At 61.0% G+C, this 54,090-nt stretch carries 47 protein-coding genes, 1 other RNA gene and 1 riboswitch; of the genes, 35 read left to right on the top strand and 13 right to left on the bottom strand.

Features of this window, described 5'->3' with window-relative positions; translation table 11 throughout:
* Nucleotides 1-271: 271 nt before the first annotated feature.
* From AAF555_06820 to hisG, 3 genes are all read right to left on the bottom strand, one after another.
* Nucleotides 272-517, bottom strand: a complete 246-nt coding sequence (locus tag AAF555_06820; protein MEM6911281.1) for a hypothetical protein — start codon at nt 515-517, stop codon at nt 272-274.
* Nucleotides 518-755: 238 nt separating this feature from the next.
* The gene (locus tag AAF555_06815) at nt 756-860 is read right to left on the bottom strand and encodes an AURKAIP1/COX24 domain-containing protein (protein MEM6911280.1); all 105 of its coding nucleotides are present in this window, start codon (nt 858-860) and stop codon (nt 756-758) included.
* A 31-nt stretch (nt 861-891) separates the two neighbouring features.
* Nucleotides 892-1,773, bottom strand: a complete 882-nt coding sequence (hisG, locus tag AAF555_06810; protein MEM6911279.1) for an ATP phosphoribosyltransferase — start codon at nt 1,771-1,773, stop codon at nt 892-894.
* A 219-nt stretch (nt 1,774-1,992) separates the two neighbouring features.
* Between hisG and tkt the strand changes: the two genes are divergently transcribed.
* From tkt to AAF555_06790, 4 genes are read left to right on the top strand one after another with little or no spacing between them, the layout of a single operon-like run.
* Nucleotides 1,993-3,978, top strand: coding sequence for a transketolase (tkt, locus tag AAF555_06805; protein ID MEM6911278.1), 1,986 nt, complete (start codon nt 1,993-1,995; stop codon nt 3,976-3,978).
* A 29-nt stretch (nt 3,979-4,007) separates the two neighbouring features.
* Nucleotides 4,008-4,613, top strand: coding sequence for an adenylyl-sulfate kinase (gene cysC / locus AAF555_06800; GenBank protein ID MEM6911277.1), 606 nt, complete (start codon nt 4,008-4,010; stop codon nt 4,611-4,613).
* Nucleotides 4,614-4,629: 16 nt separating this feature from the next.
* Nucleotides 4,630-5,535 carry a sulfate adenylyltransferase subunit CysD gene (gene cysD, locus AAF555_06795; protein ID MEM6911276.1) on the top strand — a complete coding sequence of 302 codons (906 nt, stop codon included), beginning with the start codon at nt 4,630-4,632 and terminating at the stop codon, nt 5,533-5,535.
* Between the two features lie 58 nt (nt 5,536-5,593).
* Entirely contained in the window at nt 5,594-6,874 is a 1,281-nt protein-coding gene (locus AAF555_06790) for a GTP-binding protein (GenBank protein MEM6911275.1), read from the top strand.
* A gap of 62 nt (nt 6,875-6,936) precedes the next feature.
* On the opposite strand, the gene AAF555_06785 is transcribed toward AAF555_06790, so the two are convergent.
* From AAF555_06785 to AAF555_06770, 4 genes are all read right to left on the bottom strand, one after another.
* Nucleotides 6,937-7,677, bottom strand: coding sequence for a prepilin-type N-terminal cleavage/methylation domain-containing protein (locus tag AAF555_06785; GenBank protein ID MEM6911274.1), 741 nt, complete (start codon nt 7,675-7,677; stop codon nt 6,937-6,939).
* Entirely contained in the window at nt 7,674-8,264 is a 591-nt protein-coding gene (locus AAF555_06780; protein ID MEM6911273.1) for a hypothetical protein, read from the bottom strand. The genes AAF555_06785 and AAF555_06780 overlap by 4 nt, the downstream gene beginning before the upstream one ends.
* A 113-nt stretch (nt 8,265-8,377) precedes the next feature.
* Nucleotides 8,378-8,592: riboswitch (cobalamin riboswitch) on the bottom strand.
* A 158-nt stretch (nt 8,593-8,750) separates the two neighbouring features.
* An RNA gene (gene rnpB / locus AAF555_06775) (RNase P RNA component class A) lies at nt 8,751-9,199 on the bottom strand.
* Nucleotides 9,200-9,223: 24 nt separating this feature from the next.
* Nucleotides 9,224-10,489, bottom strand: a complete 1,266-nt coding sequence (locus AAF555_06770) for a valine--pyruvate transaminase (protein ID MEM6911272.1) — start codon at nt 10,487-10,489, stop codon at nt 9,224-9,226.
* A 97-nt stretch (nt 10,490-10,586) separates the two neighbouring features.
* Here AAF555_06770 and AAF555_06765 point away from each other — a divergent pair, with 97 nt between their 5' ends.
* The 7 genes from AAF555_06765 (at nt 10,587) to AAF555_06735 (ending at nt 18,244) form a co-directional block, all read left to right on the top strand.
* Entirely contained in the window at nt 10,587-11,081 is a 495-nt protein-coding gene (locus tag AAF555_06765) for a redoxin domain-containing protein (protein MEM6911271.1), read from the top strand.
* A 213-nt stretch (nt 11,082-11,294) separates the two neighbouring features.
* Nucleotides 11,295-12,218, top strand: a complete 924-nt coding sequence (locus AAF555_06760) for a ChaN family lipoprotein (GenBank protein ID MEM6911270.1) — start codon at nt 11,295-11,297, stop codon at nt 12,216-12,218.
* A gap of 185 nt (nt 12,219-12,403) precedes the next feature.
* On the top strand, nt 12,404-13,084 hold the full coding sequence (locus tag AAF555_06755) for an ABC transporter ATP-binding protein (protein ID MEM6911269.1): 681 nt from the start codon (nt 12,404-12,406) through the stop codon (nt 13,082-13,084).
* A gap of 53 nt (nt 13,085-13,137) precedes the next feature.
* Nucleotides 13,138-14,010, top strand: coding sequence for a branched-chain-amino-acid transaminase (gene ilvE, locus AAF555_06750; protein ID MEM6911268.1), 873 nt, complete (start codon nt 13,138-13,140; stop codon nt 14,008-14,010).
* Nucleotides 14,011-14,026: 16 nt separating this feature from the next.
* Nucleotides 14,027-14,542: a UvrB/UvrC motif-containing protein gene (locus tag AAF555_06745; protein ID MEM6911267.1), complete on the top strand. Its 516-nt coding sequence runs from the start codon at nt 14,027-14,029 to the stop codon at nt 14,540-14,542.
* 69 nt (nt 14,543-14,611) lie between these two features.
* On the top strand, nt 14,612-15,703 hold the full coding sequence (locus tag AAF555_06740) for a protein arginine kinase (protein ID MEM6911266.1): 1,092 nt from the start codon (nt 14,612-14,614) through the stop codon (nt 15,701-15,703).
* 27 nt (nt 15,704-15,730) lie between these two features.
* On the top strand, nt 15,731-18,244 hold the full coding sequence (locus AAF555_06735; GenBank protein MEM6911265.1) for an ATP-dependent Clp protease ATP-binding subunit: 2,514 nt from the start codon (nt 15,731-15,733) through the stop codon (nt 18,242-18,244).
* Nucleotides 18,245-18,467: 223 nt separating this feature from the next.
* On the opposite strand, the gene cutA is transcribed toward AAF555_06735, so the two are convergent.
* Entirely contained in the window at nt 18,468-18,791 is a 324-nt protein-coding gene (gene cutA, locus AAF555_06730) for a divalent-cation tolerance protein CutA (protein ID MEM6911264.1), read from the bottom strand.
* Nucleotides 18,792-18,802: 11 nt separating this feature from the next.
* On the opposite strand from cutA, the gene AAF555_06725 reads away from it, so the two are divergent.
* The 10 genes from AAF555_06725 to AAF555_06680 all read left to right on the top strand — a co-directional run bounded on the left by AAF555_06725 (nt 18,803) and on the right by AAF555_06680 (nt 28,671).
* The gene (locus tag AAF555_06725; protein ID MEM6911263.1) at nt 18,803-20,035 is read left to right on the top strand and encodes an ATP-binding protein; all 1,233 of its coding nucleotides are present in this window, start codon (nt 18,803-18,805) and stop codon (nt 20,033-20,035) included.
* A gap of 3 nt (nt 20,036-20,038) precedes the next feature.
* Nucleotides 20,039-21,436 (top strand): sigma-54 dependent transcriptional regulator, encoded by a 1,398-nt coding sequence (locus tag AAF555_06720; GenBank protein MEM6911262.1) that lies wholly within the window; start codon nt 20,039-20,041, stop codon nt 21,434-21,436.
* Nucleotides 21,437-21,500: 64 nt separating this feature from the next.
* Nucleotides 21,501-23,261, top strand: coding sequence for a glycosyltransferase family 39 protein (locus AAF555_06715; GenBank protein MEM6911261.1), 1,761 nt, complete (start codon nt 21,501-21,503; stop codon nt 23,259-23,261).
* 64 nt (nt 23,262-23,325) lie between these two features.
* The gene (gene xseB / locus AAF555_06710) at nt 23,326-23,637 is read left to right on the top strand and encodes an exodeoxyribonuclease VII small subunit (protein ID MEM6911260.1); all 312 of its coding nucleotides are present in this window, start codon (nt 23,326-23,328) and stop codon (nt 23,635-23,637) included.
* Nucleotides 23,624-25,540 carry a 1-deoxy-D-xylulose-5-phosphate synthase gene (dxs, locus tag AAF555_06705; protein ID MEM6911259.1) on the top strand — a complete coding sequence of 639 codons (1,917 nt, stop codon included), beginning with the start codon at nt 23,624-23,626 and terminating at the stop codon, nt 25,538-25,540. Before xseB ends, dxs begins: the two co-directional genes overlap by 14 nt.
* Nucleotides 25,537-26,205, top strand: coding sequence for a 2-C-methyl-D-erythritol 4-phosphate cytidylyltransferase (ispD, locus tag AAF555_06700; GenBank protein ID MEM6911258.1), 669 nt, complete (start codon nt 25,537-25,539; stop codon nt 26,203-26,205). Before dxs ends, ispD begins: the two co-directional genes overlap by 4 nt.
* Nucleotides 26,186-27,463, top strand: a complete 1,278-nt coding sequence (locus AAF555_06695) for a pitrilysin family protein (protein MEM6911257.1) — start codon at nt 26,186-26,188, stop codon at nt 27,461-27,463. Before ispD ends, AAF555_06695 begins: the two co-directional genes overlap by 20 nt.
* 295 nt (nt 27,464-27,758) lie before the next feature.
* Complete coding sequence (locus AAF555_06690) at nt 27,759-28,040, top strand: type II toxin-antitoxin system RelE/ParE family toxin (GenBank protein MEM6911256.1); 282 nt, start codon at nt 27,759-27,761, stop codon at nt 28,038-28,040.
* Nucleotides 28,041-28,052: 12 nt separating this feature from the next.
* On the top strand, nt 28,053-28,358 hold the full coding sequence (locus AAF555_06685) for a HigA family addiction module antitoxin (GenBank protein MEM6911255.1): 306 nt from the start codon (nt 28,053-28,055) through the stop codon (nt 28,356-28,358).
* Between the two features lie 97 nt (nt 28,359-28,455).
* The gene (locus AAF555_06680) at nt 28,456-28,671 is read left to right on the top strand and encodes a DUF433 domain-containing protein (GenBank protein MEM6911254.1); all 216 of its coding nucleotides are present in this window, start codon (nt 28,456-28,458) and stop codon (nt 28,669-28,671) included.
* 49 nt (nt 28,672-28,720) lie between these two features.
* Here the strand turns inward: AAF555_06680 and AAF555_06675 are convergent, their stop codons facing one another.
* Nucleotides 28,721-29,968, bottom strand: a complete 1,248-nt coding sequence (locus AAF555_06675; GenBank protein MEM6911253.1) for a surface lipoprotein assembly modifier — start codon at nt 29,966-29,968, stop codon at nt 28,721-28,723.
* 34 nt (nt 29,969-30,002) lie between these two features.
* Nucleotides 30,003-32,282, bottom strand: a complete 2,280-nt coding sequence (locus AAF555_06670; protein ID MEM6911252.1) for a hypothetical protein — start codon at nt 32,280-32,282, stop codon at nt 30,003-30,005.
* Between the two features lie 364 nt (nt 32,283-32,646).
* On the opposite strand from AAF555_06670, the gene tig reads away from it, so the two are divergent.
* From tig to AAF555_06645, 5 genes are all read left to right on the top strand, one after another.
* Nucleotides 32,647-33,972, top strand: a complete 1,326-nt coding sequence (tig, locus tag AAF555_06665) for a trigger factor (protein ID MEM6911251.1) — start codon at nt 32,647-32,649, stop codon at nt 33,970-33,972.
* 23 nt (nt 33,973-33,995) lie between these two features.
* Complete coding sequence (locus tag AAF555_06660; protein MEM6911250.1) at nt 33,996-34,679, top strand: ATP-dependent Clp protease proteolytic subunit; 684 nt, start codon at nt 33,996-33,998, stop codon at nt 34,677-34,679.
* A gap of 67 nt (nt 34,680-34,746) precedes the next feature.
* Complete coding sequence (clpX, locus tag AAF555_06655) at nt 34,747-36,012, top strand: ATP-dependent Clp protease ATP-binding subunit ClpX (GenBank protein ID MEM6911249.1); 1,266 nt, start codon at nt 34,747-34,749, stop codon at nt 36,010-36,012.
* Nucleotides 36,013-36,083: 71 nt separating this feature from the next.
* Nucleotides 36,084-37,028, top strand: a complete 945-nt coding sequence (locus tag AAF555_06650; GenBank protein ID MEM6911248.1) for a hypothetical protein — start codon at nt 36,084-36,086, stop codon at nt 37,026-37,028.
* An 11-nt stretch (nt 37,029-37,039) separates the two neighbouring features.
* Nucleotides 37,040-37,903 carry a 50S ribosomal protein L11 methyltransferase gene (locus AAF555_06645; protein MEM6911247.1) on the top strand — a complete coding sequence of 288 codons (864 nt, stop codon included), beginning with the start codon at nt 37,040-37,042 and terminating at the stop codon, nt 37,901-37,903.
* Nucleotides 37,904-38,378: 475 nt separating this feature from the next.
* On the opposite strand, the gene AAF555_06640 is transcribed toward AAF555_06645, so the two are convergent.
* From AAF555_06640 to AAF555_06630, 3 genes are read right to left on the bottom strand one after another with little or no spacing between them, the layout of a single operon-like run.
* Complete coding sequence (locus AAF555_06640; protein ID MEM6911246.1) at nt 38,379-38,816, bottom strand: type II toxin-antitoxin system VapC family toxin; 438 nt, start codon at nt 38,814-38,816, stop codon at nt 38,379-38,381.
* Nucleotides 38,816-39,070: a type II toxin-antitoxin system prevent-host-death family antitoxin gene (locus AAF555_06635; GenBank protein ID MEM6911245.1), complete on the bottom strand. Its 255-nt coding sequence runs from the start codon at nt 39,068-39,070 to the stop codon at nt 38,816-38,818. The genes AAF555_06640 and AAF555_06635 overlap by 1 nt, the downstream gene beginning before the upstream one ends.
* A gap of 30 nt (nt 39,071-39,100) precedes the next feature.
* Entirely contained in the window at nt 39,101-42,556 is a 3,456-nt protein-coding gene (locus AAF555_06630; protein ID MEM6911244.1) for a pyruvate carboxylase, read from the bottom strand.
* Between the two features lie 171 nt (nt 42,557-42,727).
* Between AAF555_06630 and AAF555_06625 the strand changes: the two genes are divergently transcribed.
* The 9 genes from AAF555_06625 to tsaB all read left to right on the top strand — a co-directional run bounded on the left by AAF555_06625 (nt 42,728) and on the right by tsaB (nt 53,858).
* Complete coding sequence (locus AAF555_06625) at nt 42,728-46,792, top strand: glycoside hydrolase family 9 protein (protein ID MEM6911243.1); 4,065 nt, start codon at nt 42,728-42,730, stop codon at nt 46,790-46,792.
* A gap of 108 nt (nt 46,793-46,900) precedes the next feature.
* Nucleotides 46,901-47,899, top strand: coding sequence for a hypothetical protein (locus AAF555_06620; GenBank protein ID MEM6911242.1), 999 nt, complete (start codon nt 46,901-46,903; stop codon nt 47,897-47,899).
* A gap of 32 nt (nt 47,900-47,931) precedes the next feature.
* A complete protein-coding gene (locus AAF555_06615) occupies nt 47,932-48,567 on the top strand; it encodes an N-acetylmuramoyl-L-alanine amidase (protein MEM6911241.1) in 636 nt (211 codons plus the stop codon).
* A 12-nt stretch (nt 48,568-48,579) separates the two neighbouring features.
* Nucleotides 48,580-50,064: an NAD(P)H-hydrate dehydratase gene (locus AAF555_06610; protein ID MEM6911240.1), complete on the top strand. Its 1,485-nt coding sequence runs from the start codon at nt 48,580-48,582 to the stop codon at nt 50,062-50,064.
* Nucleotides 50,065-50,104: 40 nt separating this feature from the next.
* Entirely contained in the window at nt 50,105-51,094 is a 990-nt protein-coding gene (gene sppA, locus AAF555_06605; GenBank protein ID MEM6911239.1) for a signal peptide peptidase SppA, read from the top strand.
* A 16-nt stretch (nt 51,095-51,110) separates the two neighbouring features.
* Nucleotides 51,111-51,932 carry a type II CAAX endopeptidase family protein gene (locus AAF555_06600; protein ID MEM6911238.1) on the top strand — a complete coding sequence of 274 codons (822 nt, stop codon included), beginning with the start codon at nt 51,111-51,113 and terminating at the stop codon, nt 51,930-51,932.
* Entirely contained in the window at nt 51,929-52,831 is a 903-nt protein-coding gene (locus tag AAF555_06595) for a thiamine-phosphate kinase (protein ID MEM6911237.1), read from the top strand. The genes AAF555_06600 and AAF555_06595 overlap by 4 nt, the downstream gene beginning before the upstream one ends.
* Nucleotides 52,828-53,247 carry a tRNA (adenosine(37)-N6)-threonylcarbamoyltransferase complex ATPase subunit type 1 TsaE gene (gene tsaE / locus AAF555_06590; protein ID MEM6911236.1) on the top strand — a complete coding sequence of 140 codons (420 nt, stop codon included), beginning with the start codon at nt 52,828-52,830 and terminating at the stop codon, nt 53,245-53,247. Before AAF555_06595 ends, tsaE begins: the two co-directional genes overlap by 4 nt.
* Nucleotides 53,238-53,858 (top strand): tRNA (adenosine(37)-N6)-threonylcarbamoyltransferase complex dimerization subunit type 1 TsaB, encoded by a 621-nt coding sequence (gene tsaB, locus AAF555_06585; GenBank protein ID MEM6911235.1) that lies wholly within the window; start codon nt 53,238-53,240, stop codon nt 53,856-53,858. Before tsaE ends, tsaB begins: the two co-directional genes overlap by 10 nt.
* Nucleotides 53,859-54,090: the final 232 nt, after the last annotated feature.

Here is a 54,090-nt window from a genome sequence, read left to right as displayed (position 1 = left end):
GCGGGGAAGGGAGAGCCGGAGTCTTTCGAGCCAGCCCAGCGTTGCTCGTCGGTTACGGTGCCTGCACCGCGCCCTCGTCGCGCCTTGGTCTGGCCCGAAATCCACTCGGCCATTCTACCAGCCAATTCTGCAGCTTGGTATAAGCCAGAGTGCCAGAGTGCCAGATCGACACGGGGAGAGCGGTCGTTTGGAAGGAGTTTGGCCCGGGGCAGGGGCACAAAAAAGCCGGAGCGGGAATTTCCCGCTCCGGCTGAGAAGATGGCCTTCCACTTCAGCGGCAGTAGCCACCACCGCGATAGGAGTAGCGGGGGGCGCTGTAGTAGTGGCGGACGGGTGGCCGGTAGTAGTAGTGACGAACTGGCGCGCGGTAGTAGCTGCGTCCGTGGTAGTAGCTAGGCGGATACTTTCCGTAGTAACCTCCCGAGCTGAAGCTGAAGTGGACGCGGCCGGCGTCCGCTTTTTGGGCGGCACCGAATCCGGCGAAACAGAGGATGGCGACGAGAAGAGCAGTTTTCATAGGCAATTGGTAAGTGGTGTCCCGGTGAAACGGGAGCCCGACTGGGCCTATTCAAAAAAATCTCTTCTTTTTTGAGGTTCGCCCAGTTTTGGCGCTTCGGTCAGAAGAGAGGGAGGCGCTGGGGCTGGCTGGGAGGGGGAGGGCCGAAAAGTCGGCTCCCGAGCCAAAAAAGAGCCGATGGACAAGGGCCACCGGCTCCGCTGAAAAGGTTGCGGGGAGGAGGGGGCCCGCCGTGCGCTTAGCTCTTGTAGCGCTGGCGCTTTTTGTGGCGATTGGCCTTCATGCGCTTGCGGCGCTTGTGCTTGCTGATTTTGGTCTTCCGACGTTTTTTGAGTGAGCCCATGGTGTGTTTCTGTGAGGTGGTTGGCGAGGGGTCAGTGAACCAGCTTGTTGAGCGGGTATTCCAAGATGCCTTCCGCGCCGAGTTCCTTGAGGCGGGGGATGATTTCTCGGACGACTTTCTCGTCGATCACCGCTTCCACCGCGACCCAGTCGGAGTTGGCCAAGCGAGCCACGGTGGGAAAGCGGAGGGAAGGTAGGCAGTCGAGGAGTTTTTGCAAGTGGTTTTCAGGCAGGTTCATTTTGAGACCCACCTTGTCCCGCGCTTCTAACGCGCCCTGCAAAAGGAGAGCGATCCGCTCCACTTTTTGGCGTTTCCACGGGTCCTGGAAGGCAGCCGGGCTCATGACCAGTTGGGGGTAGGACTCCATGAGGGTGTCGACGATCCGGAGTTTGTTGGCTCGAATGGAGGATCCGGTTTCCGTGATGTCCACGATGGCGTCGACCAGCTCGGGCACCTTCACCTCGGTGGCCCCCCAACTGAATTCCACCTTGGCCGAGACCCCTTTTCTCTGGAGGTAGTTTTCCACCAGGCCGACCGCTTCGGCTGCGATCCGCTTGCCCTGAAGGTCTTCCACGCGCTGGATGGGGGAGTCCTCCGGCACCACCAAGACCCAGCGAGTGGGATTGGAGGTGGCGCGGCTGTATTTGAGATCACAGATGACTTCCACCTGGGCACCGTTTTCGGCGATCCAATCGCGGCCCGTGATGCCGCAATCCAGGAAACCTTCGTCGACATAACGCCCGATTTCCTGGGCCCGGATGAGGCGGCCTTCCAGCTCTGGGTCATCGATGGAGGGCCGATAGGAGCGGCTGCTGACATAGATCGAGAAGCCCGCTTTTTTGAAAAGCTCCAAGGTCGGGTCTTGGAGGCTGCCTTTGGGCAGGCCAATCATGAGAGTTTGCTCCGCGCTCATAAAAAGGGGCGGAGAAGTAGCCGGTCCCCTCGGTCTTTGCAAGGTTTTCTCCCGGGGAGAGGCGGCTGGGCGGCTTCCGAAGCTTCGGAGGGCCCTTCCAGCCAAGGCCGTGGCGGGAACGGCGCTTTGTGGGCGAGCGGCAAATTCTTCGCTTGCATCACTTAGGGCACTTTCTAGTCTAGGCCCTCCTCCGCTCCCGGGAGTCGGAGGGTCGATGCCATGAATACTGCGATCCTATCCAAAGCCGCCACGGAGGCCCGGGGCCTTGCCATTGATGCCGTTCACGCCTGCCAGTCTGGTCACTTGGGCTTGCCCTTGGGATGCGCGGAAATCGGAGCGGTGCTCTTCGGAGAAGCGCTCACTTATCACCCGGCTGCGCCCAAGTGGATCAATCGGGACCGCTTCCTTCTTTCGGCGGGTCATGGCAGCATGTTTCTGTATGGTTGGCTCCATTTGTCCGGCTACGAGCTGCCCTTGGAGGAGGTGAAGAACTTCCGCCAGCTTCATAGCATGACTCCGGGGCACCCGGAGTTTCAGGAAACGCCCGGCGTGGAAGCCACCACGGGCCCGCTCGGACAAGGGGTGGGCAACGCGGTCGGTTACGCGCTCTCCGGGAAAATGGCGGCCGCCAAGTTCAACACGGCTGAGCACGTCATTCTCGATTCCCATGTCATCGCACTGGCCGGAGATGGCTGCCTGCAAGAAGGGGTCGCTCGCGAGTCGATCGCTTTTGCCGGTCACCAAAAGCTCGACAATCTCATCCTCATTTATGATTCCAACGACGTGACGCTGGACGCCATGGCCGAGGTGACCCAAAGCGAGGACACCGCCGCCTACTTCACCTCGCTCGGCTGGGACACGGTCACGATCGACGGACATGACTTCGCGGCCATCAGTGAGGCCCTGGCCCAAGCCAAGGCCGAGGACAACGGCCGGCCCAAGGTGCTCATCGCCAAGACCGAGATTGGTCGAGGCATCCCGGAGGTAGCGGGCAGCCAAAAAGGCCATGGGGAAGCGGGGGCCAAGTTCGCGGCGGAAGCCCGCCAAGGCCTCGGCCTGCCGGAAGAGCTTTTCTATGTCTCGGAGGAGGTGAAGGCCTTCTTCGCCGAGAAGCAGAGCGCCTTGGAAGCGGCCTATTCCGAGTGGGAAAAGGGCTTCGCGGGCTGGGCCCAAGCCAATCCGGCGCTGGCGGACGAGCTTTCCAGTGCCATCGCCAAGTCGGTCCCGAGCGACCTGGTGGATCGCCTGCCCGAATTCGCGCCCGACTTCGAAAATGCCACGCGCGCTTCGGGCGGGGAAGTCATCCAAGCCATTTCCCAGGAAATCCCCACCTTCATTACCGGCAGCGCCGATCTCTTTGGCTCGAACAAGAACTACATCAAGTCGAGCGGGGATTTCGGCCCAGCCAATCGCACCGGCAAGAATGTCTGGTATGGCATCCGGGAGCACGCCATGGGGGCGATTTTGAATGGGATTGCCTACGACGGGATCTTCCGCGCTTCGGGCGCCACCTTCATGGTTTTTGCCGACTACCTCCGACCCGCCATTCGTCTGGCCGCGCTCTCCGAGCTGCCAGTGACCTATGTCTTCACTCACGACTCGGTAGGGGTGGGCGAAGATGGCCCCACCCACCAGCCCGTGGAAACGGTGAGCGGCTTGCGGGTCATTCCGAATCTGGACGTCATCCGCCCGGGTGACCCCGAGGAGGTCTCGGGCGCGTGGGCCGCGGCCCTGTATCGCACCGATGGGCCGACCGCTCTCGTGCTGACCCGCCAAACGGTGGCCACGCAGGGTGCGGTGCCGGTCAAGGAGCGACGCGAGGGCGTCCTCAACGGCGCCTACATCGTGAAGAAAGAGGAAGGCGAACTGAAGCTCATTCTCATGGCAAGCGGGAGCGAGCTCCAGCATGCCACCGCGGCGGCGGCGGAGCTTGGCAGTGGGGTGAGGGTGGTCTCGTTTCCTTGCACCGAGCGCTTTGATCGGCAGTCGGCCGAATACAAGGAAAGCGTGCTGCCTGCCTCCTGCACCAAGCGGATTGCTATGGAAGCGGGGGTTTCCGATCTTTGGTGGAAGTATGTCGGGAGCGAAGGACAGGTTCTCGGGATTGATCGTTTCGGCATCAGCGCCCCGGGCGGCACCGTCATGAAGGAGCTGGGGATGACGCCGGAGGCCTTGGTGGCAGCGGCCAAGGCGCTCTTGAGCTAAGTGGCCAGAAAAGCAGGCATCTCAAGGCCTTGAGCCAAGACAATCTTCATCCCGTTTTCTCGCGCCTGGTGGCGAGAGAGTCGAAAGAGTCCCTCCTCGGCCAGAGGGGACGGGTTTTTTGGTTCACGGGGATGTCCGGTTCCGGGAAGTCGACCTTGGCGATTGCCCTCGAACACCGGCTGCGGGAGGCGGGTCGTCTCACGAAGCTTTTGGATGGCGACAACATCCGCTCCGGCCTCAATCAAAATCTCGGTTTCAGCGATGAAGACCGCGCTGAGAACATCCGACGGATCGCGGAAGTAGCCAAGCTCTTTGCCCAAGCGGGCGTCATCACCTTGGCCTCTTTCATCACGCCCCAAGCCGCCCACCGCGCCGAGGTCAGCCGCATCCTTGGCCCGGAGGATTGCCACCACATCTATGTGAAAGCCTCCTTTGAGGCCTGCGCTGAGCGCGATGTCAAAGGGCTCTACGCCAAGGCGGCCGCCGGAGGGGTGGCCCAATTTACGGGCAAGGATTCGGCTTTCGAAGAGCCCCTCGCTCCCGACCTCGTCATTGAGACGGAGACGGAAACCGAGGAAGTGTCGCTCGAAAAGTTGTTTGCATTCGTTTGGCCTCGCGTCCAAAGCAGGGCCTGAAAAAGTCACCCACGTCATGAAAGACTACACGGTCAATCACCTGAAACAGCTGGAGAGCGAGGCCATCTATGTTCTGCGGGAAACGGCCGCCCAGTTCGAGAAGCCAGCTCTTCTTTTTTCAGGCGGGAAGGACTCCATCGTGATGGCTTGGTTGGCTTACAAGGCCTTCTACCCCTCGAAACTCCCCTTCCCTTTGGTCCACGTGGACACCGGTCACAACTTCCCCGAGACGATGGAATTTCGGGATCGTTTCGTCGAAAAGATCGGCGCCCATCTCGTGGTGGGCCTGGTGCAGGACAGCATTGACCAAGGGCGGGTGGTGGAAGAGAAGGGAGTGCATGCCAGCCGCAACGGCCTCCAAACGGTGACTCTGCTCGACACCATCGAGGACCATGGGTATGACGCGGCTCTCGGCGGGGGGCGTCGGGATGAAGAAAAGGCGCGGGCCAAGGAACGGTTCTTTTCACATCGGACCGAGTTCGGCGAATGGGATCCCAAAAACCAGCGGCCGGAACTCTGGAATCTTTTCAATGGGCGTAAGCACCATGGGGAGCACTTCCGGGTCTTTCCGCTGTCCAATTGGACCGAGATGGATATTTGGCAATACATCAAGGCCGAGGGAATCGATTTGCCCCTGCTCTACTTCGCTCATGAGCGGGAGGTCTTTCTCCGCAATGGAGCGCTCTTAGGGGTGAGCGACTTCACCCAACCGCAGCCCGAAGAAGAGATCGTCAAGAAGATGGTCCGCTTTCGCACCATTGGGGACATGACCTGCACCGGGGCAGTCGAATCCACGGCGGCCTCCCTCGATGACATCATTCAAGAAGTGGCCGAAGCGCGGCAGACCGAGCGGGGCACGCGCGCCGACGACAAGCGCTCCGAGACCGCCATGGAGGACCGCAAAAAACAGGGCTATTTCTGAGGGGGCCCCGGCCCGGGCGGATGGCCAAGAAAGTCCGCCACCTACCAGTGATTTTTCTATGAGTGCTGAAGACACGACCGGTTACCTCGACATGGACTTGCTGCGGTTCACGACCGCGGGGAGCGTCGATGATGGAAAGAGCACCCTCATTGGGCGCTTGCTTTACGACTCCAAAAATATCTTTGAGGACCAGATCGAAGCCGTCGAGCGCACCTCCAAAAACCGGGGCGATGAGAACGTCAACCTGGCGCTCTTGACCGATGGGCTGAAAGCGGAGCGCGAACAGGGCATCACGATCGACGTGGCCTACCGCTACTTCGCCACTCCCAAGCGCAAATTCATCATCGCCGACACGCCCGGCCACATCCAATACACCCGCAATATGGTGACTGGGGCCTCCACGGCCGACCTCGCCATCATCCTGGTGGATGCTCGGCACGGCGTCGTCGAGCAGACCTGCCGCCATGCCTTCATCGCCAACCTTTTGCGCATCCAGCACGTGGCCATCTGTATCAACAAGATGGACTTGGTGGACCACAGCCAAGAGGCCTACCAACAAATCGTAGACGACTTCAAGCAGTTCGCCACCCGCTTGAGCAACCTGGTGGACATGACCTTCATTCCCATCAGCGCGTTGCACGGGGACAACGTCGTCGACAAGTCTGAGAACATGCCTTGGTATCAAGGCCCCAGCCTTCTCTATCACTTGGAAAACGTCTACGTGGGCGGCTCCGAGAACCATGTGGAAGCTCGTTTTCCAGTCCAGTGGGTCATCCGCCCCATGTCGGACAAATGGCATGACTTTCGAGGCTATGCCGGACGCGTGGCCGGTGGGGTCTTCAAGCCGGGGGATGAGGTCATGGTGCTGCCGAGTGGCTTCAGCACCACGATCAAAGGCATCCATACCCAGGACGGCGATCTTCCAGAGGCCTACGCGCCGCTCTCGTGCGCGATCACGCTGAACGATGAGATCGATATCAGCCGGGGCGACATGATCGTGAAGAAGAACAATCCGCCGGAGGTCACCCAAGACGTCGAGGCCATGATCTGCTGGTTCGCAGAGGACAAAAAGCTCATCCCGCGAAACCGCTATCTCCTCCGCCACACCTCCCGGGAAGTGAAAGCGGTCGTGCGGGAGATCGATTACAAGGTCGACATCAACACCCTCCACAAAATCGAGAACGATCCCGAATTCTCCCTCAATGAAATCGGACGCATCAAGCTGCGGACCTCGGCGCCGATCTTTCTTGATCGTTACAATCGCAATCGCAAGTGCGGCGCCTTTGTCCTCATCGATGAGATGACCAACAACACCGTGGCGGCCGGGATGGTGGTTTGAGGGCGGGCGGCCGGGTCAAGTAGTGGAGGGTGGGAGGTTTCAGGGGCCTTGGGGTGATCAGCTCAGTCGTCGCCGTGGCCTAAGTATTTCGTGCTGCCAACTGGGGTGATCCGTCCGATGAGTTCTTCCTGGGAACGGGAGTCGATGGTCCCCGGGTAGGGAGAGAAGCTTTCGATGTGGCCATCGGCGAAGAGGAAGTTGGCTTTCTTGTTGTGGCGAAAGTGGACGGTTACTTCCCGCTCGTCGATGATGTAGAACTCCTCGATTCCCTGGCCGCCGAAGGGCTTCACCTGGGCGCAATCGCCGAAAACAATGGTGCGAGCGGGATCCTCGATCCGGAACTGGCTGACGACCGGTTGCCCTCGCCACTTCCCACCCAGCCACCAGTTGTAGCCATAGCCGAAGCTGGCCCCTGCGAATTTGGGCGAGAAGTGCTCCGCGTCATAGCGAAAGCTGGGGCAGATCTCGACCTCCCCGACCTCCTGGAGGTAGTCGAAGAGGGGGCCAAGCGTCCGGTCCAAGGCGCGGTCCCCTTCCGCCGATCGGTTACGAGGTTCGAAGCCGAAGAACCAAGTGCGGCCTTCCTCGGTGTATTGCACATAGGGAAAGTAGTCGCCCCCGTGGTCCGCCTTGTAGAGTTCGGTGGCCGCTCCCAGCTGACGCAATCCCGAGATGCACTCGGCCTTGCGAGCGCCCTCCCGGACTTTCTGGAAGCCCATGGCACCCAGACCGGAGAGCACGCCGATGAGGGTGACGACCACCAAGATTTCCAGAAGCGTGAAGCCGTTTCGGCACCAGCTCATCGGCGTCGGCGCAGCAGCAGGAGCCCACTGGGGAGGAGGAGGGCGAGGCTGCTTGGTTCAGGGATGACGAAGCTGGGATTCGAATCACTATCGAAAGTGAAGGCGTCATAGCTGCCTGGCTCAATGAAGCGAAACGGAGCAGAGACTCCGCTCCCAAAGGTCCATTCTTGGTCGGGGACGTCGAGGAAGGAATCGACCGGACCTCCCAGGGATTGGGTCTGCCCAACCTGCCCTCCCGCGACCCAGTGGGCCCAGAAAAGCCCGGATGAGAAGTCATTGCTCTCCGAGACACTATTGAAGGTGATGGTGTCGAGAAAGATGTTGGGAGCCTCCTCCGTCCCAAAGTTGTTCACAATGGCATCGAGCTCAGGGTCCGCGTTGAGGAGGGATTCAAAGAGAAAAAAGCCATCGAACGGATTCTCGGAATCGTGAGTGTAAGAGACTTCATAGAGCCGCTGTCCGACGTTGGGCGACTCGATCAAAAAGAAGGAGGAGTCCGGCCCGCTGCCCACGGCAATCGCGGCACTGAAGGTGTTGGAAGGCAGCCACGCGAGGGCGGCCGCGAAGAAAATGCGGAGAAGTTTCATGGATCGATTGTTTGGTTCAGGTTCGCGAAGAGAACGGCCAAACGGATCATCCGCAGGACTCTCTCCCTCCTTCCTGAGGCGGGAAGGCTTTTTCGTCTCGCCGGTGCGGAACGAAGGAGAATTGTGATCGGCTCAAGTATTCGGACTCCCGACTCCCCGGACCCCCTTTCGAAGGACCTGCCTCCTTCCCGCCTTCACCGGTCGCCCGATTGACGTGCCTGCGGCTGCTCTGCCGCAGTGGGAATTCGTGGTCGGTTACCGCAGCGCCACTGTTCCGGGATTTCACCGGATTCCATGTGCCACCACAATGCTGAAATCTATTTATCTATATATCTTGATATGTCAATTGAATATCTTGAAGGGCTTCGAGGGTGGGGTGGAGATTTTTGGACCGCGGCCAGAGGGCTCGGGAAGGGAGGATGGAAGATCCCTGGGCTGAAACCTGGCAGGAGGTCGACCCCGCCTCGTTTCCGAGACGGGGTCGGGGTGCTCCCGGCCGTCATAAGCCGGATTCTGTTCCCCTCTCGGCCGAGGCTGGGAGGGGCGACGATCATTTCACTTGGCGATCCGAGGACCGCCACCGTCCCGAAGAACGGCGCGACTAGTACCCGAGGTCATTTCTTTCCAGAAACCGGACGAGCCGCCCGTTCCCTCTGTTCTGTCTTGCTCCGCGCGGGGTTTGCCCTGCCACCTTGGTCGCCCTCGGCGCGGTGGGCTCTTACCCCACCTTTTCACCCTTACCCCTGGCTGGGTCGCCCGTCCTCACTGCGTTTGGAGCGGACCTCCCGGCCGGGGCGGTTTGTTTTCTGCGGCACTTTCCGTCGATCCCGCCTTGCGAACGAAATCGCCCTCGTTTTCACGAGGCGCGCTGCCCTGCGGAGTCCGGACTTTCCTCGAGGGCGGTTTCCCGCCCCAGCGATCGTCTCGGGCCGTGAGCGGGGGGAAGCTACGTCACAGGCCTAGGCTTGTCGATAAGCATTCGTGACCTCCTTCGCCAGACGCGCGAGGCCTTCTTCCACCACGGCGTCTTCCATCGCAAAGCTGATCCGGAGGCATTCCTTCCGGTGACGCCAAGCGCGGTGTTCCCGGGGCAGATTGTAAAAGAACGACTCTCCCGGGACGACGAGGACGCCTCGGGCTTTCAGCCGTTGGTAGAGAGCTTGGCTGCTGATGGGGAGATCGCGGCAGCGCAGCCAGAGAAAAAAGGCCCCTTCGCTGGAGTGAAGCGTCCAGGGGAGATCGCCCGGGAGGGCGCTGCGCAGGATGGCGGAGGCCGCTTCGGCTTTGGCGCGATAGTAGGGCTGAATGATTTCCCGGCTGAGGCGGGCGATGGTGCCATCGGCGAAGAGGGGTTGGGTGAGGGCTTGGCCGAGGTTGTTGTTCGCCAAGCCCACCACGGCGTTCAGGGAGGAGACGAGGCGGATGATTTTCGGAGGACCTACCACGATGCCCGTGCGTGTGCCCGGCAGCCCCAGCTTGCTCAGGCTGAGGGTGAGGATGGTGTGTTCGTCCCAATGGGGCGCGGCCTGGGTGAAGACGGCGCCCGGGAAGGGTAGGCCGTAGGCGTTGTCGATCAGGAGAGGGATACCACGTTCGCGCGCGAGAGAGGCCAGCCGCTCCATTTCTCCATCGGTCAGGACGTTTCCACTGGGGTTGGTGGGTCGAGAGACGCAGAGGGCGGCGGTGCCTTCGTCGAGCGGGAGGTTCTCGAAGTCGATCCGGTATTTGAAGGTGTGGTCATCGAGTTCTTCGATCCGGGGCAGCGCGCTCCGGAAGAGCCGCCCCTGCAAGCCCTGCTCGGCGTAGCCGATGTATTCGGGGGTGATGGGAAAGAGGATTTGGTTCCCGTTCTCACCAGCCAGCGCATTGAAGAGGTAGTAGAAGGCCGTTTGGGCGCCGTGAGTGATCGCGAGGTTTTCCACCCCCACCGGCCGGCCATATTCCTGGCTCAGAAAGCCGGCTAAGGTTTCCAGAAAGCCTGGATTCCCCTGGGGCGGGTCGTAGATGCCGAGAACGCGGGCCAGCGCTTGGTCGTCGGCCACCAGCGTCTCCATGCGCCGCTTCCAGGTGGCCACCACTTCCGGGATGAGGGCTGGGTTCCCGCCTCCGAGCATGAGCAGGTCGGAGCGGCCTGTGGCCAGCGCTTGACCGAGGTCGTCCATCAGGTCTCCGATGCCGCTAGGGCGGGCATACCATTGGCCGAAGGAACTGAGGTCGATGGACACAGGATTTGTGCGGATTCGCGTTTGCCACCCCGGGCGGCACGGCGTTAGGGGGAGGCGGGATTCTCCCTTCTTCTAACTCCAAACTGACAAAAGCACCATGGCACTTTCCGTTGGCACCACCGCTCCCGACTTCACCCTGACCGGCCTCTTGGCTGGAGGGCCCGAATTGGTCACTCTCAGCCAAGAGCTGGGCGAGCAGAACCTGCTTCTTCTCTTCGTTCCCATGGCCTTCACTGGAGTGTGTACGACCGAGCTGTGTTCGGTCACCAACGAGCTGAATGAGTATGAGGGGCTCAACGCCAAGGTCTACGCCATCAGCGGGGACAACCCCTTCGCCCAAGCGGCCTGGGCGGAGAAGGAAGGGATCCAACTTCCGCTTTTGAGCGATTACGAACACGCCACCGCTAAGGCCTACGGCGTGGCCTACGAGAGCTTTCTCCCGGACAAGAATCTCACCATGGGAGGCGTGCCCAAGCGCTCGGCCTTCGTGATCGATAAGCAGGGCATCATTCAATACGCCGAGGCCCTTGAGAGCCCTGGTGACCTGCCCGATTTCGAAGCCATCAAGGCCAAGCTCAAAGAGTTGGCCTAATACCAACCTCCAGAATTCACTGGAAGAATGGAGGGGAGGTGTTGTGGGGAAGAGGCGCTGAAGCGCGGGGAAGGGAGAGCCGGTGTCTTTCGGGCCAGCCCTGCGTTGCTCCTTGGTTACGGTGCCTGCACCGCGCCCTCGTCGCGCCTTGGTCTGGCCCGAAATCCACTCGGCCATTCTACCAGCCAATTCTGCAGCTTGGTAGAAGCTTGTATGAAAGCTTGGTGGCTCTGGTGTTTCTTTCCCTTTTTTGCCAAAGGCCAAGAGCGGCCTGCCCTGTGGGTCGATCTCGTGAGCGGAGAGCCGGTCCGCTTTGCGGAGATGGTGGACGATTTGGCTTCCGCGCGGGTCGTCTACGCGGGGGAGACCCACCGCATCGCCCGCCATCATGCGCTCCAGCTTCAGCTCTTGGAGGCTCTCGCGGAGCGTGGGAAACGAGTGGTGCTCGGTCTGGAGCAAATTGAGGTCTCCGATCAGGAGGCGGTGAGTCGGTTCAATGCCGGCCAGCTCGACTTCGAGGGCTTGGCCGAGGCCATTTCGTGGAAAAATCGTTGGTCCAATTACCTCGATTACCGAGCCATGGTGGAAAAGGCCCAGACTCTCGGGCTGCCCGTTTTGGCCTTGAATGCCCAGGCCGAGATGGTTCGCAAGATTGGCCGAGGGGGACTCGGGGCGCTCTCTGAGGAGGAGCGGGCGGCTTTGCCAGAGCTGGATCTGTCGCATGGGGCCTATCGCGAGCTGCTCGATCAGCTGCTGCTGACGCATGCCGAGTTCACGCCCGAGATGCTGGGGCAGGTCTATGCCGCTCAGGTCACGAGAGATGAGCGGATGGCGGAGACCTTGGCGGAGTTTCTGCGGCGTCCCGGCGAGGAGGAAACGATGGCGCTCGTGGTGGTGGGCTCAGGGCATGTCCGTTTTGGGTTGGGGCTACCCGAGCGGATGGCAAGGCGTTGGCCCGGGCTGCGAGATCGGATTGTGCTTTTCAGCGACAGTGGCGACCTCGAGCTGACGGAGGCCGAGCAGGCGCAAGCCCGCCCGGTCGGAATCACCCACCAGGATTTGCGCGACTTGGGGGCGCCGCCTGGCGATTACTTGCACGTGACGATTCCGCGCCCCTCCGAGCCAGCCGCCGAATGATCTGGCAACCCGCCAAGGAAAAGGCCTGTCAAGGAGAGGGCCGGCGGAGGAGCGGTGCGTTCGGGGTGGCTGCTGGCTTGGCCCTCCAAGTCACTCCTCTGCCCTCGCCCCTCCTTCCTAAGGAAGGGCTTGGAGAGGCGGTTTGAAGAGTTGCGGTCTGGGTTAGGGAACGGAAGGGTCACAGCATGAGCGCTTTTTTGGAGGTGAAGGACTTGCGCCATGCTTACCGCCTGGCCTCGGGCTTGGTGCCGGTTTTGCAGGGAGTCACCTTCGAGGTGGCCCGTCGCGAGACCCTCATTCTCCGGGGTGCCTCGGGAGCGGGAAAGACGACGCTGCTCTATGGCCTGGGGGGCTTGGAGAAGCCGGATGAGGGAGAGGTGCGGGTGGAGGGGGTCTCGCTCTACCAAGTGGGCGATCGCAAGCGGGCTGCTTTGCGGAATCGAGTGATGGGCTTTGTCTTTCAGAATTTTCTGCTCCTGCCGGAGCTAACCGCGCTCGAGAATGTGGCGTTGAGCGCTTCGGTGGGGGGAAAGGACGGTCGCGAACGAGCGGCCTCCCTGCTAGAGCAGGTTGGGTTGCGGGAGCGCCTCCATCATTTGCCGGCCGAGTTGTCCGGAGGCGAGCAGCAGCGAGTGGCCATCGCCCGAGCGCTCGTGAACGAGCCTCGTTTGGTGCTGGCCGATGAGCCGACAGGGAATCTCGATTCCAAAACCGGCCAGGAAGTGCTGGAACTTTTGCTGTCCATGGCGACCGATCTCGGGAGTGCGCTCGTCTTGGTGACGCATGACCAGGAGGTGGCTGAAAGGGGCGATCGGGTGCTCCACTTGCTGGACGGTCGTTTGGCGGAAGAGGCGGCGCTCGCCTAGCCCTTTCCGGTTGCCGATTTCGACCCGGGGTCTACTTTCCCGGCCCGAATCAAATGAAGGTCTATGTCGACGGCGAGTTTTACGAGAAAGAGGAGGCCAAGCTCTCTGTTTTTGATCATGGTTTGCTCTATGGCGACGGGATTTTCGAGGGAATCCGCTTTTACAACGGCCGGGTCTTTCAGCTAGAGGCCCACATTGATCGGCTCTTTGACAGCGCCAAGGCCATCGTCCTGAAGATGCCTTGGACGAAAGCCGATCTCGTCGAAGCGACCCTCGAGACGATTCGGCAAAACGCCCTCCAGGATGGGTATGTTCGCCTCGTCATCACGCGGGGGGAGGGCGGCCTGGGGCTCAATCCTTATCTGTGCCCCAAGCCCTCTATCTTCATCATTGCCGCCAGCATCCAACTCTACCCCGAAGAGTGTTACACCAATGGCCTGACGGTGGCCACCTGTGCCACGCGGCGCAACACCCCCGGAGCCCTTTCGCCCGCGGTCAAATCGCTCAATTACCTCAACAACGTGCTAGCTAAAATTGAAGCCCTCAACGCCAATGCCCAAGAGGGGCTCATGCTGAATGAGCAGGGGTATGTGGCGGAGTGCACGGGCGACAACATTTTCATCGTGCGGGAGGGGGTCGTCCTGACCCCGCCTGTTTCACAAGGCTCGCTCCGCGGAATCACTCGCCAGGCCATCCTGGAAATCGTGGCCGAGTTGGGAATCAAGCTGCGTGAGGAGGTCTTGACCCGTTACGATATTTTCACAGCCGATGAGTGTTTCCTGACCGGCACGGCCGCCGAGGCGCTTCCGGTCGTGAAATTGGATGCGCGCGAAATCGGTGATGGCAAGCCCGGACCGATCACTTGGCAGTGCATCGAGGCCTTCCGCGAAAGAACACGAACTTGCGGCTTCCCCGTCTACGACTAGCGTATTCGGGAAAGCAATGAAGTGCGATCTTTGCGACGCGGAATCCACTGTTTACCTCACTCAGCTCGTCAACGGGCAGATGAAGAAGGTAAACCTCTGCCAAGCGTGCGCCAAGGAGAAGGGGGTCACCGACCCGACCGGCTTCGCTCTAGCTGACATGCTCTTTTCCATGGGCAAGAATCAGGAGGCCGCTGTCAACGCAGCCGACCAAGAATCGGAAAGCTCCGAGGCCTGCCCTACCTGCGGCTTCGCCATTCGGGATTTTGAGAAAACGGGTCGGATGGGTTGCAGCGAGTGCTATGACTATTTTTCAGAGAGCCTCCCCGGCATGCTGAGTGCCATGCACAAGGGGCTTTCCCACAAGGGCAAGGTCCCCAAACGCTACTTCGACGAGGCGGTGACTGCCAAACAGAGAGAGAAGCTGGAGGAGGACCTGGAAGAAGCGGTTCGCCAAGAGGATTTCGAGACCGCGGCCGCCCTCCGGGATCAGCTACAAGAGTTGCAGGCGACCAGCTCTGTCAGCGCCGAATGAATCTTTCTCCCCCAGCCAAGAAATGAAGAGGGCCCCGCAACGCTCTCCTTTACGACTTCCACGTTTCTCATGGCCAGCATGCGCTTCAGCACTCTTTTGAACCACCCGGCGGAGTGGATGACCAAGGACGGTCCCCACGCCGCCATCGTGGTATCGAGTCGCATCCGCTTGGCTCGCAACTTGAGCAACACTCCTTTCCCCGGTTGGGCCGAGCGGGAGACCCGGACGGACATTCTGGAGCAGCTGATGCCCTTGGTGGCGGCCCATGAGCAGATGAAGGATTCTTTCTGCAAGGGACTGGGCAAGCTCAAGCGGGTTGAGAAGCAAATCCTGGTCGAGCGTCACTTGATCAGCCGAGAGCACGCGGCTCGGGGGGCGGGGAGCGGCACGGTCATCAATCGACCGCAAACCCTCAGCATCATGATCAATGAGGAAGACCACCTCCGCATGCAGTGCATCCGCTCCGGGCTGCAGCTAGAGGCGGCCTACGAAATGGTGCACCGGCTGGATGAATTTCTGGAAGACCAAGTCCCCTATGCCTTCCACCGCGACTACGGCTACCTCACGGCTTGCCCTAGCAACGTCGGCACCGGGATGCGGGCGTCGGTCATGTTGCATTTGCCGGCGCTTGTTTTGAACAATCGGATCAACCAAGTCATCAACGCCGCCAACAAACTCCGCTTGGCCGTCCGGGGGCTCTACGGCGAAGGCACTGAGGCCCAAGGCAATCTCTTCCAAGTCTCGAATCAATCCACCCTGGGCGAATCCGAAGAGCAAATCTTGGAGCGCCTCTCGCGGGTCATCCAAGACATCATGACGCAGGAGCAAAATGCGCGGGAAAAACTCATGGAAGAGGACCCGGTTTCGCTGCGGGATCACGTGGGGCGGGCCTACGCCACCTTGCGTTTCGCCCACATCATTTCTTCGAAAGAGGCTTACAACCTCATCTCCATGATCCGCCTTGGCACGGATCTTGGTATCTTATCCGTGGAACATCCTGCCATGATGGATCATTTGCTCCTGGAGATACAACCAGCCCACCTCCAGCACGAGGCGGAGCGGGAACTCGCTCCGAGAGAAAGGGATGTCTTGCGAGCTGAGCGGATGAGACGAAAGTTGAATCCGGTGGGTGAACCTGATAATCCTTTCCACAAGGCTTGACGTAACCATTCTTTCCTTCCCGCTATGATGAACAATTTCACCCCTCGCGCGCAACAGGTCTTGGCCCTCGCAAGAAAAGAGGCGGACCGATTCAATCACAATTATGTCGGCACCGAGCACTTGCTCCTCGGCCTGATCAAGCTGGGGCAGGGCGTCGCGGTCAATGTGCTCCAGAAAATGGGGCTCGACCTCGAGCGCGTCCGCATGGAAGTGGAAAAACAGGTCGGCACCGGACCGGAAACCAAAGTGGTGGGAAACATCCCCTACACCCCCCGAGTCAAGAAGGTCCTGGCCCTCTCCAGCAAAGAAGCCAAGGCCCTCAACCATTCCTACGTGGGGACAGAGCACATTCTGCTCGGCCTTTTGCGCGAAGGCGAAGGGGTCGCGGCACGAGTTTTGCAATCACTCAGCATCGATATCGAACAAACCCGCAATGAGATCCTCCGCGAGTTGGATCCCAACTTCACCCCGGGGGATTCCGATGATTCTGAGATGGAGGACATGGCCGGAGAGAACGAGAGCGAAGGCAAGGCCCAAAAGACGCCTGCTCTCCGGGCCTTTGGTCGCGATCTCACGGAATTGGCGGGCAAAGGCGAACTTGACCCCGTCATCGGCCGCTCGGAGGAGATCGAACGCGTGATCCAGATTCTTTGCCGTCGCACCAAGAACAATCCGGTGTTGATCGGCGAGGCAGGCGTGGGCAAAACAGCCATCGTGGAAGGTCTGGCCCAGGAGATCATCGCGGGAGATGTTCCAGAGCTCTTGCGAGACAAAAAGGTCATCACCCTAGACCTCGCTCTGATGGTGGCGGGCACCAAATACCGCGGCCAATTCGAGGAGCGGATCAAGGCCGTGATGGATGAAATCCGGCGAGCCGGAAACATCATTCTCTTTATCGACGAATTGCACACCATCGTAGGGGCCGGTTCCGCCGAAGGGGCCATGGATGCCTCCAACATCATCAAGCCAGCTCTCAGCCGGGGCGAGCTTCAGTGCGTGGGCGCCACCACCATGAACGAGTATCGCAAGTTCATCGAGAAAGACGCTGCGCTCGAGCGCCGCTTCCAAACGGTCAAAGTCGAAGAACCTTCCCCGGAAGACGCCATCAAGATCCTCAAGGGCATTCGCCACAAATACGAAGTCCATCACAAAGCCAAGTTCAGCGACGAGGCCCTCGAGTCCGCGGTCAATCTGAGCCAGCGTTATCTCAGTGGCCGCTTCCTCCCGGACAAGGCCATCGACATCATGGACGAGGCCGGGGCCCGCGCCCGCATCGCCACCACGACCCGCCCACCGGAAGTGAAAGAAATCGAGGCCGACATTGAAGGCATCAACGATAAGAAAACGGCCGCCATCAAAGACCAGGACTTTGAAAAAGCGGCCGCCCTTCGCGATGAGGAAAAGCAGACCAAGGAAAAGCTCGATCAGGTGCTGACCGAGTGGCGCAGCTCCAACGAGGAGAAGGTGGTGGATGTGGATGACGAGGACATCATGACCGTGATCGCCAAATGGACCGGCGTGCCCCTCCAGCGCATGGAGGAAAAAGAGGCCAAGCGACTCCTGAAAATGGAAGAGGAATTGCGCGGGAGTGTCATTGGTCAGGACGAGGCAGTGACCGCCATCTCGAAGGCGCTTCGCCGCTCTCGCGCCGACCTCAAAGACCCTCGCCGCCCGATCGGATCCTTCATTTTCTTGGGACCCACCGGGGTGGGCAAGACCTTCCTAGCCCGCAATCTCGCGGAATTCATGTTCGGAGATCAAGATGCGCTCATCCAGATCGACATGTCCGAATACATGGAGAAATTCGCCGCCAGCCGCCTCATCGGTTCGCCTCCCGGTTACGTGGGGTATGAGGAAGGGGGCCAGCTCTCGGAGGCTGTTCGTCGCCGCCCTTATTCGGTGGTTCTTTTCGACGAAGTGGAGAAAGCCCATCCCGACGTCATGCATCTGCTCTTGCAGATTTTAGAGGAAGGGAAAATCACCGACTCATTCGGCCGAAAAGTTGATTTCAGAAACACCATCATCATCCTGACCTCGAACGTGGGGGCCGAGCTGATCAAAAAGCAGACCTCGCTCGGATTCGCGGCCATGGAGCAAGACCAAGCCGACTACGATGGCATGAAGGGCAAGATCATGGAGGAGTCGAAGAAGGTCTTCAAACCGGAATTTCTCAACCGTTTGGATGACCTCATCGTCTTCCACATGCTCGAAAAAGCCGATCTCGAAAAAATCGTGACCCTGGAACTCGACAAGGTGCTCAAGCGTCTCAAGGAAAAGGATATCCTGCTGGAAATCACCCAAAGCGCTCTCGATTACCTGATCGAAGAAGGCTACGACCCCAACTTTGGGGCTCGTCCCATGCGGCGAGCTGTGGAGCGCCACCTGGAAGATCCTCTGGCAGAGCTTCTCCTGGCCGGGGAAGTGGTCGAGAACGAGACCCTCGAAGTCATTCATCAAGAAGGGGAGAAAAAGCTCTTCTTCCGGGTGAAAGACAACGGTCTGGGACCAGCCGAAGCGCAAGAGGCGCAGGCGGGAAGTTGATCCTTGGGTGCCCGCCTGATACCAAGCTGGAGAATTGGCTGGTAGAATGGCCGAGTGGATTTCGGGCCAGACCAAGGCGCGACGAGGGCGCGGTGCAGGCACCGTAACCGAGGAGCAACGCAGGGCTGGCTCGAAAGACGCCGGCTCTTCCTTCCCCGCGCTTCAGCGCCTCTTCCCCACACCTCCTTCCCTCCATTCTTCCAGTGAATTCTGGAGGTTGGTATTAGCTCCCGGGAGCCAAGCGGGAGTGGACCCAGTTCAGGTAGTCCGCCCCGCCTTGGTCCACCCGCAAGAGAAGGAGTTCCGGGAGGTGGTAGGGATGGTGCTGGCGAAGGAAGGCTTCCAGGGCCGCGCGTTGGGAGAGGGCGGTTTTGGCGATGGCCAGGACTTCTGCTTCCCGCTCCAGTTTTCCGTCCCAGGAGTAGATCGATTCGGCCCCGGGCAGGAGATTGATGCAGGCGACGAGTTGAGCTTCCACCAAGGCTGTGCCAATTTGTCGCGCGGTGGCCAGATCGGGGAAGGTCAGAAGCGCAATCGCGGGTTCCATGGCAACAGTCTATGAAAACGAGCTTTCTCGACAAGTTCATTGAGCGCTTGGACCGCGTCGATCCGGGCGAGCTGCAGCATCTTCTGACCCGCTTGGTGGAGGAGCGGGGCTTGCTGGAAAATGTCTTCGAGGCGCTGCAAGAGGGCGTTCTTTTGATCGACCCCGAGGGCGAGGTCAGTTACCTCAATCGCGCGGCCTGTGATTTCTTCGGCCTGAAGCGGGAGTCGGTCCGCGGGCAGGCGCTCGGGACGGTCGTGCGGGGGGTGAACTGGTCCGAACTCTTGCAGCAGAAGAAAGCGGTCAGCCGGGACATTGAGGTCTACTACCCGGAGCACCGTTTTCTCAATTTTTACCTCGCGCCCATTTCCGATGGCGAGGGGGCGGGAGAGGTTCCGGGATTTGTGGTGCTGGTGCGGGATATCACCCAATCCCGCCGGATGACCGAGGAGATGGTCGAGAGCGAAAAGATGACCGCCTTCACCATGCTGGCGGCCGGCATGGCGCACGAGCTGGGCAATCCGCTCAATTCTCTCAACATCCATCTCCAGCTTCTCCGGAGAAAGCTGGCCCAGCTGGAGCTGGCCCAGGGTGCGGAGCTGACCGATTTGGTGGAAGTGGCGGGTGAGGAGGTGGAGCGGCTGGATTTGATGGTGAAGCAGTTTCTCAGTGCGGTGCGGCCGACCCGACCGCAGTTTGAGATTACGGACCTGAATGTGGTCTTGAGCGACGCCGTCCATTTCCTGGCGGCCGAGTTCCAGCAGCAGGGGGTCTCGGTCAAACAGGAGCTCCATGCGGGTCTTCCCATGCTGCAGTTGGACGCCGGGCAGATGAAGCAGGCCTTTTTCAATCTGCTTCGCAACGCCCTCCAGGCCATCGAGGGCAAGGGAGAGGTCGTGGTGCGCACCGATTTGGATGGGGACGATGTCGTCGAAATTTCGGTGGCCGATGATGGCAAGGGCATTTCCAAGGAGGACATGGGCAGCCTTTTTCAGCCCTACTACTCGACCAAGGCCCAGGGCACGGGGTTGGGTCTCTTGATCGTGCGGCGGATCGTGCGGGAGCATGGGGGGGAGATTTCTCTGGAGAGCGAGGAGGGAGAGGGGGCCAAGGTCCGGGTGCGCTTGCCTTTGGCGCAGCGGGCTCCCCGGCTCTTAGGGCACGGGGCGGAGGGAAAAAGAGCGCCCCAAAAGAAAGCCACCCAGGGGGGTGGCGATGAGGTGATCGAAATCAAACCACAAGCCTAACCCATGGAGTGGCAACCAACGGTCTTAATCGTCGACGATGAGAAGAACACCCGCGAGGGGCTCCGGCTGTCCTTCGAGGAGGTCTTCGATGTCTACATCGCGGAGGATTTGCAGCAAGCTCGGCAGGTGCTGAAGGAGGTGCAGGTGGACGTTTTGGTGACGGATCTGCGCCTCGGGGGGGAGGATGGCATGAAGGTCTTGGAGGAGGCGATGAAGGTCTCCTGGCCGCCGGTCAGCATTATGATGACGGCCTATGGCTCGGTCGAGACGGCGGTCGAGGCCATGCGCCGCGGGGCCTACCATTTCGTGACCAAGCCTCTGAACCTGGATGAGCTGGAGATGCTCATCAAGCGGGCGGCCCGAAGCCGGACCTTAGAGAGCGAGAACCGGGAGCTGAAGCAGCGGGTCGCGGGCAAGCGGGTTTCCCTGGAGCGAATCATCGGGAAGTCGCCCGTGATGCAGCCCATCCACGAGACCATTCGCCAAGTGGCCCCGAGCAAGGCGAGTGTTCTCATCGAGGGCGAGAGCGGCACGGGCAAGGAGCTGGTGGCCACGGCCATTCATGAGCTAAGTGGGCGCCCCAAGGACAAGCTGGTGGTGGTGCATTGCGCGGCGCTCTCCGCGCAGTTGCTCGAGAGCGAGCTGTTCGGACATGAGAAGGGGGCGTTCACGGGAGCCACCGAGCGCCGGATCGGTCGCTTGGAGCAGGCCGATGGCGGCACGCTGGTCTTGGATGAGATTGGCGAAATCGATTCCAGCACCCAAGTCAAACTCTTGCGGGCTATCGGGGAAAGGAAGTTTGAGCGGGTGGGCGGCAACAAGACGCTCTCGGTGGACGTTCGGGTGGTGGCAGCCACCAATCGCGACTTGGCCGCCCTGGTGCGGAAGGACCAGTTTCGGGAGGATCTCTACTTCCGGCTCAAGGTCGTGGCCATCAAGATGCCGCCCCTGCGGCAGCGTTCGGAAGATGTGGTCTTGCTGGCGAATGCCTTTCTCAAGGAATTCGCCAAAGAAAACGAGCGGCCCTTCAAGCCCCTCACCAGCCAGGCCCTCCAGCGCCTGCGGGCTTACTCCTGGCCGGGCAATGTGCGCGAGTTGCGCACGGCCATTGAGCACGGGGTGGTCATGAGCAATGACGAGGTCATCGATGTGCGGCATCTCCCTGATTCCCTCTTGGAAGGTTCGGAATTGGAGAGAGCGGAAGGTTCCGGGGCCGAGCCGGAGGGGGCCGTATCCAAAGAATGGGCCCCTGAGACGCTCGAGCTGGCCGTGTGGGAACGGGTGCTGATTGAGCGGGCCCTCCGGCAGACGGGACAGAACCGGACGGAGGCGGCCGCGCTCTTGGGAATCAGCCGTCGGACCTTGCAGCGAAAGCTCAAGGAGGAGGGTGGAGGCCCTTGATTGACAGCTTGCTCATTCAAGTGTCTCTACTAGCCCGCTTGCCTCTCCGCTTCTCCCCTCGCCCATGAGCGCCTCCGCAGAATTCACTCCGGCCATCCTGATCCGTCGCGCGGTCTTCCTCCTGGCCCTGCTGCTGCTGACCTTTTTCTATCTCTTTGTGGATTTCCAAGGTCTTTCCACGACCTCGGGGATGGACCAAGCCCAGATCGCGCGCGAGATCGTCCGCGGGAACAAATTCTCCACCAAGTTCATCCGCCCGTTGGCGGTCTACCACGCCAACAAAAGCCTCGAAGGGACCGGACAAGAGGTCACGCTTTCCCAGTTCAGTGACACCTTCCATTCGCCGCTGGGGCCGGTCGTTAACTCGGTCGGCTTGCGCTTTTTCCAAGGCGAGGGGGATTTCAGCTTTGATCGGCAAGCGCTCCAGAAGACCGTCTTCCCGCCAGACCTGGCCATCGCGGGCATGTCGGTGGTGCTGTTCCTCAGTTCGGTCGGCATCTTCTACTTGCTGATCGGCCGGATCTTCGATGGGAAGATCGCGGGGGTCTCGGTCACGCTGGTCATCCTAAGCCCTCTCTTTTGGGAATACACCCAATCGGGCCTGCCGCAGATGCTGATGCTCTTCCTCTTCTCGTTTGCGCTCTATTTTAGTTTCAAAGCAGTCGAGGCCACCCAAGTGGATCGCTCGCCTTTTGTCTGGGTGGGCTTGGCCGCGGTCTTTTTCGGCTTGCTGGCTTTGAGTCATTGGCTGGCGGTTTGGATCTTCGTGGGCTACCTCATTTACGCTGTCATCTGCTTCAAACCACGCGGCACGGTCGCGCTGGTGACCTTGGCGCTCTTTCTCCTGGTCATCACCCCCTGGCTGGTGCGCAACACGCGCTTCAATGGGCAATTCACCGGGCTCTCCTTTTATGCCCTTTATGAAGGTCTGGGCGGGGACATCGGCAATGTCATGCGCAACCTCGATCCCGAGCGCGATCCCTTGAATGCCGAGGGGCTCCAGAGCAAGGTGGCCTTCGGGGCCGTGCGGCAGTTGGATGACCTCTTGCCCTTCCTGGGATCGATTCTGGTGGCGCCGGTTTTCTTTCTCTCCCTGCTGCATCCGTTCCGGCGACCGGAGATCGCCAGTTTCCGATGGTGCATCCTGCTGATGTGGATCATGGCCTTGCTCGGGATGTCCCTCTTCGGGGTGCAGGAGAAGATCGATTCCAATCAGCTGCATCTGCTCTTTGCGCCCATCATGACGGCCTATGGGCTGGCCTTTCTCTCGGTCTTGTGGAATCGACTCAACTTCAGCTCGGGGCCGGCCTTTCTCGCCAATGGGCACCTCATCATCGTGGTGCTCTTGGCCGCCATTCCCATGCTATTGCTGGTGCCCCGCGCCATGCTGCGCGGCGGCTCGCCCGTGAAATACAACTACCCCTACATCCCGGCCATCAACGCGGCCTTGAGCGAGGTGGTCCGGGAGAACGAAGTCGTCATGACCGATCAGCCTTGGGCCGTGGCCTGGTATGCTGATCGCCTGGCGCTCTGGGTGCCCAAGGACAACCGGGGGCTCGTCGAAATGGAGGAATACGGCGCCGAAAAGGGCACCCCCATGGCGGGCGTCTTTTTCACCCCCGTCTCGGTGACCGAACCGCTCAATCCCGACATCATCAAGGGCCCCTACCGCAACTGGACCCAAGTCTTCATCCAACCCTACACCCGTTACTTCTCGGAAGTGCCCGAGGACCTGCGCTACAAGGTGCCGGTCTTTCTGGGCCAGGAATTCTTCTTTCTGACCGATAGCCAGCGGGAGCTGGTGGGTCAGGACGAGCAGGAATGAAGCTCGCCCGCCCGGTTCTTGCTTGCTTGACTCCAGTAGAACCTCCAGTCTTTTCCACGCCATCATGCTCCGCGCCACCCCAACGCCCGCTGTCGCCGCCGTCGAAGAGCCGGAAGTGGATTTTGAATCCGCTATCGGGCGCTTAGAAGAATTGGTGGCCCAAATGGAGAACGAACCGCTCAAGTTGGACGCCCTCGTTCAGCACTATGAAGAGGGCTCCAAACTGTTAGCTGAATGTGAAGGAAAACTGGATCGAGCGCGACAGCGTATCCAGGAGATTGAAGCGGAAAGCGCCGCCCAGCCAGGCGGTTCCGAGCCCGCACCAACCAAGGAGAAACTTGATGGAGGAGACGAAGAAGGGGATGAGTTGTTCTGAAGTGGCCGCCACCGAGGTGCTTTCCCGGGTGGCCAGCCCGGCCGATGTCCAAGCGCTCGAGGCCCAGGATCTCCCGGTCCTGGCCGAGGAAATCCGCTCGGTCCTCATCTCGGCCCTCGCCAAGACGGGGGGACACCTGGGTCCCAACCTGGGGGTGGTCGAACTGACGATCGCTCTCCATCGGGTCTTCCACACGCCGAGCGATCGCTTTGTCTTCGACGTAAGCCACCAAGGCTATGTCCACAAAATGCTGACCGGCCGCGCGGGGCAAATCGACACCATCCGCCAATACGAAGGACTGAACGGCTTTCTCCTGCGGACGGAGAGTGAGCATGACTGCTACGGGGCCGGCCATGCCGGGACGGCGGTCTCAGCCGCTCTCGGGATGGCGGCGGCCCGGGACTTGGCGGGCGGGCAGGAGCATGTGGTGTGCGTGGCGGGCGATGCCGCCTTCACGTGCGGCCCGACCTTCGAAGCCCTCAACAACATCGCTGAAACCACCAAACGCTTCATTTTGGTGCTGAACGACAATGAGTGGTCGATCGCGAAAAACGTGGGCGCCATTTCCCAATACTTCACCAAACTCAACACCAGCTCGAGCTACAGTTACCTCCGGGAAAAAGCGGCCGCTTTCGTCGAATTCATCGCCGGGAAGTCTGCCCGCCGCCTGGCCCACAAGGTCGAGGAAAGCGCCAAGAGCTTCCTGGCGCCGAGTGTTCTCTTTGAAGAGTTCGGCCTCCGCTACTTCGGCCCGATTGATGGCCACGACACCGACTTGCTGGAAAAGACCTTCGAGTTTCTCAAGAAGTATGACGAGCCCGTCATCCTCCACATCATCACGGAAAAGGGCCGCGGCTTCAAACCGGCCTTGGCCAATCCGGGCAAGTTCCACGGCCTTGGCCAGTACTCTCCGGAAACCGGAGAAACGGCCAGCCTAACCCACCCGACTTACTCCGAAGTCTTCGCCCGGACGGTCTCCCGTTACGCGCAGGAGGATGAAGACATCGTGGCCATCACCGCCGCCATGCCTGGGGGGACCAAGCTCGAAATTTTCCAAAAGGAAGTGCCGGATCGCTATTTCGACGTGGGCATCGCCGAAGAGCACGCCGCGCTCTTTGCCTGCGGCATGGCCACGCGCGGGAAGAAGCCGTTCCTCGCCATCTACTCCACCTTCATGCAGCGGGCTTATGACATGATCATCCACGACATGGCCTTGCAGCAGCTGCCCGTCCGCCTGTGTATGGACCGGGCCGGACTCTCGGGCGACGACGGCCCGACCCACCACGGCCTGTTCGATATCGGTTACCTCCGGCACGTGCCCAATATCATTCACATGCAGCCAAAAGATGAGGAAGAGTTTGCCGACATGCTCTTTACCATGGCGCAGCATGAGGAAGGGCCGAGCGCCATCCGCTACCCCCGGGGAGCCGGCATCGGAGCCCAGCCGAAAAAGGAGCCCGAAGTCCTGGAGATTGGGAAGGCAGAGGTCTTGGAAAACGGGCAAGACGTGGCGCTCATCAGCCTGGGTCAGATGCTGGAGATGGCTCGCGAGACCAAGGCCCTGCTGGAGGCCGAGGGCCTGTCGGTGGCTCTGGTCAATGCCCGCTGGATCAAGCCGCTCGACACCGCCCTCTTGGAAGACTTGGCTGCCCGGACGAAGGTCCTCTGCACCTTTGAGGACCACGTCTTGCACAATGGCTTTGGGGTGGGGGTCATCGAGCACCTTCACGACGCGGGCTACCCCACGCCGGTCGAGCGCATCGGGTGGCCTGATGAGTTCATCGAGCACGGCACCATCCCCATTCTGCGTGAGAAGCATGGCCTGACGGCCCAGCACGCCGCGGAGAAAATCCTCCAGCAGCTGGATCGGCAAGGGATTTCGCGGCAGGCGACCGCGGTATGAACGCAGCCGTGCTAGTGGCGGCTGGGAGCAGCCGCCGCATGGGCTTCGACAAGCTCGCGGCCGAGCTTTGCGGCAAGACGGTCTTGGAGCGTTCCCTGGAGGCCTTGGTGGCCTGCGAAGCGGTGCAGGAGGTGGTGGTGGTGAGCGAGGCCGCTTTCGAAAGGCCGCTTGGGAAAGCTGTCCGCTCGGTGGCGGGGGGTCCCAGGCGACAGGATTCGGTCCGGGCCGGGGTCGAGGCGACCTCGGAGGGGGCCGAGTGGGTGGCCGTCCACGACGCGGCTCGGCCTTTGGTCACTTCGGCGACCCTGAACCAGCTCCTCCGTTGCGCCGAAGAGAATGGATCAGGCGTCTTGGCGGCTCGGGTGGTGGACTCCCTTTCGCGAGCTTCTTCGGCTGGGTTGGTGGAGGAGGCTCTGGATCGGGAGGGGCTGTGGGCGGTGCAAACGCCGCAGGTTTTTCGCCGGGAAATTTTGCGGGAGGCTCTCGCGGCGGTCGATCGCGATGGGGTGGAGGTGACCGATGAGATCGGCGCGGTCCGCTACCATGGCGGGGAGGTTCGGCTGATGGAGAACTTGGACTGGAACCTCAAGATCACCCATCCGCGGGATTTGGAATTGGCCCGCTGGATTTGGAGGGAAAGAGAGCATGGACGGGACCAGGTATAAAGAGGCCCGGCTTTCCGGCGGCCTCCGAGTGGGCACGGCCTGGATGCCGTGGATGCGGAGTGCCTGCCTCGGGATCTACGCGGGGGTGGGCTCCCGGCATGAGGCCGCGCCTTTGGCCGGTCTGGCTCATTTCGCCGAACACATGCTTTTCAAGGGCACGCCGACTCGTTCGCCTCTCGCCATCACCCAAGCGGTGGAGGGCGTGGGTGGGCAAATCAACGCTTTCACTGCGGAAGATCACACCGCCTACCACGCGCAAGTGCCGGCCGAGTTTTGGCGGGAAGCGGGGGCGGTCTTGGCCGATCTCTATGGGCATTCGCTTTTCCCGGAGCAGGAGATCGAGCGCGAGCGCGAAGTCATCCTGGAGGAGATCGTGATGTATCGCGAACAGCCGTCCCAACATATCGAGGACTTGCATGCCGAGGCCATGTGGCCGGGCAGTTCTTTAGGTCGGCCAGTGGCAGGCGAAGAGGCCACCGTCCAGCGGATTGCTCGCGAGGACCTGGAAGGCTTCGTCTCCGGTGGCTACTTCGGTCCGGACACCGTCATTTCCCTGGCTGGCCCCGTGGACCATGAAGAGGTGGTCGATTTTTTTGAGGCCGCGTTTTCCGATTGCCGACTCCAGGAGCGTCCCGCCAAAAAGATGGATGCCTTGGCGCAGGCCCCCTCTCATGAGGAGGAAGTCCGCCCGGACCTTGACCAAACGCATCTCGCGCTGGGCTTCCGGGGGCCGGGAAGGCTTTCCGAGGGGCGTTTTGCCTTCCGTCTCCTGAGCATCCTCTTGGGGGAAACCATGAGTTCCCGGCTTTTCCAGCGCCTGCGGGAACAGGAAGGGCTTTGCTACCAGATCAGCACGGACACGGAGGTCTTTGATGAGGCGGGGCTGCTCCAAATCTATGCTGGAGTCGACCAACGAAAGGTCGAACGAACGCTCGACCTCCTGGGTGAGGAGTTGCGTCGCATCGCAAGCGAAGCTCCTGGCGAGGAGGAATTCGGACAAGCGCTTCGCTACGCTCTCGGACAGCATGCGCTGGCGCAGGAGTCGACCTACCATCAGTTCTCTTGGGTGGCCGAGTCGCTCCAAGTGCACGATCGCATCGTCGATCCCGAGGAGACGGCCGCCAGACTGGCGCAGGTCCGGCGAGAAGATCTCCAAGCCCTCGCGGCCGACATTTTTGATCGAGCCCACTTGGGGAGTGCCGTCATTGGGAGGGCCTTGGGCAGCCAAGGGATCTCGAGCCGGCTCGGCCTGCCCTAAGCGTAATACCAAGCTCCAGAATACACTAGTAGAATGGAGGGAGGGTGGTGTGGGGAAGAGGCGCTGAAGCGCGGGGAAGGAAGAGCCGGAGTCTTTCGAGCCAGCCCTGCGTTGCTCCTCGGTTACGGTGCCTGCATCGCGCCCTCGTCGCGCCTTGGTCTGGCCCGAAATCCACTCGGCCATTCTACCAGCCAATTCTGCAGCTTGGTATAAGTAGGGTGGCAGGCAGTCTATAATCTACAGCTTGTCGGAAAAGAGAGTTTGCGCCCGTTGCCAATTTTGGTAATTTCATTCAGTGATCGTCAGTTTCCGAGACGCTGAGACCGAAAAAGTCTTTCGGGGTGCATTCAGCCGGAAACTGCCGCAGGACATCCAACAGCGAGCCAGACGACGTCTGATGCAGATCCATAACGCCAGTTCGATCAACGATCTTCGGGTGCCTCCGAGCAACCGGCTGGAGAGCTTGGTGGGTGATCGCTCAGCTTACTGGAGCATCCGAATCAACCGTCAGTGGCGCGTGGTTTTCGGATGGAAGGACGGCAACGCCTCGGAGGTTTTGATCGAAGACTATCACTGATTTTCCATAGCCATGACTGATTCAAATTTGATTCCCCTCGAGAACTTTTTTGCCGAGACTTTGGCGGAGACGCTGGAGGAGTGGCCTGCGACGCAAGCCCAGGTGGCCCGCGCCACAGGCATCCCGGCTCCGCACTTGTCCGCGATGAAGGCAGGCAATCGACGTTGCACCCCGGAGTATGATCTGCGGCTGGGTCGCTACTTTGGCATATCCCCGGGCTATTGGATGCGACTTCAGCTATCCTACGACATGGACGCCGCCGAACGCTCCAAGGGAGAGGTCATCAAAGGCGAAGTGCATGAGTTCCAAGTTGCTTGAAAGGAGTAGACTGATTGGCTTGCGACTTGGGTTATAATCAAGCTGGTATAGCCAAGGTTTGGAGTGAATGCCAATCAACGCAGATAGAAACGAAAGCATGAACGACTTCACCAACAGGATCACTGTTGATCCCGGCAAATGCGGTGGGAAGCCTTGTATTCGTGGAATGCGGATTCGGGTGTTGGATCTGCTCGCGAATGGCTTGAGTCACGAGGAGGTGCTGTCTGAACTTCCGGACCTGGAAGAGGAGGATATTCGTGCGGCCATCATTTATGCCCGCAAGCGCAGGGATCACACGGTGATCGCGGCATGAGGATCTGGGTCGATGCTCATATCTCTCGGCAGAGGGGAACAGCCTTGGCTCAGAAGCTGTAGACAAGCTTGCTGGTGAAGAGGTGTTGATCGTAGGTGAACAAGGTGACGTTCGAGTCCTGTTCGGAGTAGGTGTAGGAAAGGCTGAGCCGCCAGTTTTCCACGAGTTCTTTGGAGAGGGAGAGCCCAGTGCGGAGGCGGTCATCACTCCGGGGATCACCGTTCGTGAGGAAGCCACTCGCTTTCTCGTAGGGCGCATGGGTGTAGCTGAAGAACAAACGGCCTGAGATGTCGTAGGGCAGCTGGGCAGAGAGGGAGGGGGAGATCCCGATGAAGGAGTTTTCATACTCGGTCCCTTCGGTCGTTTGGTGACCGAAGTTGACCGAGAGGTTGGCGGTTAGGCGGGAGAAGCTGTGCTGGTAGAAGAGGCTGCCGGAGTAGATTTCTCCGTCGCGATCATTCACGCCGGTGAGGGTTTGGTAGTCGGCCCAGTCGAGCCGGGCGACCGCGCCGAGGGCTTGGGTGTCACTGAGCCGATGAACCACTTGGTAATTCGCGAAGAGGGCGTTCGAGAAGTATTCGCTGTCGAACCAGAGCTGCGAGGTGCCGAGGTCCAGGGTGTGGATGAGGGCCTTGGTTTGATCGAGGTAACTCCCGCTGAGCGCGGCGGTCAGGCTGTCATAATCGAGCGTGGTGGCGTCGAAGTGGTTCCGGGTGGCGAAGCTGACGAAGGGGGTCAGGCTGTAGCCGTTTTTCTGATAGAGCCGGTAAGCGAGATACAGTTCCAGGTCGATGAAGGTGTCGTCCGATTCGGTGGGTCCGGGGAGGAAGAGATCCCGGTTGCGGCCGTCGAGGGAGGTGCCGTAGCCCAAGGTCAGCCCGATGCTCCCAGTCAGGGGCCGCTCGGCCGGGGTGGTTTGGACGCGCTGGGCGGCTTGGGAGACGATTTCGGTTTCCCGCCGGAGTTGCTCGCCCACGCTTTCCAGCTCGGCGGCATAGCTCTCGATTTGCGCGACGACGCGCTGGCCAGAGATGGCGGCCTTCGAGTTCTTGATCTCGAGGGAGGCTTGCTCAGCCAGACCGGGGTCGAGGACGGAAGCCACGGTGAAGGCCTCGACCGCGAGAATGTATTCGCCCCGCTCATGCAGGGCCGCTCCTAAGGCCATCCATTCATCGCCCGTCAAGGACTGGCCCCCGTCCAGCTTGACGCGGGATTCGCGGATGGTTTGGTTGGCGGATTCCATCGACCCGAAGGCGAGGGGGCAGAGAAAGAGAAAAAAGAAGAGCTTGGCGGTCATCGAGCAAGGAAGTGGGTGGGGAGAGGCCAGCGACTCAAGGCATGGGGATCTGGCTCAGGTTGCCCGCGAAACCGGAGGTGAATTTCGAGCCCGTCAGGTAGCTCTGCATGGCATCCAGGCTTTGCTGGATGATGGGGCTACGATTGCGTCCGCCGACGCCTTCGAAGTCCTTCAAGCTATTGTAGGCGTCAGAGATTTGGCTGCTCGACATCTGAGAGAGGTTTTCGGTGACCCCGCGCGCAAATTGAGTGGCCTCATTGACAGTTCCGTTGACCGCCATGTGTTGGTCGTTCAGCCAACCCAGATTTCGATCGAGCTGGGCTTCGAACTCGGAAATATTGGTTCCTTGGTAGACATAGCCGGCAATGTTTTCCGCTTGTTGCGCGGTGGCGATGGCGAGCTTCGCGCCTTGTTCCATTCCCGGAGGCAGACCCTCTGCCAAGGTATTGCCGACCTCGGCCAGGATGTTATTGTAGTCTTCTAGAAAACCCTGCGCGGTTTCGAAGTTTCCGAAGGCTTCGTCCGCTTGGTCGAGATCCGAGGCGAAGTCTTCCACTTTGTCCCCATGCTTCTGGTAGAAGGCTTCGATTTTTTTGCGGGCCGCACTGTCTTTAGGGAGGTCCTTGACCTTATCTTGGAGCTTGCTGTTGATCCCGGAAAAGCCCCCTAAGAGATCCCAGGCTTGGTCTTTGGCGAAGCTTTTGGCTTCGTCAGCAATCTCGTTTAGGAGTTCGTCATTGTCTTGTTTCAAGGCTTCCAGCGCGTTCCGATCTCTCGCGACCAAGCTATGAACCTTTTGGAGGTTGTCCCAAGCCTGCTTGGCGCCCCCTCCGAAAAGGGCGCTCCCCCGCTCGCTTCGATTTTTGCGATAGTCTCCCAGCGGGTTGTCGTAGTCTTTCCAGCCCGAATCGGTCACCACGGAGTTGTAGGGAAGATACCAAGGTTGGTCGAAGTCATTGTCCAATTCCTCAGATTCCGTTTCGGGAGGAGTCCCTTCCTGCTCGAATTCGCCGATGGTGTAGGTCGCCCCTCCTTCGCCGAAGTCTCCGGAGGAGGTTTCCAGTTGGCTCAGCTCGCTCAAGCTGCCGCCCAGCGAGCTAATGATGTCGCCCATATCCATCCAAAGAAGGACCAGCGCATTGTAAGCGTCGATGAGTTCGTTGTAGAGCTTAACCGAGAGAGGATCTGTCTCGTCGAGTTCAAAGAGTTCGATTTCTTGCCGCAGAGGCAGCAGGTTCTCATCCGACCAATTGTTGGCCTTCTTCATCAGCTCAATTTTCTTGCGAAAGGCATCCCGACTCCCAGCGGCTGGCTGAGGACCGTCAAAGCCGCCTGGGATGGAGACGATCGGCTCGGGAGTCGGAGCGAAGGGAGCCCAAATTTCAGGGTCTTGGGGCCCGGCCACCGGTTCAAGCGGCTCGTCGGGGTCGGTCGAGAAGAGGTTCTCAAAAAGCTCATCATTGGTGGGGAAATTGTAGACCGGGGCGGGACCACTTCCTAAAGAGCGTCTCGGTGGGCTGCTGGCTCCGTCGCCGCTAGGGGCGTCCGAGCTTGAAAGGAGGGAGTAAATGGGGGGCAGAGCCGCCTCGTTCTGAGATTGGACGGCTTTGATGAAGTCAGAGACTTTCCGTTCGGACAGGGGCGCCACCGTGGAGCGATCTTTGGACTTCGGGAGAAGATCGCGCGCTTCCCTTTGCAGAATGGAGACGAATTCACTGAGTTCTTCGGGGTTTCGTGTGAGCTGCTCGACGGTCGACCGGCGCTCGCTGGCCGGGAAAATGGCGTCGATGACAGAGACAGGCTGGTTAGCGAACTGCTGTGGAGAGCCCACGACGGATAGCGATCTGGATGGAGTGGGCGAGACCGAGGGCGGGGTGGCCCCACCGCCTGGGCCAGAGGGAGGAGGCCCGCTGGCTGCTCCCAGGACGCTGAAGGGCCCGGGATTGGCCGTATTGAAGGCTACGAAGTCCGCTCCGGTGGCCCCGAAGAAGACGGCAATGGACTGGGTGTCATTGGGGTCCAAGGAATTGGTGAAGGTGAACGCCTGCACCTCATCGGCCTCCACCGTCCCCGTGCCGAAGATACTAGCGAAGGGAACGTTTCCCCCACCAGGGGCCATGGCCTGGGTGGGACAAGGCAGGGTGTCGCCCAGGTTGGCCCCGAGATCTGTCACTCCAATGGTGGTGTCTCGAAAGGGCGCGCTGCTGAAGTCGTTCTCGATGAGAACATCCGTGTTGGTTCCCAAGGTGCAGGTCTGACTTTGGGCTAGTGGCACCGCAAACAAAGAGAGAAAGCAAATGACGATTTTGAACATGGCAGGCAAGGTGTGATGGATGGGAAAAGGGGCGAGGCCTCCTAGGAGAAAACGCCCTTCGTGATGGCACCGATTGGAGACGAAAATCCGGGTAAATCACAGGTCAGGGAATGCAAGCGCGAATGCCTTTTTGCTCGGGCTGCGGGCGGATTTTTTAGTTAAGGAACCTGACCGAAAAGCCGAGTGGTTTTCAAAGTGGTTTCCATTTCGAGAGCCTCGTTTTGAGGTCAAGGCCTTTGGCCCGAGAGGCGCTTTGGAAGGAGGCTGGGCGGGAGAAGCAGAAGGGCTTGTCAAAAGCGAAAAGCGCTTTTATCCTGCGCGCCTTTTTGGCCCGAATCCGGGCCAGTTTCTTTCCCTGCCCATCATGAACATCATTGTCGAAAGACAGCCAAATTGTCAGGCTCTCCTGAAGGTGGAAGTGCCTTCGGATGCCGTTCTCCAAGAGCGCCAGCAACTGGTGAAGGCCTTTTCGCAGCAAGCTCGAATTCCCGGCTTCCGGCCCGGGAAGGCCCCGGCGGCCGTCATTCAGAAAAAGTATGGCAAAGAGATCGCAGCCGAGACCGAAGAGCGCCTCATCGGACAAGCCTACCGGGAGGCTGTGGCGCAGGAGAAACTGCGTGTGCTCAACGTCCGCGATGTCCGTGAGCAGACCTTTCACTCCGATGAGAGCTTTTCCTTCGAGGCCGAGCTGACGCTGGCCCCTGAAATCATCTTGCCGGAATACAAGGGCATCCCGGTGGAGAAGCCCAAGGTGGAGGTGACGGAGGCCCAGGTGGAGAAAACGATCGAGGGGATGCGGCAGCGTTTCGCGAACTACGAGGATCTGGAGCGCTCTTTGGCGATGGACGATTTCGCGACCGTCGATTTCCAAGGAAAAATCGAGGGGGCGCCTGTCAAAGAGGGCTTTCCGGATTTGCCCGATTACCTCGACCATGCGGAGGATTTCTGGGTCAGGATGGATGAGGAGAGTTTCTTGCCCGGCTTTGCCAAGGGCCTGGAGGGCGCCTCGGCCGGAGAGACCCTTTCGGTGAGCGTGACGCTGGCCGATGACTTTTACCTCGAGGCGCTCCAGGGCAAAACCATCGATTACGAGGTCACCATCAAGTCGGTCAAAGCGCAGCGCCTGCCTGAGGTGGATGACGCCTTCGCGGGGCAGCTGCGCGAGGGGCTCACGCTGGAGGCGCTCCGATCGGATGTCCGGGAACAGCTCGAGGCGGAGGCGACCCGCAAGGCCGACCAGGCGGTCGAGAATCAAATCATGGCTTACCTCGACTCCAAGGTGGCGGCCGAGCTACCGGAAGACATCGTGGCCTCAGAAACCCAAGCCCAGGTCAATGAGATGGTGAATTACGGCCTCGAGCAGGGCTTTCAGAACGAGCAAATCCAGAAACAAGAGGAGGACATTGTGAACACTGCCTCCGAGCGCGCCCGCACCTCCGTCAAAACAAATTTCATCCTCCAGCGCATTCTCCAAGAAGAGAAGATTGAGGCTTCCGAGGCCGAGCTGAAACAGCGGATCATGCTCATGGCGCTCAAAGAGCAGTCCACGCCGGATAAATTGATGAAGCAGCTCGAGAAAGAGGATCGTATCGGCTCCGTCCGGCATCAGATTGCCCTCGGCAAGGTGGTTGACTTCCTCAAGGAGAACGCCAGCGTCACCGAGGTCGAGCCCGATTCGGCTCCCGATTGAACGCTTACTTTCCCTTTCCCTTTATGGATTCTTCTCTTCTCCAAGCCGCCCGGACTTCCGCCGGAAAGGCCAGCCCCCAGGAGCTGGCTCGTGTTTCAAACAGCTACGTGCCCATGGTGGTGGAGCAGGAGGGCCGCATCGAGCGCTCCTACGACATCTACTCCCGTCTGCTCAAGGACCGCATCATCTTCATTGGCTCCGAGATCGATCCCTACAATCAAGTGTCCAATTCGGTCATCGCCCAGCTTTTGTTCCTGCAAATGCAAGACCCCAAAAAGGACATCAATATCTACATCAATTCCCCCGGAGGCTCCGTCTCCTCGGGCTTGGCCATTTACGACACGATGCAGTTTGTCAGCTGTGACATCAACACCTACTGCATCGGGATGGCGGCCAGCATGGGGGCGGTGCTTTTGGCGGCCGGGAGCGCGGGCAAGCGCTTTGCCCTTCCCAATGCGGACATCATGATCCATCAAGTGTCCGGGGGGGCGCAGGGGACGGCCAGCGATGTCGAGCGCACCGTCGAGCACATGTATTCTCTCAAGCGCCGCTTGAACGCCATCCTGGCCCGGCACACCGGGAAGACGGTCGAGCAGGTGGAGCGGGATGCCGACCGGGACCATTGGCTTTCGGCCCCCGAGGCAGCGGAATATGGACTGGTAGACCGAGTGTTGGAGAACAAATCGGATCAGGAAAACGCTTCCTAATTCGGAGGGGTCGCGCTAGAATATAATTTTCAGAGAGTGACCCTTTGCTTCCCACTGCTTTGTTTCCATGGCCCGTGCTTCCAATCTCACAATGTGTTCCTTCTGTGGCAAGAGCCACTCGGAGGTCAAAAAACTGATCGCAGGCCCCGGGGTTTACATTTGCGATAGCTGCATCCGGGTTTGCGAGAACATTCTCGAAAAGGAGCTGGGCGAGGCGGCTGAAACCGGCCAGCAGAGTGACTTCCAAGTCCCCAAGCCAGCCGAGATTGTGGCTCGCTTGAGCGATTTTGTGATCGGGCAAGACTACGCCAAGAAGGTTTTGGCGGTCGGGGTGCACAATCACTACAAACGCCTTTTTGGCGGGGGGGAACCGGCTTCCTTGGGCGGGCTGAATGAGGTGGAGTTGGAGAAGAGCAACGTCCTTTTGATTGGTTCGACGGGCTCGGGCAAAACCCTTTTGGCCAAGACGCTTGCGCGAATTTTGGATGTGCCCTTCACCATCGTGGACGCCACGACCCTGACGGAGGCCGGCTACGTGGGCGAGGACGTCGAGAACATCATCCTGCGCCTCTTGCAAACGGCGGACTACGATGTGGAGCGGGCCGAGCGAGGCATCATTTACGTGGATGAGATCGACAAGATCGGACGCAAGACAGAGAACGTCAGCATCACGCGGGATGTCTCGGGCGAGGGGGTGCAACAGGCGCTCCTCAAGATCCTGGAGGGAACCACCTGCAACGTGCCGCCGCAGGGAGGGCGCAAGCACCCTCAGCAGGAATACATTCAGGTCAATACCGAGAAGATTCTCTTCATTTGTGGCGGGGCCTTTGTGGGCTTGGAAGACATCGTGCAGCGCCGGATGGGGCGGCATGTCCTCGGCTTTGGCGGCAGTTCGGTCGCGGGCGAGACCCAGGAAAAAGCGGAGCTGCTCAAGCATGTCCAACCAGAAGACCTTCTCTCCTTCGGCCTGATCCCGGAATTCATCGGTCGGCTCCCGGTCTTGGCCAACCTCAATGCCCTGACTGAAGACGAACTGGTCCACATTCTGACCCAGCCCAAGAACGCCATGGTCAAGCAATACACCAAGCTGCTGGCCATGGAGGGCGTGGCGCTCCATCTGGAGCCGAGCGCTCTTCGCGCCTTGGCCGTGCAAGCAGCCGAGCGGGGGACTGGAGCCCGCGCCTTGCGCTCGCTTCTGGAGAAGCTGATGCTCGATCTGATGTATGAGCTGCCGGGGCGGGATGATGTCTCGAGCGTCCATTTGGACGGGGCGGTCGTGGAAGGCAAGGGCGAGCCCAAGTATGAGCTGAAGCCTGAGCAAGACGCCGCTTGAGTGCGAGGCTTTTTCTGTCCGCGGGCTGATCCCGTCTTGCAGTTCGGCGCTTTGCTCCGTAAAAAGGTGGTGTGAGTCTGGAAGGCCCGTATCCCAAAAAGTCTCAGGACGAGCCCGCCGTGGAAGAGCCGCGGACGGAGGCCGGCCCGGAGACGGGTGAGCTGGATGAGGTGGGCGTTCCCGAGCGGATCGAGTCTGAGGCCTTGGCCCCGAGCGCGGCGGGAGGCCGGCCTTGGTGGAAATTTTGGGCGCGGCCTCGTCGCGAGCATCAGGTGCAAGCCCTCCAAGCGGGCTACTTTGAGCTGCTGGAGCTGGTCCGGTCCATCCGCCAGCACCTCGATGGGGAGTCGAACAACCGGGCCGATTTCAAGGATGCCATCAGCCCCCTCCCGGTGGCCTTGCGCAGCATGGAGTCCCTGAGCGAGAGCCAGAAGCAGATCGTGACCGCGCTCAACACGCTCCAAGGCAGTGTCGAGCGTTCCGAAACCCGCGATCGTGAGGTGTTGGGTTCGATGCGGGAATTGAACGGGACCTTGGGCGGGATCGATCGCACGAATCAGCGAACCGCCGAGACCATGGACCGTCTGGGAGATCGCCTGGGCGACTCGGAGGCCCGCATGCTGGATCTCTTCGCGCAAGCGCGAGAGACGGAGAAGGATTTCTCGAATCAGTTGGTCTCCTTGCAGAAACGGACCTTTTTTGTGACGATCTTTTTGGGGTCGCTCTTGGCGGCGGCCATTGGGGTGCTGGTGGTGGTCTTGTGGACGAGTCAGAAGGGGCCCCTGTCCGCCCCTGCGGTCCTTCCGGTGGTAGAGGAACCTGCTTTGGAAGCTTTGGAAGAGAAAGTGGAGGTGGCTCCTGTGCTGCCGATGGCTCCCGAAGAGAGCCCGGAAGGGAAGGAAGAAAGCGCGCCGCCCATTCCCGAAGAGGAGCGAGAGACTGAGGAAGAAGGGGTCCCGCCCGCTGAGGAGGAGGCGGCCGGTCTGGGTGGGGGGGTGGCACCCAGTGCGGGCTAAGTCAGCGGGTCGTGGGAGAAAGACTGATCCACGTTTGGTCCAAGCTGAGCGCTCGCCAATGGGAGGACGCTTGGCGGGAGCGGCTGGAGGGTCGTTTCGGCACGCAACTGGTTATCACCGACATCAAGGGTGGGAAGACGGTTCGCTTGGAAGTGTATTGCCAGGAAGCTTTGGAAGCAGAAGGCCTCCAGAAGGAATTCGGCGGCAGTGTCCGCTCGCTTCGAAAACAAAACTGGGCCGCGCTCGCCCCGGATCTCCCGCCACCGCTCAAGGTGCGGGATCACTTTCTGGTGACTGCGGAAACCGATCCCGCAGCACTCGATCCACTACAGCAAGCCCACCCCGAACGTGATTTGCTCAGCATCCCCGTCGAGCTGGCCTTCGGCACCGGCGGCCACGCCACCACAGCGACCTGTCTGCGCTTCCTCGTGGACTACGCGCGGGAGCGGGAAAAGGCGAGCCAGCCTTGGTCCATGCTCGACCTCGGCACGGGAACCGGCATTCTTGCCATCGCCGCAGCCAAGCTGGGCGCGGAGCCGGTTCTGGGCTGCGACTTCGATCCGCTGGCCGTCGCCGCCGCCGCCCGCAACTGCGAGCGCAACGGCACACCCGGTATCGCCATCGAAGAGCGCGACGTCACCAAGTGGCAACCGCGTCGCCAATACGACTTCATCGCCGCCAACCTCTTCGCCAACATCCTCACCGCCGCCATGCCGCGCATTGAAAAGACGCTGGCGAAGGACGGCCTGCTGGTGGTCTCCGGTATCCTGCGCGACCACGAGGCGGAGGTTCGTGGATCAGTCAAGAAGGCCGGATTGGTCTGGCAGGACGAACGGCGTTTGGGAAAATGGGTGACCGGGCGGATTGCGAGGTAGGGCGAAGCGTCTCGCTGAGCCGGTGGGGAAACGGCTCCATCCTAACGCCACGTCTTCCCTCGCCTGCGGCCCTGCCTACCACCACCTCATACCAACCTCCAGAATTCATTGGAAGAATGGAGGGAAGGTGTTGTGAGGAAGAGGCGCTGAAGCGCGGGGAAGGGAGAGCCGGTGTCTTTCGAGCCAGCCCTGCGTTGCTTCTCGGTTACGGTGCCTGCACCGCGCCCTCGTCGCGCCTTGGTCTGGCCCGAAATCCACTCGGCCATTCTACCAGCCAATTCTGCAGCTTGGTATCAGGTGGGAACATCGGTGAGCAAAAGCTGCGAAAAATCGCAGCAGTCCAAAGCGGCTTTCGCCGCGTCCATGCTGGAACGTTTCTTGGGCGAATTCACCGACGGGGATCAGCGCCACCTTGTAGACCTGATCCTCCCCCGCAGGCCTCCAAAGCTCACCCAACTGTTGTGTCATGCCCGAGTTATCCCAGCGCGATTCCCAGCGCTTTGGCGGCGGCGTTCATTCTTTCATCAGCGCTGACGACTCGCGAGCAGGCGGCCAATCGAGCAGTAGCCAAATGCAGGCCGTCCAGCGTTCGCAGCGGAATGGATGGCTTGGCGGCGTAGCAGTCGGACGCTATGGCGCGCGCTTCCGAGAGCACATCTTCTCCCAAGGGAAGAAACCGCAAGCGACCCGCCTGATGATCGCTTTCCAGGGTGTGGTAGAGCTGCTCTGCGGATTGCCCGTTGGTTTCTTGGCGAAGTGCTTTCTGCTCAAAGGCGAAGAGCAATTCAGTCCGCGTCAAGGTGGAGGTTACCAAGGGCTCCTCCAAGGAGGACAATCGTTCCGCGTAGGCATCCGAGTCCTCCTCCAAACAATAGAGCTTAACCAAGCAGCTAGTGTCCCAGTATTCCGGCATCAGAAACGATCCGCTCGAAGATCTTCAAGAATGGAGGCGGAAGAGCTGGCAGGCGCTCCCGGACGTTGTTTCTTGAGCCGTTTGCGAATTTCTTTCGCCCATCGCAGGTTGTCTGGAGCTTGGTTGGCGGCGGCTATGGGAACCATGCGAACGCTGGGGCGCCCCCGCACCGTGATGACGACCTCTTCGCCAGCCTCTGCTTTGGCGACCAACTCGCTCAGCCGAGCCTTGGACTCTCGAACGCCGACTATCATGTGGTTACAGTAGTCTCTTTGCGAAACGAGTCAACTCTCCGCCCCCAGCACGACCAGCAGGTCCTTACTGTCGACGTTTTCGCTCACTTTCACTTCCACGGACTCGACGACGCCGTCTCTTGGGGAAGTGACGCTGGTGAACATTTTCATGGCTTCGAGGGTCAGGAGGGTGTCGCCTTTCTCGACTTTTTGCCCCACCGTGACGGCGATGGAGTTGATCATCCCCGGCATGGGGGCCCCGATCTGATCGGGGTCCTGGGGGTCGGCTTTTTGGCGGACTTTGGTTTCCGGCGCAATGGAGCGGTCCGCGATTTGGATGTGGCGTGGGATGCCATTGACTTCGAAGATGACGGTGCGGAAGCCATCCGAGTTGGCGCTGCTGACGTGGAGTCGCTTGAAGAGGAGCGTTTTGCCCTCGTCGATGCTGGCGGCGAATTCCTCCCCGGTGTGGGGCCCATAGAAGTAGGCCGGGGTGGGGAGCACGGAGAGGTCTCCATACTGCTCGCGCGTTTGCACGAAGTCTCGGAAGACTTGGGGATACATGAGGAAGCTGTAGATCTCATCCTGGCTGGCTTGGTGGCCGAGTTCTTTGCTCAGTTGGCGGCCGACTTCCTGGAGGTCGATGGCCGGGGCGTGGTCGCCAGGGCGGCCTTCCCGTGGGGGTTTCCCGCCCAGGATGACGCGTTGGACTTCCGGGGGCCAGCCGCCTTCGGGCTGTCCCAGGCCGCCGCCCAGCATGTCGATGACTGATTCAGGGAAGTTCGTGCCCTCGGGCAAATTGACCACATCGGCCGCTTTCATCCCGCGCGAGACGAGGAACATGGTCATGTCCCCGACCACCTTGGAGGAGGGGGTCACTTTCACGATGTCGCCGAAGAGCTGATTGACCTCGGCGTAGGTTTTGGCGACTTCTTTCCAGCGGGCCCCCAGGCCCATGGCCTCGGCCTGTTCCTTGAGGTTGGTGAATTGGCCGCCGGGCATTTCGTGAAGGTAGACTTCGGCCGTGCCGTGGGGGTCGGAGGTGTCGAAGGGCTGGTAGAATTTGCGAACGTCTTCCCAGTAGTCCGAGAAGTCGTCGAGCGGGGACAGGTCGAGGCCGGTCTCGCGCTCGGTGTTTTGGAGGGCCGCCACGATCGAGTTGAGATTCGGCTGGGAGGTGGAGCCGGAGAGGGAGGCCAGGGCGGCGTCCGCGATATCCACTCCCGATTCGGCCGCTTTCAGGATGGAGGCGGCGTTCAGGCCGGAGGTGTCGTGGGTATGGAAATGGATGGGGAGGCCGATTTCCTGGCGGAGCGCCTTGACCAAGGCTTCGGCGGCGTAGGGGCGGCAGAGCCCGGCCATGTCTTTGATGCAGAGGGTGTGGGCGCCCATCCGCTCGAGTTCTCGGGCCAGCTTGAGGTAGTAGGCGATCCCATACTTGGTTCGCTGGGGGTCGAGGATGTTGCCGGTGTAGCAGAGGGTGCCTTCGCAGAGGGCATGGGTGTCCTGGACGGCTTCCATGGCCACTTGCAGGTTCGGGAGGTAGTTCAGCGAGTCGAAGATGCGGAAGATGTCCATCCCGGCCTCGGCGCTGTGCTGGACGAAGCCGCGCACGACGTTGTCCGGATAGTTCGAGTAGCCGACGGCATTCGAGCCACGGAAGAGCATTTGGAAGCAGATGTTTGGGATCCATTTCCGGAGTTGGCGGAGGCGCTCGAAGGGGTCTTCTTTGAGAAAGCGCAGGGCGGTGTCAAAGGTGGCCCCACCCCACATTTCGAGGGAGAAGAGTTGGGGTGTCTGGTGGGCGATGGCCCCGGCGATCGGGAGCATGTCGGCCGTGCGCATGCGGGTGGCGAAGAGGGATTGGTGAGCGTCCCGCAGGGTGGTGTCGGTCAGGAGTAGTGGCTGCTGGGCGCGAATCCATGCGGCAAAGCCAGGCGCGCCCATTTGCAAGAGCTTTTGCCGCGTGCCGGCCGGGGGCTCGCGGCGATGATCCCAGGTGGGCAGGCGAGGCTCGCGAAAGGGGGCTTCCGGTTTCCAGTTTTTGGCGTGGGGGTTGCCGTTGACGATGACGTCGCCGAGGTAGTTCAGGAGTTTGGTGGCACGGTCTCTTCGTTTTTTGAATTGGAAGAGGGAGGGGGTTTGGTCGATGAGCCGGGTGGTGGCGTGGCCCGCGCGGAAGGTGGGGTCATGGATGACGTTTTCCAGGAAGGGGATGTTCGTTTTGACACCGCGGATCCGGAATTCCCGCAGGGAGCGGATCATGCGATCGCAGGCGTGGTGGAAGTGCCGCCCCTGGCAGGTCAGTTTCACGAGCAAGCTGTCGTAGAAAGGCGAGATGATCATGCCGTTGGTGCCCATGGCTCCGTCCAGGCGGATGCCCATGCCGGCGGGCGAGCGGTAGGTCAGGATGCGGCCGATGTCGGGGGCAAAGCCGTTTTCGGGGTCCTCAGTCGTGATGCGGCATTGGATGGCGTAGCCATTTCGCTGGATTTGATCCTGGGGAGGAAAATCGATTTCGGGCCCATCCAGGCGATGGCCAGCCGCCACGAGAATTTGGCTGCGGACGATGTCGATGCCGGTGATCTGCTCAGTCACGGTGTGCTCGACCTGCACCCGCGGGTTCATTTCGATGAAGAACCAGTCTTCACTCTCGGCATCCACCAGGAATTCCACGGTGCCCGCGTTGTAGTAGCCGACTTCTCGCGCAATGCGGACGGCGGCATCGCAGAGCGCCAGGCGGGTCGTCTCCGAGATGCCGACCGAGGGGGCGATCTCGACCACTTTTTGGTGACGCCGCTGGACGGAGCAATCCCGCTCATGGAGGTGGTAGACTTGTCCATGTTGGTCGCCCACGATCTGCACTTCGATGTGTTTGGCTCGCTCGATGAAGCGCTCGAGAAAGACGGCCGGATTGCCGAAGGCGTTGGCGGCTTCGGTTTGCGCTTCACTCAGCAAGGAGGGGAGCTGTTCGGGCTCTCGCACGACCCGCATGCCCCGGCCGCCGCCCCCGAAGGCCGCCTTGATGATGAGGGGGAAGCCGATTTTTTGAGCCACTTCGGTGGCTGCTTGGGGATCGCTGATGGCGTCCTCGGTTCCTTGCAGGACGGGGACTTGAGCGCGATCGGCCACGGCGCGGGCGGCAGTTTTATCGCCCATCGAGAGCAAGAGATCCTTGTCCGGGCCGATGAAGGTGATGTCATTTTCCTGACAGGCGCGGGCAAATTCGGCGTTCTCAGAAAGGAAGCCGTAGCCGGGATGGATGGCATCGACGCCTCGTTCCTTGGCGATCCCGATGACGCTTTCAATATCGAGGTAGGCGCCGACGGGCCCTTTGTGCTCGCTCAGCTGGTAGGCTTCGTCTGCTTTGAAACGATGGACCGCGAAGCGGTCTTCCTTGGCGTAGAGGGCCACCGTCCGGATGCCCAATTCAGTGGCCGCGCGGAAGATGCGAACGGCGATTTCAGAGCGATTGGCGACCAGGAGTTTGTGAAAAGGGGGTGTCATTCGAGGGAGTTTCTTCAGCCTTTGACCTCAGGGTTCACGCCCGGGATGGCAAGTGGCAACTTGAGACTGGCTAGAGCGACTTTTTCGGTCGCTTTGCCTGGTTTCAGGCGCTTTTAAGATTTTAGGATTGCTTTTGGCACCATTCTTGAATGGTATCGAAGGCATTCTCTTATGCTGCGCTCTCCTCTCTCCGCGGCGACGATCCTTGGTATCGCCCCCTTCTTTTGTCCGCTTTCGGCGGCTCCTCTGTCCCCTGATCCGGTTGGCCACATGGAGTTGCGGATTCTGAGCGAAGACTTCCTCGAACTCCACTTGGTGAACCAGGAAAGCGGCGGGCAGTGGCTGCCGGCCGAGTGGGATTTTGGCCAGACCGATGGAAGTGCCCAACTTCCGCTGGCGGGAGACTTTTCCGTTGTGGCGAACGGGGCCGCGGTGACGGTGGAGGCGGTGGGCTTTCGGCGGCGCGCTCTCTATGCGCCGCATGGCATCGATGACTTGCGAGTAGGAAATTGGCTGACTCTGAAGCTGGCGCAGTCCCTGCCGGCCGGGGCGCAAGTGGAGGTCAGCCATCCCGATGCGACGAGGTTCCCGCCCGCACTGGATTTCTCGGCCACCATGGAGGCGGACCGGATTTCCTCAGCCATTCATGTGAATCAGGTGGGCTTTCCGATGAGTGGTCCGAAACAAGCGGTGGTCGGGGACTACTTGGGCTCGTTGGGGGAATTGCCGATCGGGCCACGGCCTTTTTGGCTGGTGGACGAGCATGATGTGACCGTTTTTTCAGGCACGCTCACGGCCAAGCCGGACCTCTTTTTCGCGATCGTGCCGACGCCTTATCAGGAAGTCTTTGTGGCGGATTTTTCGGCTTTCGCCACTCCGGGTACCTACCAGGTGGAGGTCCCAGGTTTGGGACGCTCGCTCCCTTTTCTGATTGGCGATGAGACGGCTGCCAGAATCGCCCGGGCTTACGCTCTCGGGCTTTATCACCAGCGCAGTGGCGTGGCCAAGGATCTCCCGGTCACTCGGTTCACCCATGGGGCGGATCACACGGCACCGGCGCTCATCCCGGACGATAGCCACCCCACGAATGCCTTTCTTCCGGGTGGGAATTGGGATGTGGTGAACGATCCCGAGCACACGGCGCCTCAGCTGGATGTGATGTCGGCCAGCCTGTATCCCTTTGTGAACACGGGAACGGTGGAGGTGGCAGGCGGGCATCACGATGCGGGCGACTACAGCAAATACACCATCAATAGCGCGCAACTCATCCACGTGCTCGTTTTCGCGGTCGACCATTTCCCTGGGGTGGTCGGGCTGGACAATCTCGGTCTCCCGGAGAGCGGAGACGGTCTCTCCGATCTCTTGCAGGAGGCCAAGTGGGAGGCGGATTTCCTCCTCAAAATGCAGGACGCGGACGGCGGCTTCTACTTCCTGGTCTACCCGGAATTCCGCAAGTATGAGCACGATGTCCTCCCGGATGACGGGGATCCTCAGGTCGTCTGGCCCAAGAACACGGCGGTGACCGCGGCGGCGGTCGCGGCCCTGGCTCAGGCGGGTTCGTCTCCGGCCATGCAGCAGGCCTTTCCGGCGGAGGCCGCGGCCTACCTGGCGGCTGCTCTCGATGGCTGGCAGTTTCTCCTGAATGCGGTGGCCACCCATGGCAAACAAGGCGCTTACCAGAAGATCACGCATTATGGGCACATCTTTCGCCACGATGATGAGCTGGCCTGGGCGGCGTCCGAGGTTTTTCTGGCCACCGGGGATGCTGTGGCCCATGATAAATTGCGGGAGTGGATGCCGGACCCGGGCGCGGACGCCACTCGGCGCTGGGGGTGGTGGCGTCTTTTCGAGGGCTGGGGAGGGGCCATCCGCTCTTATGCCTTTGGCACCAACGGTCGGAGGACCCTGGCTGAGATGGACGCGGCCTTTCTGGCGGCTTGCCAAGCAGAGGTGGTGGCGACCGGGCAGGACAAGGCTCTCTGGAGCCAAGAGATGGCTTATGGTTCCAGTTACCCTTACGCCTCCAAACGGATCAACACGGCCGGCTGGTATTTCTCAGCTTCGCAAGGGTTTGATCTGGTGACGGCTGAGCTGCTCCAGGCCGACCCCGATCAGCTGGAAGCCATCGAAACCAATTTGAACTACGAGCTGGGGGCCAATCCCAACGACCAGAGTTTCGTGGCCGGCTTGGGCTGGAATCGACCGACTGAGTGGGTCCATCAATATGCTCAGAATGACCGGGGGACCCTTCCGCCTTCGGGGATCGTCATGGGTAGCCTCCAAGAGGGCTTCACTTGGTATGATCCCTATACCAATCGCTTGAGCGAGCCGAATTGGCCGGTCGACTGGGATTCGGGTCACGCGCGCTACCCGCTCTATGATCGCTGGGGAGATACCTACAACGTGACGACCGAGATGGTGTCGGTCGACATTGGCAAGAGCCTGGCGGTGGCGGCTTGGCGGATGGCCTCCACTTCCTTGGCCACCCAGCCTTGGGTCCCGACCGCCATGGACATCCTGGGCTTGCCGGGGCAATTGAACTGGGGGGATGCCTACACGCTGACGGTCTCCTCGCCTGGGCTCGACCTGAGCCAAGCCGAGATCGTGTGGGAAAGTGATTCCGGCCCGCCCTTCCGGGGCAGCCAATTCTCGCAGACGGTGGGCTATGGGAGCGCGTCCTGGGTCGAGGCGGAAGCCACCTTGCCCGATGGGCGGCGGCTTTTTGCGGCCCTCGATTTGCCGACCGTCAATGAACCGCCCGTCCCGGAGGCGGGGCCGGATGTGACTTTCGCTTGGCCGGACACCGCTTGGGAGGTGGTGGGCTCGGTCAGCGATGACGGCTTGCCTTCGGGGGCAGGCTTGGTCGTTCTTTGGGAACTGGTCAGTGGTCCCGGGGCGGTCGAATTTCTCAGTCCGGGGGCGACGAGCACTTGGGTTCATTTTTCTGACCCTGGCACCTACCTCCTGCGCTTGAGCGTTTCCGATGGGCAGTTTCTCCGAAGCGATGAGGTGGCCATCACGGCCACGGCCAACCCCGAGGGCACGCTGCGCCAGAGCGTGCCGCCGCCGGCGGCTCCGGAGCAGGTGGTGGCTCGCTATGACTTTGCGGACGGCCCGATCGACTTGAGCGGACAAGGGCAGGACCTCGCGCTGAGCGGCGGGGCGGCCTTGGCCCAGTTGCCAGATGGGCGTCGCGTTTTGCAGGTGGGGGCCTTGGGGGATGAGGCCCAGGTCCAGCTGGCGGACTCGCTCGTTCTGCCGACCGGGACCGAAGCGCTCGAGATGCGCTTTGTCTTCCGGCCGCAGGCTTGGCTCCAAGGAGGGGTCACGAACAAGGCGCTTCTTTCCTTGGAGCAAAGCTGGGACACCAGCCTGAAGCTGCATGGCGACAAGTGGGCCGGAGAGCGGATCTATGCCGGGTCGCACGAGTTGCTCACAAGCGCTCAGTTGGGAAGTGCTCTCCCCTTGGGGCAATGGCACGAGGTGGTCCTGTCTTATGGGCTGACGGAGGGGGTCGCGGCCGAGATCAATGGTGTGGTGGAAGGGCAGAACGCCGGGGGCCTGAATGAGGGGCGCAGCAATGATTGGACGCTGGTGCTGGGGAATTTCTCGGGAGAGATCGATGAACTGGAGGTGGTGCGGACGGACGCGAGCGGGGTGGCGGCTTACTATTCCTTCGAGGAGGACCTCTCGGATGCCAGCGGGAACGCCCTGGACCTGACCCTCCAGGGCGGGGCCCAACAGGTCGCTTCCATCGAGAACTGGAAGCCGACCGATGGCGGGGTCTTGCGCTTCCAGGGGCTGGGAGACGCCGCTCAAGTGAGTATCCCCGACAGTCTCCTGCTGCCCGGCTCGGGGCAAGCTCTCCGGCTCAGCGTGTGGATGCGGGTGCGCGGGTTTTTGCAAGGCGGACAGACGAGCACCCCGCTTCTTTCCTTGGAGCAAAGCTGGGACACCAGCCTCAAATTGCACGGGGACAAGTGGGCCGGGGAACGCGTCTACGCGGGCTCGAACGAGCTGGTCGAGAGCGCCTTGCTGCAAGGCCATCTCCGGCCTGGGCAATGGCACCATCTGGAGATCGCCTATGACGGCGGGAGTCTCCTAAGCTGCCATCTCGATGGGCAGCTTCTGGCTTCGCAAACGGGCACGCTCAATGTCGGGCGCAGCAACGATTGGTCTCTCATTCTGGGCCATTTCGATGGCGATATCGGCCAAGTGGTCTTGCATCGGGATTGATTCCCGGCCGGGCCAGCGCCTGGGAAGACCTTTCCATTGCGCGCTTTCCGCTTTGTGGAATAGATGAAGGAGCGGCTTCTCCCGGCCCGCTGACCCCCTTCTTTTTTTATGATGACCCGTTTTTTTCCGGCCTTTTCCTTGGCGCTTTTCTTCTTGGGCGGCCTGGCCCAAGCGCAACTGACGATTCGCGTGGAGCCTGTGAAATCCACTTTGGTGGCCCATGAGTCCATGAAGTTGGTGGTCCAGATCCGCAACTTTTCCGGCCAGGATCTCACGCTGGATGCTCCGGGTCAGCGGGAATGGCTGACTTTCAGCGTGCGCACGAGTGCCCGCCCTTTGGTGACCTCGACCTACTCGGGCGAGGTTTTCCGCCCGCAAGTCCTGGGGGCGGGGCGCACCATTCAGAAGACGGTGGATCTCAAGGCCCTTTACGATGTGGGGGATTTCGGAAGCTATTGGGTGACGGCCCACGTCTGGTATCCCCCCACTCGCGAGTATCTCAATTCCAATCAGGTCATGATGAATGTGGTCAACGCCCAGGTCTACGCCGAGCGGACGGTCGGTGTGCCGCCAGGTCGACCTGGCGCAGGGGAGCCGCGCGCCTACCAAGTCATGCTCTTCAAGCACTTGGACGAGACGGAAATCTACGTGCGGGTCAAGGCCGCGCGGACCCAACGGGTGTATGCGACCTATTCCCTCGGCCCGGTCGTCATGATCAAACCTCCGCAAGTGGCCATCGATCGGGATAGCAAGCTGCATCTGCTCTACATGGGTGGGCCGGGACTTTGGCTCTATTCGAAAGTGGACGTCGACGGGCGCTTTCTCGGTCGGGAATTTTACAAGGACCAGGGCGTGCCTCTTCCGAAGCTGGCGACGGACTCGGCCGGCTTTGTCCGCGTGGACGGAGGGCGTCTCTACGATCCCGCCAATCCTGAGGGAAGTGAGCAAGCCGAGCTGGCCGAGGTCAATCCGGGTTACCGCCGGCTCTCCGATCGACCCGGCTTCCTCAACCAGAGCAATGGGAACCCCACTCCTCCGGCCGGCCGCGGCAATATGCAGGACCTCTTCGAGGAATACCGCGATTCTGACTCGCTCTTCAACGAGTGACTCTCCCGCGCTTGCGCCAAGCCGCTTCTGGCATGCGAACGGCTCTCCCAGCCGCCGTGCATCGCTCCCGCCTCTTCCGCTGGTCCGCCGCTTGGCTCCTGCTCATGGCCTGGCCCACCGTGGGGGAGGCCGCCATCCGCACGATCGTGTTGGATGCAGGGCATGGGGGGAAAGATCGGGGGGCCTATTCAGCGAATGTTTTTGAGAAGCATCTGGCGCTCGACGTGACCTTTCGGGTCGACGCCATTCTGCGATCCAGAGGATACCGCGTGGTTCTAACCCGACGCCGCGATGAGTATCCCTCCCTCTGGGAGAGAGTGCGTTTGGCCAATCGTTACTCCAAGGCGGTCTTCGTGAGCATCCACTTCAATTCGGCCCGCTGGAAGCCCTCTGTCCAGGGCGTGGAGACCTACTACTACGGCGCGGACGACCGTGCGCTCGCCGCGGCCATCCAGCCCAAGGTGGTCTCCGCCACGGGAGCGCCCAATCGGGGCATCAAGCGGGCTCGTTTCTTTGTGCTCCGAAACAGCAAAATCCCGGCCGCCCTGGTGGAGTGTGGCTTTCTCACCAATGCCTCCGAGCGGAAGAAGTGCATGAAGGGCTACTACCGGCAGCAGATTGCGGAGGGGATTGCAGCGGGCATCATCAGCTATGCCCGACGAAATTAGCCCCAGGGATTCATGCTGCTGACCGCGCAGGAAATGCGGGCGGCCGAGGAGCGCTTGTTGGCGGACGGGGTTTCGGCCGAGTCGCTCATGGAGGAGGCCGGACGCGGCTTGGCCGAGGCGGTGGCGAGGTTCTCCCCCCAAGTGGGCCTGGCCGTGCTGGTGACCGGGAAAGGGCACAATGCCGGGGATGTCTACGTGGCAGCGCGCCATTTGCGAGAGCGGGGCTGGAGCCTCCGGGAGTGGGCCGCCTTTCCCGAGGAGCGTCTCGCTTCCCTTACCCGCCGCCAACGCGATCGGGTGAAGGAGCTGGCGACCTTTGACCCAGAAGAGGGGGTGGCGCCGGGGACTCCCGTCATCGTGCTGGAGGGCTTGCTGGGAATCGGGTCGCGGGGTGCTTTGCGAAAACCCATCAAGGCTACGGTCCAAAAATTGAACGCGCTCTCCCGGGAGCGTGGCTGGCGGGTCTTCGCGATCGATGTGCCGACTGGTCTCAGCGAACAAGCGCCCCTCCCTGCCTTGGCGGTGAAGGCGTCCACCACCCTCACCATCGGTTCTCCCAAGGCGGCCTTGCTCGCGCCCGGCGCGGAGGATTGGGTGGGGCGGCTGGAGGTGATCCCGGTCACAGGCCTGACGGAGCTGAAGGGTGCCGATCCAGCCCTTCTGACGACGCCCGCCAGTTTGCGAAAAAGCTGGCCGCCCCGCCCAGCCTCTTGGCATAAGGGGGACGCGGGTCGCCTGGGCGTGGTGGGGGGCTCGCCCGGAATGGCGGGAGCGGCGCTCCTAGCGGCGGAAGGCGGCTTGCGGGCGGGGGCGGGATTGGTGACGCTGTTTGCCCATGAGTCGGTGGCGGGCGAGTTGGCGGCACGGGCTCGCCCTGAGATTATGGTGCAAGTGGTTCGGGATTGGCGCGGGGTGCTGGAGTATCGGCTGGACGCGCTTGTGATTGGCCCCGGCTTGGGACGCTTGGCGGATCGCTCGCTCGACCCGCTCTTGTCCGATTTGACCCTGCCGGTTCTCATCGACGCAGATGGGCTCAATCGTCTAGCCAAGACCAATCTCTTCCCTCTGCAACAAGCGCGAGGACCACGCTTGTTGACGCCCCATCCGGGAGAGATGGCGCGCTTGTGGCCGGATGCCAGCGATGTCCCTCCCCGGCAGCAGGCCGAGGCCTTTGCCGGGGAATACCAGGTGACCCTCTTGCTGAAGGGGGCCCGCAGCGTGGTGGCCTCGGCTGAGGGCCAGACCGGCTACAACTCGACCGGGCACCCCGGAATGGCCACCGGCGGGATGGGCGATGTCCTTTCCGGGGTGGCGGGAGCCTACCTCGCCCTCGGGACGGAACCGTTTCAGGCGGCCTCGCGCGCGGCTTGGCTCTGCGGGCGGGCCGCGGAGCTGGCTTGGGAGCGGGGTGGGCAATCGATGGCCTCGGTGCTGGCCTCGGATGTCCTGGCGTGGCTGGGTCGGGCGGAGCGGGAGCTTTGGCAGGGCGGCCGTTGAAAGCGCTTGTTCCGAGGGGGACTGGCACTAGCTTGGCGGCATGAGTTCCCGAAGGAAAGGTTGTGTCACCGCGCTGATCGTGATCGGCGCTCTTTTTGTTCTTTTGATCATCGCTTCGCTCATCGGGGGCGCCTTGGTGGGGGATTCGGTCTCGCAGGAGAAGTATCAAGAGATCACCTTGCTGGAGGGGTCCGGGGGCAAAATTGCCCGCATCGATGTGGAGGGCGTCATTTCCTCGGAGGTGGACCGGGCGGGACAGTCCATGGTGTCCCGCTTCAAGGAACAAGTGACCCAAGCGCTTTCCGACAAGGAGGTGAAGGCCATCGTGCTCCATGTGAACTCGCCCGGAGGCGGGGTCACGGCTTCTGACACCATGTACCAAGCGGTGGCCGAGGCGCGCCAGAAGAAGCCAGTGGTGGTCTACATGAACTCGGTGGCCGCTTCGGGGGGGTATTACATCGCCTGTGCAGCCAACCAAATTGTGGCCAATGAGACCACCATCACCGGGAGCATTGGGGTCATCATCCAGACCTTTGGCTTCCAAGGTCTGCTCAATAGCATCGGGCTCGAGCTGCGGACCTTCAAAAGCGGCCAGAACAAGGATCTTCTCAATGGGGCGCGGGATCTGACCGAGGAGGAAAAAGCCATTGTGCAAAATCTGGTGAATGAGTCCTATGACAAGTTTGTCTCCATCGTGGCCGAAGGCCGCGGCATCGAGCCGGCCACCTTGCGAGAGGGGATTGCCGACGGACGGATCTTCAGTGGTCGGCAGGCCTTTCAGAACAAGTTGGTCGACCAGTTGGGCTATGTGGAAACCGCCTACCAGGTGGCGAGGGAACTGGGGAAAGCGCCCGAGGCCGAGGTGATCCGCTACCAAGAGTCCTTCGGATTGGGCGCGCTCTTGAGTCTTCTCGGGAAGGCCCCAGCCATGGAATCAGAGAACAAGATCGAGATCGATGTCGCCGAGCGCTTGCTGCCGAATTTGCAGCCGGGGCAAATGTATTTCCTCCCTGCCTACTATCTCCGCTGACCGCTTCCCTTTCCGTATGCAACTCGCGACGCAGGCGGTCCTGACGGACTTGTTCGTCCTCTCCATTTTTTCTCTGGTCTTGGCCTTGGCGGCCTTTGGCTGGATTCGCCGGGAGCACCCGCATCTCGGCTGGGAAACGCAGGGGAACGTCTGGACGGGGCCGTTCCAGCTTTCCGATCTTCTCATCGGGGGGCTGCTTTTGCTCTTCTTCGGCTCGTTGGTGTCCGCAAGCGGCGCGGAGTCCCCGCAGGTCGAGGACATCAGTCCGGCGCTCCTGATCGTGGATCGACTTCTCTGGCTCTGCATCGCCGGGGGGCTCATAGCCTCGCTGGCTTTTCGCGGTGAGCGTCTCGATGAAATCCTCGGCCTCAAGCGCAAGCGCTGGGGAGGCACGCTCGTTTGGGGATTGCTCGCGGCCGTCGCAGGCTGGGCCGCCGCCATCGTGGCCATCTGGTTTGGGCAACGCCTGCTTTTTCAGCAAGCGTGGGGGGAGCAAGAAGTGCAACCGCTGGTGGAATTTCTTCGCGACTCCGACTCGCTGGGGCTCCTTTCGCTGTTGTTTCTTTCGGTCTGCATTCTGGCCCCCCTCTGTGAAGAGGCCGTCTTCCGGGGCTTCCTCTACCCGGCCATCAAGCGCTTTTCGGATCGTTTTTTCGCGGCGATCTTCACATCGCTCCTCTTTGGGCTGATCCACGGAAATGTCACCTTGGTGCTGCCGCTCTTCGCGCTCGCGCTCGTTCTGACCCTTTCCTATGAGCTTTCGGGCTCGCTCTGGGTCCCGGTGGTCGGGCATGCCGCCTTCAATGGGGTCACCTTCTTTTCGGAGGTTTTGCGATGAGTCGGCTGGCCGATCTCGGCGAGGAGGAGGTGCTCCGCCGTCTCTTGATCGATCTCCCGACTCGTCCGGATTTGCAGGTGGGCCCCGGGGATGACTGCGCGGTGGTCTCGCTTCCGGGAAGGGAGGATCGGCTAGGTTTGCTCAAGACCGATGCGGTCGTTTCTTCCATCCACTTCCCTGAACACGAGGACCTCGAAAGAGTGGGGTGGAAGGCCTTGGCCCGCAATCTCAGCGATGTGGCCGCCATGGGGGGAAGGCCCGAGCACGGGCTGGTGACGGTTTTGGCATCGCCGGAGCGGGAGATAGAGGGATTGGAAGCACTTTACCGAGGTCTTCGAAAGTGCGCCCAAAGCCACGAAGTGTCCCTGGCCGGTGGGGACTTAGGATCGCTGCCCCGAGGCGGGGCCCACCTGGTGGTTTCGGTGGCGCTCAGCGGAAGCGTGGCGGCCGACCAATGCGTGCTGCGCTCGGGCGCGGCTGAGAAGGACCTTCTGCTGGTGACGGGTCGATTGGGAGGGAGCTTCGCCAGCGGCCGGCATCTCGACTTCAGACCGCGCCTGGCTGAGGGGCGTTTTTTGGCAGAACAGGGGGTGACCGCCATGATGGACTTGAGTGACGGCCTGGCAGCCGATCTCCCCCGGCTTTGTCGGGCCAGCCAAGTGGGAGCCTGGCTTACACGAGAGTCCCTGCCCCGGCACCAGGGGGTCGATGTGAAGGGAGCGCTTCACGAGGGCGAGGACTATGAGCTGCTGGCGACGGTGCCGCCCGAAAAGTGGACTCCCCTCTCGCTCAGTTGGCAGAAAGCCTTCCCGGATCTTCCCCTGACTTGCATTGGTGAAATCGTGGCGAAGGGGCAGGGCGAGGAGTTCGCGGGGGGGTGGCAGCACTATCATTCATGAAGACCTTTTGCGAGAGCCCCGAGGACTTGCTGAGCAAGGCTTCTGACATAGCGAGAGAGCTGCAAGCCGGAGAGGTGGTGGGGTTGATAGGAGACCTGGGGGCAGGCAAGACCCATTTTACGAAGGGCTTGCTGGCGGGCTTGGGTTTTGCAGGGGAAGTGACCAGTCCCACCTTTTCGCTCGTGCAGGAGTATCTCGGAGGGCGGTTGCCGGTCTTCCACTTTGATTTTTATCGCATCGAGAAAGAGGAAGAATTGTTGGCGCTCGGCTGGGACGATTACCTGGCGGAGGAGGGCCTGGTGGTGGTGGAATGGGCGGAGCGCTTCTCGCGGCTTTTGCCGAGGGGCGCGCGCTGGTGGCGCTTGCAAGCGGTGGCAGAAAACCGGCGGACCTTGGAGGAAATCAAATGGGAGTGATCTTGGCCATCGAAACCAGCACTCCCAGAGGCAGCGTAGCGGTGGCGGCGGAGGGCGAAGTCGTTTTTGCAGAGGAGTTCGTGACCAAGCGGTCTCACAACGCAGCCCTCTTCGCGCCCTTGGGGAGGGCCTTGCAGAGGGCCGGCCCGCACCTGAGTGGGGTGGTGGTGGGTCTGGGTCCGGGCTCCTACACCGGCATCCGCATCGGCATCGCGGCTGCCCAAGGGGTCAGCTTAGCTCGGGCGATTCCGGTGGTGGGAGCTGCCTCGCTCTCTGGGCTGCCAGGAAAAGGCACGCTGGTAGGAGATGCCCGCCGAGACAGCTTCTTTCTTCAGGAACGGGGGGGCGGGCCCGAGATCATGGACGAGATGGCCTTTCGCGAGCGAATCGAAGCGAGCCCTGATCAGCCTTGGGTCACCTTCGACGCCCGGGTCCCACTTTGCCTAGAGCAGATCGAGATTGCGCAGCCGTCGGCGCAGGTTCTAGCGATCGCCCCACTGGATTTTTCCAAGGAGCAGCCAATCGAACCCATCTACCTCCGCGCCCCCTTTGTCACCACGCCCAACCAGCCCCGCCAAGCGATCTCGCCCAAGCGGCCTGAACCAAGCTAAAAGTGGTAGGCAGCGCTGAGAGCGCTAAGACAACCACGGGCAGCGCTCACAAGGCATTATACCAACCTCCAGAATTCACTGGAAGAATGGAGGGGAGGTGTTGTGGGGAAGAGGCGCTGAAGCGCGGGGAAGGAAGAGCCGGTGTCTTTCGAGCCAGCCCAGCGTTGCTCCTCGGTTACGGTGCCTGCACCGCGCCCTCGTCGCGCCTTGGTCTGGCCCGAAATCCACTCGG

Source organism: Verrucomicrobiota bacterium, from assembly GCA_039027815.1.
Classification (GTDB): domain Bacteria; phylum Verrucomicrobiota; class Verrucomicrobiia; order Verrucomicrobiales; family JBCCJK01; genus JBCCJK01.
The sequence above is the reverse complement of the archived record's forward strand: the minus strand, read 5'-3'. Positions and strand labels throughout refer to the sequence as shown.

Coding starts and splice junctions, on each gene's coding strand:
- AAF555_06820 (MEM6911281.1), bottom strand. CDS start 517: ATGAAAACTGCTCTTCTCGTCGCCATCCTCTGTTTCGCCGGATTCGGT.
- AAF555_06815 (MEM6911280.1), bottom strand. CDS start 860: ATGGGCTCACTCAAAAAACGTCGGAAGACCAAAATCAGCAAGCACAAG.
- hisG (MEM6911279.1), bottom strand. CDS start 1,773: ATGAGCGCGGAGCAAACTCTCATGATTGGCCTGCCCAAAGGCAGCCTC.
- tkt (MEM6911278.1), top strand. CDS start 1,993: ATGAATACTGCGATCCTATCCAAAGCCGCCACGGAGGCCCGGGGCCTT.
- cysD (MEM6911276.1), top strand. CDS start 4,630: ATGAAAGACTACACGGTCAATCACCTGAAACAGCTGGAGAGCGAGGCC.
- AAF555_06790 (MEM6911275.1), top strand. CDS start 5,594: ATGAGTGCTGAAGACACGACCGGTTACCTCGACATGGACTTGCTGCGG.
- AAF555_06785 (MEM6911274.1), bottom strand. CDS start 7,677: ATGAGCTGGTGCCGAAACGGCTTCACGCTTCTGGAAATCTTGGTGGTC.
- AAF555_06780 (MEM6911273.1), bottom strand. CDS start 8,264: ATGAAACTTCTCCGCATTTTCTTCGCGGCCGCCCTCGCGTGGCTGCCT.
- AAF555_06765 (MEM6911271.1), top strand. CDS start 10,587: ATGGCACTTTCCGTTGGCACCACCGCTCCCGACTTCACCCTGACCGGC.
- AAF555_06760 (MEM6911270.1), top strand. CDS start 11,295: ATGAAAGCTTGGTGGCTCTGGTGTTTCTTTCCCTTTTTTGCCAAAGGC.
- AAF555_06755 (MEM6911269.1), top strand. CDS start 12,404: ATGAGCGCTTTTTTGGAGGTGAAGGACTTGCGCCATGCTTACCGCCTG.
- ilvE (MEM6911268.1), top strand. CDS start 13,138: ATGAAGGTCTATGTCGACGGCGAGTTTTACGAGAAAGAGGAGGCCAAG.
- AAF555_06745 (MEM6911267.1), top strand. CDS start 14,027: ATGAAGTGCGATCTTTGCGACGCGGAATCCACTGTTTACCTCACTCAG.
- AAF555_06740 (MEM6911266.1), top strand. CDS start 14,612: ATGGCCAGCATGCGCTTCAGCACTCTTTTGAACCACCCGGCGGAGTGG.
- AAF555_06735 (MEM6911265.1), top strand. CDS start 15,731: ATGAACAATTTCACCCCTCGCGCGCAACAGGTCTTGGCCCTCGCAAGA.
- cutA (MEM6911264.1), bottom strand. CDS start 18,791: ATGGAACCCGCGATTGCGCTTCTGACCTTCCCCGATCTGGCCACCGCG.
- AAF555_06725 (MEM6911263.1), top strand. CDS start 18,803: ATGAAAACGAGCTTTCTCGACAAGTTCATTGAGCGCTTGGACCGCGTC.
- AAF555_06720 (MEM6911262.1), top strand. CDS start 20,039: ATGGAGTGGCAACCAACGGTCTTAATCGTCGACGATGAGAAGAACACC.
- AAF555_06715 (MEM6911261.1), top strand. CDS start 21,501: ATGAGCGCCTCCGCAGAATTCACTCCGGCCATCCTGATCCGTCGCGCG.
- xseB (MEM6911260.1), top strand. CDS start 23,326: ATGCTCCGCGCCACCCCAACGCCCGCTGTCGCCGCCGTCGAAGAGCCG.
- dxs (MEM6911259.1), top strand. CDS start 23,624: ATGAGTTGTTCTGAAGTGGCCGCCACCGAGGTGCTTTCCCGGGTGGCC.
- ispD (MEM6911258.1), top strand. CDS start 25,537: ATGAACGCAGCCGTGCTAGTGGCGGCTGGGAGCAGCCGCCGCATGGGC.
- AAF555_06695 (MEM6911257.1), top strand. CDS start 26,186: ATGGACGGGACCAGGTATAAAGAGGCCCGGCTTTCCGGCGGCCTCCGA.
- AAF555_06685 (MEM6911255.1), top strand. CDS start 28,053: ATGACTGATTCAAATTTGATTCCCCTCGAGAACTTTTTTGCCGAGACT.
- AAF555_06680 (MEM6911254.1), top strand. CDS start 28,456: ATGAACGACTTCACCAACAGGATCACTGTTGATCCCGGCAAATGCGGT.
- AAF555_06675 (MEM6911253.1), bottom strand. CDS start 29,968: ATGACCGCCAAGCTCTTCTTTTTTCTCTTTCTCTGCCCCCTCGCCTTC.
- AAF555_06670 (MEM6911252.1), bottom strand. CDS start 32,282: ATGTTCAAAATCGTCATTTGCTTTCTCTCTTTGTTTGCGGTGCCACTA.
- tig (MEM6911251.1), top strand. CDS start 32,647: ATGAACATCATTGTCGAAAGACAGCCAAATTGTCAGGCTCTCCTGAAG.
- AAF555_06660 (MEM6911250.1), top strand. CDS start 33,996: ATGGATTCTTCTCTTCTCCAAGCCGCCCGGACTTCCGCCGGAAAGGCC.
- clpX (MEM6911249.1), top strand. CDS start 34,747: ATGGCCCGTGCTTCCAATCTCACAATGTGTTCCTTCTGTGGCAAGAGC.
- AAF555_06640 (MEM6911246.1), bottom strand. CDS start 38,816: ATGCCGGAATACTGGGACACTAGCTGCTTGGTTAAGCTCTATTGTTTG.
- AAF555_06635 (MEM6911245.1), bottom strand. CDS start 39,070: ATGATAGTCGGCGTTCGAGAGTCCAAGGCTCGGCTGAGCGAGTTGGTC.
- AAF555_06630 (MEM6911244.1), bottom strand. CDS start 42,556: ATGACACCCCCTTTTCACAAACTCCTGGTCGCCAATCGCTCTGAAATC.
- AAF555_06625 (MEM6911243.1), top strand. CDS start 42,728: ATGCTGCGCTCTCCTCTCTCCGCGGCGACGATCCTTGGTATCGCCCCC.
- AAF555_06620 (MEM6911242.1), top strand. CDS start 46,901: ATGATGACCCGTTTTTTTCCGGCCTTTTCCTTGGCGCTTTTCTTCTTG.
- AAF555_06615 (MEM6911241.1), top strand. CDS start 47,932: ATGCGAACGGCTCTCCCAGCCGCCGTGCATCGCTCCCGCCTCTTCCGC.
- AAF555_06610 (MEM6911240.1), top strand. CDS start 48,580: ATGCTGCTGACCGCGCAGGAAATGCGGGCGGCCGAGGAGCGCTTGTTG.
- sppA (MEM6911239.1), top strand. CDS start 50,105: ATGAGTTCCCGAAGGAAAGGTTGTGTCACCGCGCTGATCGTGATCGGC.
- AAF555_06600 (MEM6911238.1), top strand. CDS start 51,111: ATGCAACTCGCGACGCAGGCGGTCCTGACGGACTTGTTCGTCCTCTCC.
- AAF555_06595 (MEM6911237.1), top strand. CDS start 51,929: ATGAGTCGGCTGGCCGATCTCGGCGAGGAGGAGGTGCTCCGCCGTCTC.
- tsaE (MEM6911236.1), top strand. CDS start 52,828: ATGAAGACCTTTTGCGAGAGCCCCGAGGACTTGCTGAGCAAGGCTTCT.
- tsaB (MEM6911235.1), top strand. CDS start 53,238: ATGGGAGTGATCTTGGCCATCGAAACCAGCACTCCCAGAGGCAGCGTA.